The following is a 56,745-nucleotide window of genomic DNA, read 5'->3' on the forward strand; positions in this document are numbered from 1 at the left end:
TTGGGGGTTGATAATCGAAATTTGTATATGACTATGTTGTTTAAACCCAGCATTAGGATAAAGATCTTTTCCTTCCCAAAATGCAGCTCTTACAGAATCAAATGGTTCATCTTCTTTTTCAGCCATTTGAATTGCATATAAAATCACAGCACAATCCAGCTCTCTTTTTTTAAAGTCTATATCAGTAGGTGTCCAAGCAGTATTTTTAGGTATTTCTTTACCTTCGGCTTTTAACTCTTCCACCATAAATGTATATGCGTCACTCACATAATCTAGCCAGTATTGATCAAGAAGATCTAGACAGTGTCCTAGATCTATAGTGGCACCGATAGCAAAAGGCTTCTTTACACTAGTATCTTTTCTTTTACTTTGTTGTTCTGCCCACATTTGAGCACGTGCGAGACTATTCTCCCAAAAATAAATGCCATGACCTAACCAATCATAGTCATTTTCACTAGGCAGTAATTCATCATCCCCAAGAATTATTCGCTTACCTACTGATTCATCTAAGCCGTGAAAACCTAGAACTAAATTAGAACGACGACTATACATTTAATTATTTAGTTCTAACCTGATCACTGTTACTAGATGATTTAGCGAAGAATTGGTCATTAAAGTTACCGTTTGCATCAAGAATTTTTGCATCTTTTAAAAATGTCAATCTAGCTTGATGATCGCTCTTACGGGCTTCAAAAGAACGACGAGCCTTTTCTCTTAAGCTTAGGACTTGATTTTGCATAATATTCTCCTATTGTCCTAGTCATTATAACAAAAATCGATCTATTCCTAGATTAAAAATTATATGGCTATATTTTGTTTACATAAAGTATCTTATATATGTGAGGCCAAAACGTATCCTCAATTATCAATATAATACGAGCTATAAAGCCCAAATACCAACTCAACTTCCCCCATATATTGTGTAACTAAAAATTACGCCCATCGAAAACCTAACTTCATCTATCTTGAACACCCATCGTCTCCCCTAACCAATAGATTACTTAATCCTATTCAGCTCCTTAAAACGACCTGCTAAACTGCCACACACACATTTATAAAATCAGTCTGGTCATGATCGAAATCCACTCCAAACTCCCTGCTCAAGGCGTCACCATTTTCAGCATCATGACCGCAATGGCACATCGTCTTAACGCCCTTAACTTGTCACAAGGTTTTCCTGACTTCGATGCACCGCCTGCGTTGCTACAAGCACTGAGCCAAGCCACATTAGACGGTTTTAACCAATACGCAGCTGGTGATGGTCTATTAGCGCTGCGAGAACAACTGGCGCAATTATTTTTAAATCGTGATCAATTACAACTTGATCCAGTCACAGAAATCACCATCACCCCGGGGGCAACGATCGGGATTTTTAGCGTAATACAAGCCATCATCCATCAAGACGATGAAGTGATTATTTTTGATCCAAGCTATGACAGTTATGCTCCGAGCGTACAATTGGTCGGTGGTAAAGCCATTCATATCCCACTCAATGCGCCTGAATTTTCTGTAGATTGGAATCAAGTTAAATCTGCGATTACAGATAAAACCCGTATGGTGATTGTAAATACGCCACACAATCCAACTGGGGCGATTTGGTCTAAACAAGACTGGCTAAATTTAATTGAACTGATTCAAGATAAAAATATTATTGTGCTTTCAGACGAAGTCTATGAGCATCTAATTTTTGACGGCGAAAAACATTATTCGGCATTGTCATTTCCAGAGCTCAGAGAGCGTAGTTTTGTAGTCGGTTCTTTTGGTAAAACCTTTCATGTAACGGGTTGGAAAACAGGTTATTGCATTGCGACACCAGAGCTCATGAAAGTATTTCGTCAAATTTATCAATTTGCCAACTTCTGTGGGGTAACCCCCGTGCAAATGGCACTTGCCAATTTTATGCAACAGCACCCTGAACATATTGATGGCTTATCAAGCTTCTATCAGCAAAAGCGTGACCTGTTTATTTCAGGTATTGCGGACTCAAAATTCAGTTTAATTCCCTCTCAAGGCACATTCTTTCAAAATGTTGACTACAGCCAAATTCGCCCAGATTTAAATGATGTAGAGATGTGTAAATTCTTAGCGGAAAAACATAAAATTGTGGCGATTCCAGTTTCTGTTTTTTATAAGCAAGCTCCTGAAAACTTACGTTTAGTACGTTTTTGTTTTGCCAAAAAGGAACAAACTTTAATTCAGGCATGTGAAATTTTAAATCAAATTTAATCCCAACCCATACAGATCATTTCTGTAAAACTAAAGCCTGAGTTACTCAAATACTCAGGCTTTTTACCCAGCGTTTGTTATATTATCAATAAGATAAAGACACTCGAAATAGACAGTAGAATAAAAGATGCCAGCTCGTCCCGATATGCTTCACCAACCCAAATTCTGGAAGGTTTTTTTAATCTTCCTTGGCCCACTGATTCTAACCAATATTCTGCAAAATCTGTCTGGAACAATTAATACCATTTTTGTTGGGCAAATGCTCGGTGTAGAAGCGATTGCCGCAATTTCGGTATTTTTTCCGATTCTATTTTTATTGCTGGCTTTTGTGATTGGTCTATCTACAGGTGCAACTGTTTTGGTTGGACAAGCATGGGGCGCCAAAGATATCGAAAAAGTGCGTACCATTGTTGGCGCATTGTTATTTATGACCCTCATTGGTGGATCAATCATTGCCTTTTTAGGGGTGTTTTTTGCCAAAGAAATTCTATTGCTTTTGGGTATAGATCCCAAAATCATGCATCTTGCACTGCCCTATGTTCAATGGATGTTAATGAGTAGCCCTTTTCTATTCATCTATATTACCTACACCTCTATTTTACGTGGTGTGGGCGATAGTACTACACCCTTAATGGCATCAAGTCTGACGATCATTGTGGGCGTCATTGTAACCCCAGCCTTGATTGGCGGTTATTTTGGTCTACCTAAGCTTGGCATTATTGCTCCAGCGATTGCCAGTGGATTAGGCTTTATTTCGACCTTAGCTTTCCTCTATATCTATTTAAATAAAAAAGATCATGCTTTAAGACCAGATTCAGCGTTAATCCAACATATCCGCTATCACCCACAATTTAGTCGCAGTATTTTACGCTTGGGTGTGCCAACAGGTATTCAAATGGTGACTAACTCGGTCGCAGGTCTGGTGGTGATTGGGCTGGTTAACCAACATGGTGCACATGCAACAGCGGCCTACGGTGCAGTTAACCAAGTGCTCAACTATATCCAATTCCCTGCATTGTCGATTGCGATTGCAGGTTCCATCTTCGCCGCTCAAGCGATTGGCGCTGGGAAGTCTGAGCTGTTGGCAAAAGTGACGCGAACGGCGCTGCTGAGTAATATTGTGATTACAGGTTCATTGGTACTCTTGGCCTATATTTGTTCAAAATATTTGATGGCGTTGTTTATTACAGATCCATCGGTAATTGAATTGGGTCAACAATTATTATTTATCGTGCTGTGGTCGATTATATTCTTTGGTGCAAGTGCAATTTTTGCCTCAATCATGCGGGCCAGCGGAACCGTGACTGTTCCTATGATTTTTAATATTTTATCCATCCTGCTCATTGAAGTTCCATGTGCTTATTTATTTAGTCAGTGGTTTGGTTTACAAGGCATTTGGTATGCGCTTGCACTGACCTTTTTCAGTCTATGCCTTATGCAAGGTTTGTATTATCAATTTGTTTGGAAAAAGAAAACCATTGAGATTTTAATTTAAATGAATGGATATTGAGTTCTAATTCAACAGATTATTTCACAATATCTAAAATGAAAAAACCGTCAGCTTGACGGTTTTTTCATTTTATAAATCAATTATTTTGGTTCTAGCTTTTTACTAAACTTGGTCGCAAAACCTGTAATTTTTTGATATCCAGTCGGTAAAATACGCTGAATTAAATCCAAAGTTTTTGCATCATTCCCAATAAGCAAACGACGTTTGTCTTTTAGGACAGCATCCAACATTTGTTGAGCAGCATCTTCTGGTGGCATACGTAATAGTTTATTGAATGCTTTTGCTGATTTGTCAGGGTTCATTCCCAAAGAACGTAAACTGTCATTCATACGCGCATCATTTGCAATATTGGTACGAATACCGCCTGGATGAACACATAGCGCTGATACACCACACTTTTCGATATCTAATTCTTGACGTAATGATTCAGTAAAACCACGTACCGCAAATTTAGATGCATTATATGCAGACTGAGTCGGTTGCGCGGTTAAACCAAACAAGCTCGAAATGTTGATGATATGCCCATCACCTGTTTTCTTGATATAAGGTAAAAATTCTTTTGTTCCGTATACAACGCCCCAGAAATTGATATCCATAATCCATTCTAGTTCGTCATAAGATGCGCCTTCTACGGTAGAACCTAAAGCCACACCAGCATTGTTAAAAATCATGTTTACAGAACCATGATTTTGCACTGTGTCCGCAGCCCAAGCTCGCATTTCTTCAACTTTGGCAACATTCACTTTCTTTGAGGTCACACGAACATTATATGGTTTGACCAGTTCAACGGTTTCAGCTAAACCTTTTTCATTCACATCACTAATGGATAAATGACAACCTGCTTTTGCCAATAAAATAGCAAGTTGTTGTCCCATACCAGAGCCAGCACCAGTAATTGCAGCGACTTTGTTTTTAAAATTTTTCATTGTCTATCCTTTTTTAAACCCGCACAAAGCATTCAGAGTGATGTGCAGCTCACTTGCTCAATATAATTTTGACAATCATTATTGTCAATATTATATTATGATTTAGCCGATGTTTTTTTATACAAAAATTCTAGAATAGGTTTCAATGGCTTTTATTGCTAAAATAAGCGCTTCTTTGTGACAATCAAATATGACACGAGTAATTTTTTACAATGAATGAGCCACTTTCCACTGAAAAGAAAACTATAAATAAAGCTGCCAAAGAGCGTCAATTTAAAGGCATGTCCTTATCTGAGCGGAAACTTGCACGTCGAGAAAAGTTAATCGAAGCAGGGATTGAAGCTTATGGTACGCATGGCTTTTTTTCTGTCACCGTCAAAGATATTTGTAATGAAGCCAAGCTGACTGAACGTTATTTTTATGAGTCCTTCAAAAAAAGTGAAGAACTGTTCCAAGTCATCTTTCTACAACTAATTGAACAATTACAGCAAACCGTGATGCAAGGCGTCATGCAAGCAGCACCTGATCCTAAAAATATGATTCGTGGTGGCTTAACTGCAATCTTTACCATGTTAAAAAATGATCCACGTGTGGCGCGTATTATTTATATCGATGCCATGCTGGTTCAAGAACTGCATAATCATGCCACGATCCATGAAACGATGGGCCGTTTTGACCGATTAATTCACTCCTTTGTCACCCTGATGATGCCGCATATTGAACGCAGTGAACAAGAAATTTCCTTGGTTGCCACAGGTTTAAATGGCTATGTGACTCAAATTGCGGTGCGCTGGGTCATGGGTGGATTTAAACAATCGCTTGAAGAAATTGTCTCAGCATGTGAAATTGTATTTATATCGCTGATTGATTCATTTTCATCTAAATAAGCTTTTTAGCCTGAACAATCCTGTCATAAAATCGTCACAAAACTGTCAAATAGCGTATTTTTATGTTCAGTTTAAATAAATTTCTTTTCTCAAAATGGAACATTTATTTAAAAATGTCATGGATTATTCATCATATCGACGATTATTTGTCACATTTTTTTGCAAAAATTCGTCAACATCTTCTTTTTGCAATGATACTGTCATAATTAATCTTTGTAATAAGCCTGTCATAAATAAAAGACGGTACACCGTTCATACATAGGATATTGCGTTGTGAAAGATGACTATATATTAATCGTCGATGACGAACTTCCGATTCGAGAAATGATTCATACCTCATTGGATATGGCAGGTTTTCAATGCCTGCAAGCTGAAGATGCAAAACAAGCCCATCAAATGATTGTTGACCAACGACCATCTTTGATTTTACTCGATTGGATGATGCCTGGCGGTGTGAGCGGTGTAGACTTATGTCGTCGCTTAAAACGTGATGAAAACTTGGCAGAAATTCCAGTCATCATGTTGACAGCACGTGGCGAAGAAGACCATAAAGTTCAAGGTCTTGATGCTGGTGCAGACGACTATATGACCAAACCATTCTCTACCCGTGAATTGGTTTCGCGTATCAAAGCTGTCCTTCGTCGTGCCAATGCACTCAGTGGCGAAAAAACCATTGATGCCAATGGATTAATACTTGATCCAGTGAGCCAACGTGTTAGTTTTAGTGATAATATTTTAGAAATGGGTCCAACAGAATACCGCCTATTGGCATTCTTTATGACACATCCTGAACGTGCTTATACACGTGCCCAGTTACTTGATCAGGTATGGGGTGGTAACGTGTATATTGAAGACCGTACCATAGACGTACACATCCGCCGCTTACGTAAAGTGCTTGAACCTTATGGTGCTGATCGCTACGTACAAACTGTACGTGGAACGGGTTATCGCTTCTCTACCCGTGCAGATGTTGCTTTAGGTTAAGCATTCTCAAGGTAAATAAATTTCTATGTATGAACCCTACCCCGTCCCAGATCTTGCACGAGAACATAAAAAATTCCGTTACAGTAGCTTGTGGGAATTTGCAAAACAAGATCTACGCCTACTTGGTTTTTTACTCATCATTGGCGGATTTATTGGTTTAGGGATAGGGTATTTTTGGATTTGTATTTCCATCGGTTTTGCTGTTTTTTTTCTATTTCAATTACGCTCTTTATACTTGGTGAATGAGTGGATTTCGAATCGTCCTTACGATTCTCCGCCCAATCTAGAAGGTATCTGGGGTGCGCTACTTTTTAATGTTTATCGTGCACAACGCCAAGAACGGGTTGTTCAAGCTGAAATGGTCGGATTGATTGATCGTGCGCAATCCTCACTGATTGCTTTAGCCGAAGCTGTGGTTTTAACGGATGAATTACATCAAATTGAATGGTGGAATCCTGCTGCGGAAAGACTGTTGGGCATTCAACCGCTAGATCGTGGTCGTAATATCTTGACCATTATCCGTCAGCCGAGCTTTATTGAATATTTTAATAATATCGACCAATCTCCAGATGGCATTAAAATAAAATCTTCGGTTTATGAAGAGCATTATGTACAGATTAAACTGACACGCTTCGGCAGTGAAAGCCGTTTGCTCGTCGCTTACGACGTCACACGTGTACATAATCTAGAACAAATGCGCAAAGACTTTGTCGACAATATTTCACATGAACTTCGTACTCCGCTAACTGTACTCAGTGGCTATATCGAAACCTTTACCGACCAAGAAGATTTAAATCCGCGCTGGAAACGTGCCTTTGAACAGATGCAATCGCAAACACGTCGAATGAATGCCTTGGTCAATGACTTACTCTTGCTTTCACGTTTGGAAGGCAATAAACAGGTCGCAAAAAATCAAATCATCGATATGCCGAATTTGATGAATCAACTTTTTGATGATGCCCAAGCCTACAATGTCGATTATGGCCATACTTTAAATTTAGATATCGACAGTCATTGTGACTTAATTGGTTCTGATGCAGAGCTTGCCAGTGCGTTTAGTAATTTAATCACCAATGCGATTAAATACACCCCTAAAGGTGGCACTGTTACAATCGGCTGGCATGATGACAGTGAACATGGTTATTTCACTGTTGAAGATACTGGGATCGGGATTGACCCAAAACATATTCCACGTTTAACCGAACGCTTTTATCGTGTAGACAGTGCACGAAGCCGCCAAACAGGTGGAACAGGTTTAGGGCTTGCCATTGTGAAGCATGTTTTAATGCAACATAATGCGTATTTAGAAATTGATTCTAAAGAAAATCGGGGGTCTATTTTTAGAGTGGTTTTCCCCAAAGAGCGCCTTGATTTTGCAGGTTAATATTTGATTTTTTGATTAATTCGAATGAAACTATTTCTAGATTGTGAGTTTAATGGCTTTGGCGGTGATTTAATTTCGCTGGCATTGGTTGATGAGAATAATCAACATTTTTATGAAGTTTTAGAATGCGCTGACCCAATTACTTGGGTTAAAGACCATGTCATGCCTCGTTTAAATCAAAAACCGATTTCCTTAGCGCAATTTCAAAGTCGCTTACAGCTTTATTTATCTCAATATACAAGTCTTGAAATTGTGGCAGATTGGCCAGAAGACTTTGCCTTGTTTACCCGTAGTCTGGTACTTTCTGCAGGAAAATGTATCCGAACCCCTCCGCTGACCATGCAGTTATGGATGCAGGACCCAATCGAAACCCATGTTGCCTCTGAAAACCCACACAATGCCTTAGCAGATGCACAGGCTTTAAAGCTGTCTTATTTCAATGCATCGAAATTAATCTAAAATCTATTTCAGATTTAGCCGCACATTTTTATCGGGTTGCTATTACATAGAAAGAACCACCAAATAGCTCACACTGCTTGTGTATTTACCATTGGAAAGATGCTTTGACTCGGCAAAAGTATATTTGGAAATTAATACTAAAAAATCGATGTCCAACTTTTAAAATCGTTTTTCTCAAAAAGCACTTATGCCATAACGAAAATTTATTCTTAGACGTGTGCTGTATATCTTCATCATAAAATTCGAGACCAAGTTGAATAAATGACTTTAGATTATAAAAATAAATATCATTCATATTAATGTTGACCAAGTCACACTAGTTAAATATATTGAGAAATATATCTGATTTTAAGCATTATTTTATCATCGGCTATTTTTATAAAAATCTATTTATAAATATCAACACACCAAAAATGGACATTACAATGAATAAATATAAATTTTCTATTGCAGCTGTTTTAGGATTATTACTAAGTGGCTGTGACACGACCATGGCAAAACTCTCTTACAACAATCTAACAGGGAAAACCGCAAATGAGATGATGAATACCACTCGTGAAGGAAAATACGGACCAGTATGGGGAAAGCCTTATACGACTGGCGTTGACAAGGATGGAGGTCAATTATTTTTTTATTGGATACGTTCCGATATGGGAATAACAACCGAACAATGTGGACAAGGCATGGATCAAGGTGTTGTGATCCAATATATGTGTAGCTATTCCAATGTCTGGTGGAAGGAATGGAAGATTAAATTTGGACAAGACGGACGAGTCTCTGAATGGAAAGTCGTTTCTTTTAAGGCTGAAAAGAACCGCTTATAACAGGCTTACATCAAATCTTATTCGGCTTTGTGAGATTGACTCTGTTACTCAAAGTGATACAGAGTCAATCTCAATCAACCATTTGAAAAATATAAAAATCCATTGATCTCTATTATATTTGATGCCCTAAAGCTTCACCCATCACCACAATAGAATTGGCTTTAAACTGTTCATCCCAAGTGATTTTATTCTGTTCAAACAATACAACTGCGGTTGAACCTAAATAAAAACGTCCAAGCTCAGCACCCTTTTCTAAGGCTAAATCATGCTGGTTTAACTCTAAACGCCCTGTTGGTTTTACTTTGCCAGTCGCCACAGTTTCAATTCCTGCCACGATCATTGCACCCACCAGAACAACCGCCATACGTCCTAATTCGGTATCAAACAAACATACCATACGCTCATTACGCGCAAATAAACCTGGAATATTCTCTGCTGTCGTTTGGTTTACAGAAAATAACTCACCTGGGATATACAAGGTTTCGGTCAACGTTCCTGCAAATGGCATATGGACACGGTGATAATCACGTGGTGACAAATAAACCGTGGCAAATTCACCATTGATAAATGGTGCAGCCAATTGCGGATCGCCAATCAATTTGTCTACAGAAAAACTTTGGCCTTTGGCTTGAAATACATCACCATCTTTAATTTTACCCAACTGAGAAATTGCACCATCTGCTGGAGAGACAATACTGGTCTGATCTGTGTCAATTTCTCGGACACCTTCTTTTAAAGCACGGGTAAAAAATTCATTGAATGATTTATATTTTAAAGCATCACTTTGCTCAGCAATAGAAAGGTCTATCCCGTACTGTGCTTTAAATGCTTGAATCGCTAAATTTTTAACAATTGGATTTTCACTGGCTGCAACTTTACCAACAACACGGCTGAGTTGCTGTTGCGGAATGACTTTTTGTGCTTGGATAAAAATTTGTTTTTTTAACGTTGATGTAAGACTCACGCAGGTGATTCTCCAGTAATAATTGGACTATCGAGGCGATTGCCCCACTCGCTCCACGCACCATCATAGGCTTGAATATTCCAATCCAATAACCGACCCAAGATATAAGCCAGACCAGAACGATGATGTGACTGACAATACACCACCACAGGCTGGTCAAATTGAAAGCCTAATTGTTCTAGACGTTGTTGCGTGCGTTCTAGAGGATGCAATTTTAAATGATTTTGACGATTAATTGCAGTACTCCATTCAAAATGTTGTGCACTTGGAATGTGACCGCCGCGTCGCGCTGCTAAACGCTGTCCCGTATATTCTTCTGAAGTTCGACAATCCCAAACTTGAATCGCTTGCTGTTCAACCTTTTGCAACAGTTTGGCATATTCAATTCGGTGTTGATCAAGATGTTGTAAATTGACAGTAACTAAGGGTTCAACTTTGCTAAAACTTTCTGCTTCAGCCGAAGTCGGATAGCCTGCTGCCAACCATGCATGAATTCCGCCATTGAGTAGGCTGGTATTATAAAAACCAAGGCAATGTAAATTCCAAATCAAACGCCCAGCCCAAGCACCACCTTCATCATCGTAGACCACAACATGATGCTCGGGAGAGATGTTTAAATACTCAATCAGCGCTTTTAAACCGTCCTCATCGGGCAATAACCCTGAAGCTTGTTCTTCCTGTCGAACCAACAGTTGTGGTTTAACATGTAAGGCATGTGGAATATGTAATTGATCATACACAGAGCTACGACTTAGATCGACAATACGAATTTTGTCATGCCCTAAAAATGGCACAAGTTGTTCTGCTTCTATGAGTAATTCGAAGTTAAAGGCTGGTGTAGTCATACGTTTTTCTATTTTAAGACCTTGAGCACAAATGATCTTAGCACAGTGTTTTTTACCAATATGCTGATTTTTCACATTCTTTTAGCAAAAATTCAGATATCAATTTTCACTGCTTCGACAACTTCAGGTATTTCAAAGACCTGTCGTAAGTAAGCCAAGAAAGTATCGTTATCCGTCATGGTTTTTCCGGGACTATCTGAAATTTTCGCCACAGATTGACCATTACACTCCACCAGTTTTAACACAATATTGAGTGGCGTTTGCCCCATATCATTGGTCAAATTGGTACCAATACCAAAACTGACTTGAAAACGATCTTTAAAGTATTGATATAACGCCCACGCACGTTCAATGTCTAATCCATCACTAAAGGTTAGCATCTTGGTTTTGGTATCAATTTTCAGTTTTCGGTAGTGTTGATAAGCTTTATCGCCCCATTCAAATGGGTCACCACTGTCATGACGTAAGCCATCGAATAACTTGGCAAAATACAAATCAAAATCTTGTAGGAATGCATCCATACCGACTACATCGGTCAAGGCAATGCCTAGATCACCACGATACTCTTGTACCCAGGTTTCTAAAGCAGCTTTTTGAAAATCTCTTAAACGGACATCCAACGCTTGGAATGCTTGTAAAAACTCATGCGCCATGGTTCCAATGGGATGAATATTTAATTCTTTTGCCAAGAGGACATTACTGGTACCTCTAAACACATTGGGTACAGCTGCATGGAAAGTCTGAATCACATGTCTTTGCCAATCTAGACTATAACGACGACGAGTACCAAAATCTGAGACTAAAAATGGGGGAGCTTGAGTGCCTTGTTGTTGTTCAAATTTCTTTAATAATTCAACTTTGGCTTGTAGACGACGTTCACCTTCAATATAAATGTCATCATTACGAATTCGGCTAAAATAGAGTTCATTGACAATCGCCAGAACAAAAATTTCAAACATCATCGCTTGAACCATTGGGCCTTCAACCCAAATGTCTAAACGGCCTTGTTCATCAATACCCGCTTTAATAAAACGGCGTTTGAGTTGGAATAATTCTAAATAGTCGACAAAATCACTTTTGATAAAACGCATACTGCGTAAATATTGCAATTCATCTTCTTGGAATTTGAGTAAGCAGAGATGATCGAGCTGCTCGTTCAAATCATCCAGAATATCCGTCAGGGGATAAACCGTAGCATCTAGATTACGACAGCGAAAGTGATACACACTGTGCGTTTGAGGAAATTTATGTAGCACCACTTGTAACATGGTAAATTTATATAAATCTGTATCGAGCAAGGATTGGATGATTGGCGCCATATCTATTTTAATTTCGCTATGCTGTTTTTATTAAAGCATATTTTTCGCTGAGATAACGTAATCATTTATAAGTGATGAACTATATTTTCAGTTAAGCTCAACAGAAATCTCAGCAGAATTATTTTTTCAATTTATCTACTCATATGATAATTTTATAAATTCTATTTTTATTCAAAAGCTTATCAACAGCTTCAACTTTTCAGCAATGGCTTACTCGCATCAACTTACTGGGTTTTCCCTGTTAGAATAGCGCTATCGTATTTTAGTCTTATTGTTTATATGCGCGCATTATTACAAAGAGTGTTAGAAGCCAAAGTTGTTGTTGATGGTGAAACCACGGGAGAAATTCAAAAAGGAATTTTGGTTTTTCTAGGCTTAGCGAAGGAAGATAATTTTGAAAAAGGTCAAAAATTAATTGATAAAATTTTGAAATATCGTTTCTTTGATGATGAGCAAGGCAAAATGGGCTGGAACGTCAGCCAAGCCAATGGCGGGATTTTATTGGTCTCTCAATTCACCTTAATGGCACAAACGCAAAAAGGCTTGCGTCCAGACTTTGGGCCAGCCATGCCGCCCGCTGAAGCTCAGGCACTGTATCAACAATTGGTTGATTATGCTCGATCACAATTTAAAAATGTTGAAACGGGTATTTTCGCAGCGGATATGAAAGTGCATTTGGTCAATGATGGGCCTGTGACCTTTAACTTAGAAGTTGAATAATTAAAAGCTTGAGCTTAATGCCAATGTTTAAATCTTAAAAAGCCCGATCAGATCGGGCTTTTTAAGATTTTCGATTCGCTTAGCGTCCAATCTTCTCTTTTAAGAATTGGCGTGCCAATTTAATTTTGTCTTTTACTGGTTTTGGAACTTTTGGTGGAATCAGTTTAGCCACTTGGTTAAACCAGACCAACAAACTGAAATCGCCTTCCATTTTGATGCTGCCGTTTTGCATACCCGTCATAAAAGCCGTTGGATCGCCTTTTACCAAAGTTTTTACACCTTGCTCACTGTCAGCAAACTGTAAAACAAAATCAGCTTTTTGTTCAGCACCTGAAACTGTATCAATTTGACCATTGTTCACAATAATTTGGCGTGCCACGCCCAAGTCAGTACCAATCTGAATACGGAACTGACGGTCATGGGTCAATTCAATAAATTTTGGACTGGTACGAGCCAATTGTTTCATACGAAGTGCTAAACCCAATACAAGCAAATCCAGTGGATCTGTACTTGCATCAACGATTGGTAACTTCACAACTGGAATTGCAGAAAGTTTCATGACATTTAAGCCTGTTGTTTTTTAAATTAGATTCGAATTTGCTCATCCTAGCATAACTTGTCATTGCGTAGACATGGCTTTCAGAGCAAAGTATAAACTGAAAAAAAGGTATACCATTATGATATACCTTGGAATGTCTAAATTGATTTTTTTCGTGTAATTAAAGTCACTATTGTTATCTTAGCGTTCATATTGACTGAAGTTTTCACTCAAAACTTATTCATCTTCATAGACTGGGGTATGTTCAATATATTGGCGATTTGCCAATGCTTTTTGTGCACGACTGTCTTCACGCAATAAAAGAGCAATCAATGCTGACATCGCCAACATAATCGCGGTTAAATAGCTATATGCGACCGAAATATCAAAGATGTTCTGTACACTATAACGCATTGCTTCCAAGGTGCCCCAGAAGATCATGCCTGCAAACATAAACCCTAACCAATGACGATAAGGGGAAAAGAAAACGGTAGCCAACGCTGCAGCAATTAGACCGAATCCAATCAATGTTGCAAATGTTGTTGATACCATAACAACCTCCGTCAAAATGATGCCTTATAAAAAAACCGTTTAAATAGGTGTTTCACAACAATTTCAAGCTTTATAATTTTTCTTAAATCACCTTATAGAAGCTTATGCTTTGCATTATGTATAGTTTTTAAGAGAAGGAAAGCGCTGTTTTCTGCTTAAACGACACACTTTGTCGCAACATTCATTTGTCATTACATTTTTTAAGAATCCTGTTTTTCTCACAATCTAATTACCATCAATCATGCAGTGTCATTACAAAAAAATACACACCGCTTTTAATCCCTAAAAAACTTTTTTTAAGTTCTAAAACGAATATTTTTATCAAGCTGTTTTATTGAGCGCGAATGGCAGCAAAGTGATTCATTTTCAAATAAAAAATAGCGACTTAAAGTCGCTATTTGTCATGATTCTGCAATATAACCCATGTCATTTAAGCACGGGACAAATCTTTATCATGCACGCCTAAAAGATAAAGCACACCATCTAGACCTACACTTGAAATGGCTTGATTGGCATTTTGACGAACCACAGGTTTCGCACGGAATGCGACTCCGAGCCCTGCAATTGAAAGCATCGGTAAATCGTTTGCACCATCTCCAACCGCAATCGCTTGCTCAGGTGAAATCCCCATTTTCCCAGCCAATTCAGTCAATAGATACGCCTTGCGCGCGCCATCAACGATATGGCCTTTAACCTCACCTGTCACGACACCATTTTCAACATCGAGGATATTGGCATGCACTTCATCAATGCCCAATTTTTCTTGTAGATATTCAGCAAAGTACTGAAAACCACCAGATAAAATCGCAGTTTTATAACCCAATGATTTCAGTGTCGAGATTAACCGCTCGGCACCTTCTGTCACGGTTAGTCGTTCAGCAATTTGAGGCAATACTGTGGCATCAAGGCCTTTAAGTAACGCAACGCGTGCACGGAAACTTTGTTGAAAATCCAACTCCCCTTGCATTGCACGTTCAGTGATTTCAGCGACTTTATCGCCCACCCCTGCTTCTTTAGCAAGTTCGTCAATCACTTCTTGCTCAATCAAAGTTGAGTCCATGTCGAAGCAGACTAAGCGACGATTACGGCGATAGGCATTGTCTTCCTGCACCGCGACATCAATATTTAATTCAGCAGAAAGCCGTAAACATGCGGCACGCATCGCCTGTGCATCCAGCATTTGCCCACTCAAACCGAATTGAACACATGAACGTTTCAGCCCATCTTGGTGTCCATTACGTTCGGGACGACCCGACAAGCGCGTCACTGTTTCAATGTTAAAACCTTGACTTGAAACAATATTGGTTACCGCTTGTAGATGTTCGGCTGTGAGCTCTGGTGCTAAAGCGGTCACGATATAACGTGTGCGCCCACCTTCACTCACCCATTGGTCATATTCTGCGCCTGAAATCGGCTTAAAACGAACAGTTAAACCAATATCATGTGCTAAAATAAGGATGTCTTTCATGGCTAAAGCTGTTGCAGTTTGATCGTTTGACGACACTACAATACCTAAAGTCAATTGATTATGGATGACCGCCTGTCCTACATCTAATATTTGCAAAGAATGTACGGACAACACTTGCATTAATCGAGTAAACTGATTGGGTTGGTCAGGTCCTAAAAATGAAATAAGAATGATTTCTCGCATGAATTGACTCGGGTCTGAGCTACAACAATTGGAAGAATCATAATCGAAATCGAAATTTTTTGCTTTGGAAGTTTACGTTGAATGCGCCAAGACAAGGGCTATTTGCTAGCCTACTTATTGTAAGTTTTGCATTTCATACCTTTTTATTGGTAGTTGCAACAACACATCAGTTAAATGAAAACCGTGCCAGCCAAGGCCAACTCATGACCAGCCAATTGGTCACGGACAGCCTATCTGAACTCGAACCCGCAAATACGGTGTCATTGGCGCTGTTGGCAAATCGCTATGCGACCAATCCAAGCGTGGCTTCGATTCGAATACTGGATGCTAAAAAACAAGTGCTGGCAACCAGTGGTATGGCAAAAACTCGTCAAGGTGAAGTTTTTGTTCGTGATGCATTACAGAACGAGAAAAAAGTCGGCACAATTGAAATTACCTTGATCAAGCCAAGTATTGGTGAAATTTTACGGACCCAATGGTTGGCTATTTTAGTGTCCTTATTAATTCATACCTTTTTATGGTTGGCCTACCGTGCCATCGCTCGCCCAACGCGCAGTGAATTTTTGGCTCGCATCAACAATGAAGCCCGCTTAAAACACGAAATTCAACAACTGACTGAAGCACTTGAAGCGGAGAAAGCCAACCGCACGATTGCGATTGCCCAAGCTCAACAACAAGCGCAAGCCAAAGCAAAACCTGAACCCAAAACTCCTGTAACCGCGACACTGGAAAATGACCAAGAGATTTTGGCACTGAATATTCAGTACTATGATCCAAAGCAACTGATGAATACGGTCAACCAGTCGGTTTCACTGCCTTATTTTAATTTATGTCAGATTTTTCTGAATAAAAGTATTGAACTTTGCGCACAGCATTTCAAATTGAATGCAAAAGATTTCACCATTCATCAAGAGTTTAATCAGAATGGCGCAATCCTGAGTATTGATGCTGAAACACCCAATGCAGCACAATCTATATTAATGGTTGGTTCGGTATTTCAATTATTGTCAGAAGTTCTGTATAAACGTTACCGTGAAGACAAACGCTTTGTGTTACAGACACGTTGTGCAGTCACCACCTCAGTAGAAGCGATGCAACTTGATGCGTCTCAAGCGGCTGAACGTTTGGTGAATCATTTAATTGCCAAAGAAATGGCATTGTATTTAAGCAATGATCAACTCAAGCATATTGGTGATTGTTATCAATTGGTTGCCTTACCAAATCCAACCAATGTGTTGACCCGTCACTCATTTATGATCAATGGTATGAATAATGACTGTGCTGAACTTGCACAAAATATTCGTACTGAGATTTTAAAAGGTAAGAAAAATACACCGAATTCTGAAGCAATCTCAGAGAATTAAATATTTACCATCTATCAACCCTCCTCTTTTTTAAAGTGCGAGGGTTTTTCTTTTATTACGCTCAATTTCCGATAAGTTAATCTTATTTTTTTCGAAATGAGTGTCTGATCTTTATACTAAATCACGATAAATCAATTTTCTTCTCTTTTCATTGCCCTACAAGCTTGTGTATAACTATCTATCTCAAAGGAAGATGATAAGCATAGGCAAAATACGTAAAAACACGTTAGACTATGCTCCGAATGTACTCAATGAAAATGTCATACGACAGAACAAAAAGGTGAAGGTTGATGCCGCTCAATACTGTTGAAGAGCTTGTAGCAGATATCCGTGCAGGTAAAATGGTTATCCTGATGGATGACGAAGATCGTGAAAATGAAGGCGATTTAGTCATTGCTGCAACACACGTACGCCCTGAAGACATCAACTTTATGATCACCCATGCTCGTGGTCTTGTATGCCTAACACTAAGTCGTGACCGCTGTAAGCAACTCGATCTACCATTAATGGTCGACCATAATGGCGCACAACACAGTACAAACTTCACGCTTTCTATTGAAGCTGCAAATGGTATTACCACTGGTATTTCTGCCGCAGAACGTGCCCATACAATTCAAACTGCAGTTGCTGCTCATGCCAAACCTGCTGATATTGTACAACCTGGACATATCTTCCCATTGATGGCACAACCAGGTGGTGTATTACACCGTGCTGGGCATACAGAAGCCGGCTGTGACTTATCTCGTTTAGCGGGTTTAGAGCCGGCATCGGTGATTTGTGAAATTATCAATGAAGATGGCACGATGGCACGTCGTCCAGATCTTGAAGTATTTGCTGAGAAACATGGCTTAAAAATTGGTACAATTGCTGATCTGATTCATTATCGTATGACCAATGAACAAACTGTAGAACGTTTGGATCAACAAAGTATAGATACTGAATACGGTACCTTTGATTTATACCGTTACCGTGAAATTGGTAATCCAGACATTCATTTGGCTTTGGTCAAAGGTGAACCAAAACAAGGGGTGACGACTGTCCGTGTACATGGTTTCAATCCTGTACGTGATTTATTGAAACTCAATAAAAAAGATGGTGAGCCTGCTTGGAACCTTGATAAAGCACTCAAAACAATTGCCGACAGTGATCGAGGGGTTTTGGTCTGGATTGGTCAACGTCATCTATCTGACTTAGGCCCTGCTTTGGCAGAACTTGGTAAGCCAAAACCAACAAAATCAAATGCTGCACTTTCACAGCAATACCAAACGATTGGTGTTGGTGCACAAATTTTACGTGATCTTGGTGTTGAAAAGATGAAACTTCTTAGCTCACCATTACGTTTCAATGCATTATCAGGCTTTAATTTAGAAGTGGTGGAATACATCACTGCTGACCAAAAAACTGGTCAATAATTTTTAATCAGACTGCATTTATTGCTCAATTAGGTTTTTAGTCGGGAAATAAAAGCAGTCGGTACAACCACTTATCTGTTAAATTATCGAGGTTGCCATGGCGATTCGCCGAATTGAAGGTTTATTACATCTCGCGAGCGAAGACCGTTACGCGATTTTAGTTGGTCGTTTTAACAGCTTTGTTGTTGAACATTTATTAGAAGGTGCAATTGATACATTGCATCGTCATGGTGTAAGCGACGATAATATCACTGTCGTTCATGCACCGGGCGCATGGGAACTTCCAGTTGTGGCTAAAAAACTAGCAGCTTCTGGTAAATTCGATGCAGTGATTGCACTTGGCGCAGTGATTCGTGGTAGTACGCCACATTTCGACTTCGTTGCAGGTGAATGTGCCAAAGGTTTAGGTGTAGTTGGTTTAGATACTGGCCTACCTGTAATCAATGGTGTATTGACTACGGATAGTATTGAACAGGCGATTGAACGCTCTGGTACAAAAGCAGGTAATAAAGGTGGTGAAGCTGCCCTTACTGCTATTGAAATGGTTAACCTGTTAAAGGCAATTTAAAGCATGTCGCAAACACTCCAAGCTACTTATGCAGCAAAACGTAAAGCACGTCGCTTTGCTGTACAAGGGATTTATGAATGGCAAATGAGCCACAACCCAGTGCATGAAATTGAAGCACGTACCCGTGTTGAAAACGCAATGCATAAAGTGGATCTCGGCTATTATCATGAGTTGCTCACAGCCGTGATCGCAAACCATGAAGCATTGGATGCTTTACTTGTTCCTGTTCTGGATCGTGAACTGAGTGCATTAGACGGTGTAGAACTTGCTACATTACGTTTAGGTGCATACGAACTCAAAGACCATCTTGAAGTCCCTTATCGAGTTGTACTCGATGAAGCCATTGAGCTGGCAAAACACTTTGGTGGTGCTGACAGTCATAAATACATCAATGGTGTATTAGATCGTTTAGCAACAAGCCTGCGTGAAGCAGAAAAGCAACAAAGCAAATAAGTTGTTTTTACATGGCTGAGTTTTCAATTATTGAGACCTATTTCAATCGTCAGCAGCAAACTGATGTTGATTTAGGCGTCGGTGACGACTCAGCTCTGCTCTCCCCACCTTTGAATCATCAATTGGTGATTTGCACAGATACCCTTGTCGCTGGTCGACATTTTCCCTTAGAAACCTCTCCACATGCGATTGGCTGGAAATCTGTTGCTGTCAATCTTTCAGATATTGCTGCAATGGGTGCAAAACCCCACAGTATTTTACTCGCATTGAGCCTATCCCAAATTGATCATGACTGGCTAAAACAATTTAGTCAGGGTTTATATGATTGTTGCGATCAATTTGGCGTACGTTTAATTGGTGGTGATACCACGCAAAGTCCACATCTCACCATTACCGTCACCGCACTGGGCTGGATTGAAACAGGCAAAGCCATTACCCGTTCTGGCGCACAAGTCGATGATTTAATTGTAGTCAGTGGCTCGATTGGTGATGCCGCTTTTGGGCTAAAACATTTAGGACATCCACTACAACAACGTCTAGATTACCCAACACCGCGCTGCGAACTAGGCGCCATGTTAAAAGACTTGGCGTCCAGTATGATTGATGTTTCAGATGGGCTTGCTCAAGATCTCGGGCATATCTTAGACGCCTCTGGTGTCGGTGCAAAAATAAATTTAAATCAACTCCCGATTCAGCCAGCTTTAAGGCAACTCAGCGACAATGAGCAATGGAAATATGCTTTAGCGGGCGGAGATGATTATGAGTTATGCTTTACAATAACTATGCAAAATTATGCTAAACTTTTGCAATTAAAACCAAATGTAACCACTACAATCATCGGCCAAGTTACACAAAAATCTGGGATTGTATTTGAGAAAGATGGCTTAGACCATCCACTTCAACTTCAAGGGTACCAACACTTTGCATAAACCTCCGATTGTCTTTAAAAGTATGACATGGGCTGAACGCTTTATTGTGTTCTGCGGTGTGGGCTTTGGTTCAGGCTTAGCGCCCAAAGCACCAGGTACATTTGGCTCAGCGTTTGCGCTTTTGTTTATTCCGATTTGGCTTGCAATTGGTTTTTATGGCTCCATATTGGCCATCATAATCATGTCATTGGTCGGTATTTGGATTTGTGGGAAAACCGCAGAGATTATCCATGTACATGATGATGGGCGTATTGTTTGGGATGAATTTGCTGGGCAATCAATCACGTTCCTGCCTTTGATTTATTTAGGGCAAATGAATTGGATTTGGGCACTGGTTGGATTTGCACTGTTCCGTTTATTTGATGTCTGGAAACCATGGCCTATTCGTGTCATTGACCAAAAAGTTGATGGTGGCTTTGGGATCATGCTTGACGATATTATTGCAGGCCTCTGGGCAGCAATATGTATCGTGATTTATTTATATTTTAAAATGGCTTAAGCCAGATCTGTTAGGTGTGATATGTCTACAACTGTGATCATTCTTGCTGCAGGTAAAGGAACACGTATGCGTTCTAGTTTACCCAAGGTACTCCAACCGTTAGCAGGACGTCCACTACTCGGTCATGTGATTGAAACAGCAAAACAATTACAAGCAAAAAATATCATTACAATCTTTGGTCACGGTGGTGATCTGGTTCAAAATGCATTTGCACATGAAAATATTCAATGGGTAGAGCAAACAGAACAACTTGGTACGGGTCATGCCGTTAAAGTGACTTTACCTGTTTTACCCCAAGACGGCATTTCTTTGATCCTTTCTGGTGATGTGCCTTGTGTACAACAAAGTACCCTACAACGTTTGCTTGATGTATCCAGCCAAACAGGCATCGGTTTAATCACATTAACGCTTGAAGATTCTACAGGCTACGGTCGTATCGTACGTAAGGATGGAAAAATCCAAGCCATTGTTGAACATAAAGATGCTTCTGATGAACAACGTCAAATTAAAGAAATCAACACAGGTATTTACTGTGTCAGCAATGCCAAATTACATGAATGGTTACCTAAACTCAGCAATGACAATGCTCAAGGCGAGTACTACCTGACCGATATCGTGGCAATGGCTTTAGCTGATGGTATGGAAATCGCATCTATTCAACCAGAATTGGCTTTTGAAGTAGAAGGCGTAAATGATCGTATTCAACTTGCAGCATTAGAGCGAGAATTCCAAAACTATCAAGCTAAATTACTGATGCAACAAGGCGTGCATTTGATTGACCCTTCACGTTTTGATTTACGAGGTCAACTCACGGCGGGTACTGATGTTCGTATTGATATTAATGTGATTATTGAAGGTCAATGTACTTTCGGAAATGGCGTTGAAATTGGTGCGGGATGTATTATAAAAAACACCCAAATTGCGGCAGGAACCAAAGTTCAACCATATAGTGTTTTTGAAGATGCGCTAATTGGTGCAGATGTACATATTGGTCCTTTTGCACGACTACGTCCAGGTGCAAAATTGGCAGATGAAGTTCATATCGGTAACTTTGTTGAAGTGAAAAACTCTTCTGTTGGTCTAGGTTCAAAAGCCAATCATTTCACCTATTTAGGCGATGCAGAAATTGGTGCGGGTTCAAATATCGGTGCAGGTACAATTACCTGTAATTATGATGGCGCCAATAAACACAAAACCATCATTGGTGATAATGCCTTTATTGGAACCAACAACTCACTGGTTGCACCGATTAAAATTGGTCATGGCGCAACTACAGGTGCGGGTTCAGTGATTACCCATGATGTAGCAGACAACAGTCTTGCATTTGAACGTGCAAAACAAATTTCGAAAGAAAATTATCAACGTCCCCAAAAGGTCAAGAAATAAGAGGATATTATTATGTGCGGTATTGTTGGTGGCGTTGCTGAACGAAGCATTACAAATATTTTAATTGAAGGCCTAAAACGTCTTGAATATCGTGGTTATGACTCTGCGGGTGTTGCACTGGTTGATCAGGGGCAAATCTTACGTGAACGTCGTGTCGGTAAAGTTGCAAATTTAGAAGGTGCGGTTGCAGAGTCGAATATTTTAGGTTCTGTGGGTATTGCACACACACGTTGGGCAACCCATGGTAAACCAACTGAGAATAATGCCCATCCGCATATTTCTGGGCATGTTGCAGTGGTGCATAACGGTATTATTGAAAACTACCAAGAGCTTAAAGATGATCTTGAAGCTTTGGGTTATGTGTTTACATCACAAACCGATACTGAAGTCGTTGCTCACTTAATTACTGAAGCATTGAAATCATCGCCAAATTTATTAAAAGCCGTTGAAGAAATCGTACCTCAACTAAAAGGCGCTTATGCACTGGGGATTGTGCATACCGATTACCCAGATGAATTAATTGCTGTTCGTGAAGGCTCACCTTTAGTCATTGGTGTTGGTATCGGTGAGAACTTTATTAGTTCAGACCAATTGGCACTATTACCTGTGACCAACCGTTTTATCTATCTTGAAGAAGGTGATATTGCGCGTTTAACTCGTGAAACGATTGAAGTTTTTGTTAATGATCAATTGGTTGATCGTCCAGTGAAAGAACTGGATGCAACCGTGAGTAATGCCTCTAAAGGTGAGTATAAACACTACATGCTCAAAGAAATTTTTGAGCAACCTGAAGCAATTCAACAAACGATCTCTCAAGCTTTAAATGGCAATACACTACGAGAAGATTTCTTACAAAATGCAAATATAGATTTTAAAAATGTTCAGCAAATTCAGGTGCTTGCTTGTGGTACCAGCTACCATGCTGGAATGATTGCAAAATATTGGTTTGAACAACTGATTGATTTACCTTGCCAAGTTGAAATTGCCAGCGAGTTCCGTTATCGCTCGCCTGTGATTGTAGATAACACCTTGTATGTCTGTATTTCCCAATCAGGTGAAACTGCAGATACCTTGGCTGCATTACGTGATACACAAAAGCGTGCTAAAGCAAAAGGCTTAAATATCTACACCATGACGATTTGTAATGTCGCGACCTCGTCTATGGTTCGTGAAACAAATCATCATTTATTAACCTTGGCTGGTCCTGAAATTGGGGTCGCATCAACCAAAGCGTTTACCACACAGCTCGCAGCTTTGATGCTATTGACCCTTAAACTTGGTCAGGTTAAGCAAACCATTTCAGCTGAACGTCTTGATGAAATCACTTCTGCGTTGTGGCATATCCCTAAAGTCATTTTGGATACCTTACAAAATGATACAGAAATTTTACGTTTGTCTGTTCTGTTTAAAGAGAAGCAGCATTGCTTGTTCTTGGGTCGCGGTACAGAATTCCCAATTGCACTTGAAGGTGCATTAAAACTTAAAGAAATTTCATATATTCATGCTGAAGGTTATGCTGCAGGTGAATTGAAACATGGCCCGCTGGCATTGGTCGACAATGATATGCCTGTGGTGATTCTTGCACCGAATGATGACATGCTGGATAAACTTAAATCCAATATGGAAGAAGTCCAAGCACGTGGTGGTGAACTGTTTGTTTTTGCAGATGAAAATAGCGGTATCGTGGCTAAAGATCGTCAACATGTTGTCTATGTTCCAACGGTCAATACTTGGTTAGCACCGATAGCTTACAGTATCCCAGTACAGTTATTGTCTTATCATGTTGCGGTATTACGTGGTACTGACGTAGACCAACCAAGAAACTTAGCAAAATCAGTTACGGTTGAATAATCAATCAGTTACTTATTGTAGTGTATGAAATAAATTAAGTTTCATACATATATCAATAGCTTAAGTAATCCACACAAAGCATGCGCTAAAATTGCATGAATGTGTGGATTTTTTATGCCTAATTTTTATAGATACATCAATTTAAAATAACCTCAACCAGAACAATCACCCTAAACTAAACTTGAACCAACAAGATCCTTTAGCGAAAAATAGCCTCCTTTTTACTTCGCATCAAAGTAGATAAGCCCGAAAGTGAATCAGTCCGTTTTAAAAACTTTATTCTGTTTTATTAAACCTAAGTGCCTTATGGCATCAGTTTTTTGAAATTTTGATTCACAATGCAATAAAAAATTAACATGAAGTTATTTGACAAAACAAACATATGAACATATATTCATATGTAAATAATCCAATTCAGAGGTCCTTATGGGACACAATCATAATCATCCCCATAATAGCCATAGTGATCACAACCACGCACATGTACCTGAAGCAACTACAGGAAATGAAAGAAAAATTCTGATTTCTTTCTTCATTATTTTCAGTTTTATGCTTGTTGAAGCTGCTGGGGGAATCATATCTGGTTCACTGGCACTGTTAGCTGATGCAGGCCATATGATGACGGATGCACTTGCATTAGGATTAGCATATGCAGCATTTCGCTTTGGGCGTCGTACTGCGGATAAATCACGTACTTTCGGCTATATGCGCTTTGAAGTGATTGCAGGCCTGATCAATTCTCTAACCCTGTTTGGGATTGTTGGATGGATCGTCTATGAAGCGATTGTACGCTTTCAATCACCTCAACCCGTACTTGCAGGACCGATGTTTATTGTCGCAATTGTTGGTATGTTGGTGAATATCTTTGTTTTATGGTATCTCACACGAGATGATACTGATCATGTAAATATCAAAGGTGCAATTCTGCACGTGATGGGTGACTTATTGGGTTCTGTTGCTGCAATTATCGCTGCAATCGTCATCTGGTACTCAGGCTGGACACCGATTGATCCTATTTTGTCTGTGCTTGTATCATTACTTGTATTGCGCAGTGCATGGTCTTTGTTTAAACAAACCATTCATATTTTATTAGAAGGTGCGCCTGCCAATGCGAATACAACAGATATCACTACTCACTTATTAAAATCCGTTCAAGGCATTCAGAAAATTAGCCATATTCATGTATGGATGATTACTTCAGGAAGAGCAATGGCAACATTACATGTCCAACCTGAAGCAGGTGTTGATATCAAGACACTCACCGAACAAATTGAACATGAATTAAAAACCAAATTTGATATTGAACATCCAACTGTCGCGATTGATTGGCAAGGTGATAGCAGCTGTAGCCTTGAAAAACCGACAAAAATTGATCCTCATGCTGGACATAGTCATTAAGATCAATATGGATCAAGCACAAATTGCCACAAGGTCATTGATTGTTGCCTTGTGGCATCCACATTTTGCTTTTAATAATCGATTTAAAAAATAGAAAATTTAACCACACTGCTCTTCTGCAATATGTTTTGCCATATCAGACAAAACATGACTGACATGCGTATCAGCGATTTCATATAAGACTTGTTTGGCCTGACGCTCACTTTTCACCAAGCGTGCTGAACGTAATAAACGTAAATGATGACTAACCAAAGATTGCGACAAATCGAGTGCTTCACAAATATCGCCAACTGGACTAGGTCCACGCATACAGAATAAAAGAATTCTGAGACGTGAGGCATCTCCTAAAAGTCGAAAAGTTTCAGCCAGAATAATAATCTCGTCTTGCGATATTTCTGTTGAGCCGTCTTTAAAAGTCATATATTAATCACAATCGTTGTTCATAATTTTTCATCATAAAAGATTCTACTCTGGTGCTTCTCATAAGGACAAGACTTAATCGCGATAAAGTCTTTTTCTGGAGGTTCGGTTTTATCAAGCTTAAATAAAAAACCAATTCTTTATAAAGATTGGTTGAGTTGTAACTTCAGCTTCTTTCCACAAGCAATAATGGTTTTTCGATCGGCATCAATTGCGCCATAAGCAATCGCCATCACACGCATTTGCAGGGTAATATCATAATGCGGATAAGAGGCTGAGCGATGAAATAAACGGGCATCGATTTCCAACATTTGCGCAAAGTGATGTAATTCCTCCAGTGTATCTGCCATCAAATGACACCATTCTTGGCCTTTAAAAGGAACTTTTGCGCGATCGACATACACACTCATAACAAGATTCATTTTCCCTATTTCGGATTGATTATCCCATGAAATTCATCCATGATTGAATACAAATTCAAGGTATAGCAAAGCGTCATTTGATGCCAAAATATAATGAAAATTTATCCAGCCACACCAACCCATCTCAAGCAACTCAATCAGCTTGCCTGCACCACATATCGCCAACATTTTGCTGATCTTTGGTCAGAACAAGGCCTACAAAATTTTCTCGATCAAAATTTTAGTTTAGAAAATTTGTCCGAATCTCTGCAAGATCCTGATCAAATTTGGTTATTGCTTGAAAATGAACAAGCGCAAATTATTGGATATGCCAAGTTAAAGCTCAACCAATATGAACCCCATCTAGATATTATTGGTGCAGAATTACAGAAAATTTACTTGCTTAAAGAAGCGGTTGGGAAAAATTTTGCATCTGCGCTTATGCAAAATACGATTGATATTGCACGTGAACATCAACAAGCTTCTGTATTTTTGGAAGTATTAACAACCAATACCCGTGCAAAAAAATTCTATCAAAATTTTGCTTTTACAGAGAAATTAAGCATCGACTTTAAAACAGATTTATATGATATTGGTATGGATTTAATGCAACTCGAATTAACCTCAAGATAATGAAAAAATATCTGATTAGTGCATGTCTTGTAGGTGAAAATGTTCGCTACGATGCCAAGAACTGCTTACAACACAAGCTTAAACAACTGCTAGACACTCAACAAGCCGTGGTGATTTGTCCTGAAGTTTCAGGCGGCTTAAGTACACCTCGGCAGCCTGCTGAAATCGTAGGTGGTGATGGTTATCAGGTTTTAAGGGGGCAAGCCAAAGTAAAAGACGCCAATGGTGATGATGTTTCAGCTGAATTTATTCTGGGTGCAGAAAAAACACTAAAACTTGCCCAATACCATCAAGTGACACATATTATTTTAAAAGCCAACAGTCCTTCTTGTGGTTCACAGATGATTTATGATGGATCATTTTCAGGACATAAAATATCAGGCAAAGGGGTTACTGCAGCCCTACTCGAACAACATGGCTTTAGCGTACTCACTGAAGATGAGTTTTTAAAACAGTTAGCGTATGAATAAGCACTATAAATAAAAAGAGAGCCAAAGCTCTCTAAATGAAACGTAAATTTTAAAATAGTATTAGGGTCTGTTGACAATTCGTCTATGTTTGCGACTACGTGTGTTTTTTAGGCGATACTAGGCGCGAAATACGAAATTTAGTTATTCTAAATGAGTGGTTCGTAACGACGTAGCGGCAAAAAACACGCTAGTCCCGAAGGGTTGTGGCTAAAATTATCTCTGCCTTCGTTATGAAACTCGAAAATAGTCTCGCTATTCTCTTCGTTTCATGCCTTGCCTGCTCAATTTTAACCTACAACGCAAGCCATTTATGAAATGTCTACAGACCCTATTGTTTATTTTCAGCCATTTTATCGACTTTCGCTGCCCAATAGGTGGCTAAAACAGGTCCAGAAATATTATGCCATAAACTAAAAATAGCACTTGGCACTGCGGTTATTGGAGATGCAGCAAAATGTATTGCCGCTAAGGTCACACCTAAACCAGAATTTTGCATCCCTACTTCAATCGCAACAGCTTTAGAGTCAGGATAAGATAAATTGAATAGACGACTTGCCCAATAGCCTAATAAAAAGCCTAAACCATTATGTAAAATCACCACACCCAAAATCAGCAAGCCCGATTGCAAAATTGAAGCCTTACTGGCTGCAATAATTGCCGCCACGATCACCACAATGGCGACTACAGATATTAGAGGCATCACTTGAATATATTGCTCGGTCTTTTGTTTAAATAGGCTTCTTAAAATCACGCCCAAAATAATTGGGAAAATCACCACTTTAAGAATATCGATAAACATTGAACCCGCATCAATCGGAATCCACTGGCTGGCTAACACATAGAATATTGCAGGTGTCAAAATAGGCGCTAAAAACGTTGAAACAGATGTGCATGTGACGGATAAAGCAGTATTTCCTTTGGCCATATAGGTGATGACATTGGATGCTGTCCCTCCGGGGCAACAGCCGACAAGGATTACCCCTACCGCAATTTCGGGTGGTAAATTAAAAACTTTACAAAGAAAGAATGCCACACTGGGCATCACCACAAAATGTGCAACGACACCGATCACAACTGCTTTTGGATTTGACAAGACATTCTTAAATTCGTCCACGGTCATGGTCATGCCCATCCCCAGCATGATAATCCCTAAAACCCATGGAATATATGCTTTCATCCAGACAAATGCTGCTGGAAAACATAAGGCAATAAAAGCAAAGACCACAACCCATAGGGCAAAAGTTTTTTGTACAAACTGACTAAAACGTAAAATTGCTGACATTGTCCCTACCCAAGCAGATTGAGGATTTCGGCTTATCTTAAAGCAAGATGTTTTAAAGCAGTAATATTTCTCAAATGCTGCAAGTCTTGATACCTATACTGCGTTGAAAATATCTTTTGAGATCAAGCGTTTTACACCCACAGCAAGCATTTCCTGCCATGCGTGTTGTAAAGAACCCTGTAAATCAATTGCTTTGGTCGCGTCCGAAATCACAAAGGCTTTAAAGCCTAACTTGGCGGCATCCATGGCCGTCCATGCGACACAGAAGTCTGTTGCAATCCCCACGATATACACCGTATCTATACCGCGTTCTTTAAGATAGCCCGCCAAGCCTGTAGTGGTTTTATGATCGGCTTCCATAAAGGCTGAATAGCTGTCAATTTGAGCACGAAAGCCTTTACGAATGATTAGTTGAGCAGTTGGTATGTTTAGATCAGGGTGAAATTCAGCATCTTTACTCCCTTGTACACAGTGTGATGGCCACAATACTTGCGGGCCGTAATCTAACTGAATCAGCTCATAAGCTTTACGGTTGGGATGATTCTCAACAAATGAAATATGATTTTCAGGATGCCAATCTTGGGTCAGTACGATATTGTCAAAATGTCGTGCCAATTGATTGATGGTTGGAATGATTTGCTCAGCATGGGCAACTTCTAAATTTCCGCCTGAAGTGAAACCATTTTGTACATCAACAACGATCAAGGCACTACGCTCAGATTGCAACATTTCCCTACCCTTATATTGGCCAAATGACTATTATTTTAATCGTAAAAATTTAAACACTCGATGACTCAACATACAATATAACAGCGTACATTTGCGAGCGTCTTATCAAAATCAACCAAGAAATCATCTAGAACGGTTCGCTAGATTCTAAACGGCGAGACTCCGCCGCCCAATAGAAAATTGTTTTCTAGCGCGAATAGATTTTACCCAGCATTGGGATTAAAACTGCACGCTGTTCAAGTTTGATAAAAAACTGAAAATAAAAAAAATTGCTTGGAAATGTGAGTGATTTGTTGCTTTTGTTAAAGAATTTCCAAGCTTTGACTAAAGCATATTGTTCTGACACGCTGAATCAGTCATAATTTGCATAAGCATTAGGCAATCTTTAAGATGATTGTTTCACGCTCAAATCAAAATACTGCAACCATCCCAATCCTTGTTTACTCAAACGCATGTGGATGGAAAAATAGGATATTTTTTTAAAATGACTCAGCAAGCACAGACCATTCAAGGCTCAATTGTCGCAATCGTCACCCCTATGTTTGAAGATGGCAGCGTAGATTGGAAGGGTCTCGAGAAGCTCGTTGAGTGGCACATAGAACAAGGCACTAATAGTATTGTTGCTGTCGGTACAACTGGCGAAGCATCTACTCTTAGCATGGCAGAACACACAGAAGTAATTAAAGAAATTATCCGTGTTGCCAATAAACGTATTCCAATTATTGCCGGTACTGGTGCAAACTCGACACACGAAGCGATTGAACTCACCAAAGAAGCCAAACAACTCGGCGCAGATGCCGCACTTTTAGTTACCCCTTATTATAACAAACCAACGCAAGAAGGTTTATTCCAACACTATAAGGCAGTTGCTGAAGCTGTTGATTTACCTATCATTCTTTACAACGTACCTGGTCGTACTGGTGTAGATCTGCACAACGACACCGCGATTCGTTTAGCAGATATTCCTCAAATCGTAGGAATTAAAGATGCGACTGGCGATGTTCCCCGTGGTAAAGAGCTGATTGATGGCTTAAAAGGCAAAAACATGGTGGTGTATTCAGGTGATGATGCGACTGCGAGTGAATTGATTCAGTTAGGCGCCCACGGCAATATTTCAGTGACAGCAAATATTGCACCAAAAATCATGAGCGAACTTTGTGCCGCTGCAATTGCAGGTGATGCTGCAACAGCGAAAAGCAAAGATGACCAAGTTGCAAAATTAAACAATATTCTATTTTGCGAATCGAACCCAATTCCAGTGAAATGGGCACTTCATGAAATGGAATTAATTGGTACTGGCATTCGCTTACCATTAACTCCCCTAGCAGAACAATACCGTGCACCACTGCGTGAAGAACTCAAAGCAGTGGGTCTCATTTAATAAGAGCTTAGTATTATGCAATTACGTTTAGGTTTAACTCTTGCCATTTCAGCTTTAAGCTTGGCGGGTTGTAGTTCCCTTGGAATCAGCAATGGTTCTTTAGATTATAAAAACACGACCACTGTAGAGCCACTTAGCTACCCTGAAGGTTCAACAGTTAGACCTGCAACGCCAATGTATCCAGCTCCTATTGTTGACCCTCTTGCACTTCAGCATGCACCAAAATTTGAAAATAAACGAGGCAACCGTTACGAAGTTCCTCGTCCAGATGTTGCTCAAATCAGTGCACCTGCTGATGAAGTTTCTGGATCAACTGAAAGTGTTGGTCGTCCTCAAATTTTAACTGATGGAAATGGCAATCCACTGATCAAAATCGATGGAAATTCTGCTACAATTTGGCAGTACGCACTTGCGACCCTCAGTAGCTTAAATTATAAGGTTATCGGCCAAAGCAAAAATGCCAATGAGGCAACTGTAAAAATCGATAATTCAACTTATGTATTGAAGCTTAATTCTGTAGGTTCAAGTAACACACTTGCTGTGTTTAACGCCGATAATAGCTTTGCAGACAAAGAAAAAGCTGCAGAACTATTAACCCAGATTTACCAAAACTGGCCAGCCTAGTCGTTCTAGGCAATTTTTTTTTGCAAAAGGTTCCCCCATGTTAAAACAAACCTTGCTCTATACTGGTAAAGCGAAATCTGTTTATGAAACAGATAGCGCGGATCATCTAATTCTAGTTTTCCGTGACGATGCTTCTGCATTTAATGGCGAAAAAATAGAGCAACTAGACCGTAAAGGTAAGGTGAACAACCGTTTTAATGCCTTTATCATGGAAAAACTGGCTGCAGCTGGTATTGAAACACACTTCGAAAAACTTCTTTCTCCAACTGAAGTTTTAGTGAAAAAATTGCAAATGATCCCTGTTGAATGTGTAATGCGTAATTATGCTGCAGGTTCATTATGCCGCCGTTTGGGTGTCGAAGAAGGTTTAGAGCTTGTTCCACCAACATTTGAATTGTTCTTCAAAGATGACGCTTTAGGCGATCCGATGGTGAACGAGTCTCAAGCAATTGCATTGGGTTGGGCAAATGCTGAACAGTTGGCGCAAATGAAAGAATTGACTCAAAAAGTCAATGTTGTGCTGAAAGATTTATTCGCTCAAGGCAACATGCTTCTTGTTGATTTTAAACTTGAATTTGGCGTGTTCCATGACCGTATCGTTTTGGGTGACGAATTCTCTCCAGACGGTTGCCGTCTATGGGATAAAGACACCAAGAAAAAACTCGACAAAGACCGTTTCCGTCAAGGTTTGGGTGGTGTTGTTGAAGCTTATGAAGAAGTGGCTACACGCATTGGTGTAGATCTTTCAGATATCTAATTTTAGATACTGATTCTTCAGAAACCGAGCTTTTTAGCTCGGTTTGTTATTTTAAGATGCTGATTTTTCTAATAGGTAATCATATAAATTTTCACCAGCTTTTTTCTGAAAGCGGTTTTCAAATAAAGGCACTAAAAACTCAGGATTAATTTGTGGGAAACTGATGTCCTCAAAATCTTCATCGGATGAGTCTGCATATTGAATAATGACAATAATTTCTTCACCCTGTTGGTTTTTTAATTTTCCTTGTGTTCTTAAATCTTGTAATGCTTGAATAATGGTCTTTTGATAGTGCGCTTGCAATTCGCTATATTGCTCATCTGTATAATCCTCTCCCAAGTCCTGATACAAAGCCGTGATTGCATCGTGAACACGATTATTGGCAGTACTTGAACAACTCCATTCTGAAATCCACCATGCTTCATAGACGTCTTCAAAGGTTTTTAATTGTTCTAATGTGCATCCTACATAAAAGAAACCACAGAAATCCTCAACCATTCCCAAACCAATAGCACATAAATGCTGATCTTGTGTAAGCTGCTGAATCTCAGCGAAAGCATCTTGAATGTCTTGGTAAATCACTGAATATAAATGGTCTTTATTCATCATCATGTTCTTATCATTCACAATTTCAATGCAGAGTTTACTATCAAAGCATAAATTCTGTATATAAACCATTCGCCTATGTTGGCATTTAGCATTCGTAAAAAATTGAGTAATCGACGACTTAAAAATACTGTAAATTATTTTTGAAACAGCGTTGCGATGAAACTTTAAACATTAAAACTTGACCTTACAATTATGGTAAGGTTTATCTTAAGTTTAAGTCTTCTTAGAGCAGGGTGAGATATGGAATTTTATATTGAAAATATGACCTGTGGTGGTTGTGCACGTGGTGTAACCAAAGCAATTCATTCTGTAGATGAAAATGCTAAGGTGATTGCCGATCCACCAAGTCACAGTGTTAAAGTTGAAACAACAGCAACACAGCAACAAGTGGTTGATGCTTTATCAGAAGCGGGCTTTCCTCCACGCTAAGCTGATTGGATAAAGTGAAAAGGGCTATCAATTTAAGGTAGCCCTTTTGCATTAAAGCAAATATAAACTGGGCTCTGTCATCACAGTTATATGTCTGAATAGCATTGATCAAACCTAGCCTTTAGCTGATGTAAATTGTTGATCATCACTCTATATTCATCGACTTGATTCAATATCACAGCCTCATCACTGAGCCATTTAAAATTATACGCTTTATCAATAATTTCAAAAGATTGTGTATCGAACTTCCTATAAAACATCGCATGATAAAATCTAGATTTCTAAACTGAGAACACTTTAAATAACCATACACTTTGCAGATTTTATTCTATTTATATTTTTAAAAGTTGTTTTCTAAATAATCTCAAGCTCACTATGATCACAACAAACCGTTACAAAAAGAGCTACAAAATAGAGTTATGCGTACATTATCAAAACGATATTCATTAAGCCTGACCGCCAGCTTAGTTTTTACATTTCTGTATCCACATGCCTACGCTGCGGAACAGATTCCAGCCAATCAAGAAGTTAAAACACTTGATACCATTGTTGTCACAGGTACACGTTCGCTAAAACGTTCTAAAACAGATTCCTTACAACCGATTGATGTGATTAGTGCAGCGGAATTGACAGAACGTACAGGTTCAAGTGAGTTAGGTACGGCGCTGGCTAAAATTATCCCCTCGATTAACTTTCCTCGTCCAACCGTTGTCGATGGAACAGAACTCGTTCGCCCAGTGCAACTAAAAGGGCTTTCTCCTGATCAAGTTTTGGTTTTAGTGAATGGCAAACGTCGCCATACTGGGGCATTTATTAACCTTGGGGGCACCATTGGACGTGGTTCAGCACCGACCGATTTAAATGCCATTCCGATTTCTGCCATCAGCCGTATTGAAGTACTTAGAGAAGGTGCGTCTGCTCGCTATGGTTCAGATGCAATTGCTGGTGTCGTCAACATTATCTTAAAGTCTGATCCTAAAACAGGTGATGCAGGTATTCGCTACGGTATTTATAACAAAGGTGATGGTGAACAAAAACAATCCTATGTCTCGGGCGGCACTCAACTGGGCAATTATGGTTATGCCATTTTTTCTGGTGAATGGCAGGACAATGAGGCAACCAATCGCGCAGGTTTAGACTTTCGTGATCCAAATGCTACTACATACGGACAAAGAACCTTCCGTTTTGGTGATCCAAAATCTGATGAGGTAAAAGCTTCTGTTAATGCTGGTTTTGACCTCAGTGATACTGTTGAATTATATGGTTTTTCAACCTATAGCCATCGTAATGCAGAAACTGCTGGATTCTATCGTTTGAGTAATGCCTCGAACAATGTGCCTGCATTATTTCCAAATGGTTATTTACCACTGATTCGCGGTCAATTAGATGACTTTAGTGCTGTTGCAGGCTTACGTGGGGAAGTTGCAGACTGGCGCTATGATGTTTCAGCCAATTATGGCTTAAACCAATATGATGTAAATACAAAAACCATCAATGTCGATCTATACAAAGATACAGGTTCAACACCAAATTCATTCCATAATGGACAGTTAAAGAATACTCAAGCTGTTTATAATATTGATTTGTCGAAAGAATTTGAGATCTCTGCTTTTGCAAGTCCATTAAATGTCGCGTTTGGTGCTCAATATTTAAATCAACAATATCAAATTAAAGCAGGCAATCCTGCCTCTTATTATAAAAGTGGCTCTTCAGGTTTATCAGGCTTTCGCCAAGCAGATGCCGGGAAATGGACACGTGACAGTTATGCAGGATATCTCGATTTAGAAACAGATATTACCCAAAAACTTTCAGCATCTACAGCCTATCGTTATGAGAAATATGATGACTTTGGGGACACCAATAATGCATCTCTTTCGTTACGTTATAAGCTTTTACCTCAAGTTGCGGTACGTGGCTCAGTTTCTACAGGCTTTCGCGCACCGAGTCTAGCACAACAATATTTCACCCAAACTTCTTCGCAATTGGTCAATGGACAGTTTGTTGAGGCTGGAACATTTCCAAGTTCTTCTCAAGTTGCACAATTGCTCGGTGCAGAAGATTTAAAAGCTGAAAAATCAAAGAACTATAGTCTTGGCTTGGTATTTACCCCAACTAAAAACCTATATGTGACTTTGGATGCCTACCAAATTGATATTGATGACCGTATTAGCTTATCTTCAAATATCAATGCCAGCAGCCCCGCTGTTCGCGCTTATTTAGTGTCTAAAGGGATTACCGATACCAATTTCAGCACGGTGCGTTTCTTTAATAATGCCAGTAATACCCGCACTCGTGGTGTAGATTTAGTTGCCAATTACCAATGGCAAAACCTGCCTTATGGCGAGTTAACCACATCTTTGGCATATAATTTTAATCGCAATAAAGTCACCGATGTCGATAAAAACCCTGAGATTTTAAATGCCTTGGGTGTCAACCTCACCCGTTTAGACCGTCGTGAACAATATGGTCTATTGGCAGGAAGCACACCTGAACATAAGTTCAGTTTAGCCAATGATTATAAAATTGGAAATTTTGGTATCAATACCAATATCACGCGTTATGGTAGCTTCGAAACTTACAGTAACTCAGGTGCTGTCAGTGATCAGAAATTTTCTGCAAAATGGCTGTTGGATTTAGCACTGACATACCAATTAAACAATTGGAAATTTACTGTTGGGGGAGACAACATTACCAATGTTTATCCTGATAAAGATGTTTATGACATCAACAAACCTACTGGCGGAAGTTTGCAATACAGCCAGTTCTCACCGTTTGGCTTTAATGGTGCGTTCTATTACGGCAAAATTAATTATAAGTGGTAGAGGTTAAAGTTAACCAGGGGCTTCAAACCGAGTTGAATGACTCGGTTTTTTTATGTGTATCGTTATTGGGTATATCCTCAACCTGTTTAGAAACACATACACTAGAATATAATTTTTCTTCATTCATAATTTTAATTAAATCAATTCTATGGGCAAATAAGTTGTTTAATTTTAAAAACATTCATTGCACACTTTGCTTTGAAAGTTTAAATCAATTTGCGTAGACGCTACCTAACTTTTCAGAGATGAACAGAGACTAGTTACAAAATCTCCTGTTGGATCAGCGAGTATCGTTAAGCTTGGATTGCTGATGAACTTTTTTTAAGAAACTTATATACTCAAAACAAACGATATTCAGATTTAATCCAACATGATAAAAACAATTTATGCTGTCATTTTATTCTTGATCATTTTAAATCCTGCACAGGCGGAAGAGTTAAACTGTCAGCAAGATTATCCTAAAATTATTGCGCCTGACTTAGATCAATTAGGACAAGATTTAAAAAAAAATGATTATTCATTTATGCAACAAAAAACCCATCCATCTCTGATCAATTATGTTGGTGGTGCAGAAGCTTATCAGCAGTTGCTTCAATACGCTCAAAATCTGCTTGCCAAATCACAGGTAGAAATTGTCAATGTACAATCAAAGCCACCACTTTATAGCTATATCGTAGATCATGAAGAAATTTGCTTTGTACCCAAAACCATCACCATGAAAGTTGCGGGTCAAATTCAAGCAGCATCGCCCTCATTTATGGTCGCCATTCGTTCACTACAATCACATCAATGGACCTATCTGGACGGTGCAGGACTAAAGAATAATCCTCAAATGTTGTTTACACTTTTTCCAAATTTCCCCAAAGATGTAAAACTCCCATTTCAAACAGATGCCATAAAATAAGCTACTGGATGATGACTTTTATAGGGGCTGAAAAGATTTGATAGAAGTTTTGTGCATCGATCTGATATTTATAACCAGCCAAAACATATGCAGTGCCCTTTTCAGAGAAACTCAACTGACCATTTTTAATCTCATGTTTTGCAGAACCTGATAAAACCACAAAATTGCTGAGTTGCTGATTGAGTTTCGCTCCATCTTGCTGAACCAATTGCGCATTGAGTAATACTGGCTGTTCAGCTTTTACTTTGACATTCTTGGGTGCTTGAATATCAACGATATATTTCGCATAAAGTTGCGCAGAATTGGTGGTTATCCCGTAGGTCCCTGCAATATATAATTTTTTAAATGTTTCATCATTCAATGCCCAAGGCCAAAAACTGATTCCACGGTGCTTGGTCGTTTCTAAAAGATTGATCAAATCAGCACGATAAGCAGGGTTATACGTTGAATTATATTTCTGAACATCGGCATTGATTTGTTTGGTGGCAATTAAAGTATTGCGACTATTGGGCATGTTTCCAACCAATAACCCTCGCGGTATCTCAGACAATTGTGACTGTGCACGCGCAACTTGATCTGCATTAAATGAGGTCGTGACGACTTGATTTTCAACTTGGTACTTTTTAATTTCATCCTGCATTTTTGCAACCAATGCTGGATTGGCACTTTTCATTTCGATCATCAGTACAAAGTTTGGATTGTGCTTAAATGTAGTGAAATATTCTGCAAGGGTCGGTATTGGATAAGCTTTGTTTTTAGATTTTAATTGCTGAACCTGCGCAAGGCTCATTTCTTCAATTTTACCTGTTGAACGCGTAGTACGATCCACTGTTGCATCATGCATCACCACAAGATGCTGGTCTTTGGTTAAATAAATATCGTTTTCAACAATATCTGCTCCCAAAGCAACTGCATGTTTTGCACTTTCTAAGGTATTTTCATCTTCTAAACTGGGTACACCACGATGCCCAATGATAAAGGGTTTACGTAATAGTGTATTTTTTGGAAATTGTTTTAAGACACTGGCAAATAGCGTACTTTGAGTTGTAATAATCCCATTCACACCTGAAGTCAAAATACTGGCGACATCCTGCGGATCATGTGCTGGGGTATCAACCCACACTGTCATTAAATGACGTTGAATAAAGCTGACACTCGGTTTGTTGGCAAGGCTATGCGGAAGAACCACGATGCGTGCATAGGCCTGATTAGTACGACGCAGAATTTCAGAAAGACTTGCATGGCTGTCCTTTAAATTTTCGCGACTTAAATCTAATGCTGTTCGAAGCGTAGGTACAATTTGATGCGCAGACTTGAGTAAATCATCACTTTTGGACAATACAGTAATATCGCTCATATCGTGAGATTTAGAGAGTAATTTTAAGGCTTCAATGCTTTTGGGATCTTTGATTTCTAAAACAGGAATGGTATTGCGCTGCGGATTCACCAAATATTGTTGTAATGTTTCAACCACCTGCCCTGTCTGATCAAGCAAGTTTAAATTGGCATCTAATTGATAATATAACTGATTGGTTGAGTTTAATGGACTTCTGGTAGTTTTAACTTTTTGAATCAGCGTCGGTGCCAAACCGACATTAGTTTGAATTTCTTGCACTTGGGTGACTTTATTGGCTAAGTCTGGCAATGCACTGGTTTGTTCAGAGACTTGAATATTTTTAACTTTTAAGACTAGGCCTGTTGCTGAAAGCCCAATGCCGCCTTTGGCAGATCCTTGGTCAAGTTCTACATCTTGCATCAACTGATGATTTAAATAATGCTGTACCCGTTGTCCAGAGACCACAATGCTGGCTTTATACCATTGATTTGCTTTGATTTTCTCTGAAAACGCTTTCGTTTCAGAGACCTCCCACTGCCCGTTACTTTTATGCCGACCAAACTCCGTACCATTTTTTGCAGTGGTGTCTGTTCTGAGGGTAAATTGATAATAACTGCTGGGAATCACCCCCTGAGTTTCGGTGACATCATAAATCACACTGCCCCAACGCGAGTTATTGACAGCTTGGTCTAAAGTAAATTCGAGATCAATGCGATAGTTTTGTTGTTTTTCAAGATTTTGTGGTAATAAAATTGAGGTCGGACTGACTGAATTTGCTCGACCATCAATATGAAGCATCCCATTTTCAACATAGACGTTGCCGGCATTGTTGCCAGGAATACGCCAACCTTGAGGGATTGTTTTTTGCTGAACAAAACTTTGTTGATAAAGTGTTTTTAGCGGCTGCGAAGCAAGTTTAGGCTGATTTTGGGTCGAAATTTTACTTGCAAGCTCAGCATGGCTCAACATCGGCAAAGAAATTAAAACAGCAAAAGATAAAACGGATAATTTCATAAAATTTCTAAACCATTTAGAAGCACTTTGCTCAAGCGTATTTCTAAAATGGTGTCAGCCTAATTTAAATTTTGCCGATATTTTAAACCTTTATATAAAATAGAACATCTATTTAAAAGATGCCTAAGCAAATAAACTTCACAACTATTGTTGCTGCTGTTCTTGTTGCCAACGACGTTGCTGTAAACGCTCACCTTCAACTTCACGCTTATTACGAGCAGACTCATATAATTTAGTGCCTTTCAATTCAGGTGGTAAATATTCCTGTAGCACAAAATTTTCAGGGTAGTTATGAGGATAAAGATAATCCACACCATAGCCTTGTTGCTTCATAAGCTTGGTCGGTGCATTACGTAAATGGAGTGGCACAGGTAGGTTGGACGTTTTTTCTGCAAGTTCTAAGGCTTTATTGATCGCTAAATAAGTGCTGTTACTCTTTGCGCTGGTTGCCAGATAAACTGCGCATTGGCCTAAAATAATTCGACACTCAGGCATGCCTATCGCTTGAACCGAGCGGAAACATTCGCCCGCTAAAAGCAAGGCATTTGGATTTGAGTTTCCAATATCTTCTGAAGCAGCGATCAACATACGACGAGCGATAAAAACCGGATCTTCACCGCCTTTAAGCATACGTGCCATCCAATACAACGCTGCATCAGGATCACTACCTCGAATAGATTTAATAAACGCAGACACAAGATCATAATGCTGCTCACCTGATTTGTCATAGCGTGCAATGTTCTGTTGCGCAACTTTGACCACGATCGCATTGGTCACAATATTTTCAATATCGGACTCAAAGGTACTGGCAATTAAATCGATTAAATTAAGTGCCTTACGTGCATCACCCGCAGCAAACTGAACCAAGGCATCAAATTCTTCAATCTGGATATGGCGGTCTTTTAAAAATTTATCTTGTTGAATCGCGCGTAAAATGAGTTCTTGAATCGCCTCATTACTTAATCCATTTAAGGTATACACCTGACAACGAGACAGCAAAGCACTGTTGACTTCAAATGAAGGGTTTTCAGTGGTCGCACCGATCAGGGTAATTTTGCCTTTTTCAACCGCATTCAATAAGGCATCTTGTTGCGACTTATTAAAACGATGAATTTCATCAATAAACACCACCGGTGTTAATAAATCACCACTGTCAGCAATCACCTCACGGAGCTCTTTTACCCCTGTATTTAAGGCAGATAAGCTAATAAATGTACGATCGACTGCTTGAGCCAATAACAATGCGATGGTGGTTTTCCCAACACCAGGCGGCCCCCAAAAAATAATCGAGGGTAAATGCCCTTGATCAATCATTTGACGGAGTGGTGCTGCAACACCGAGTAAATGATCTTGCCCAATAATTTCAGACAAATCACGTGGACGTAAACGTTCTGGAAGCGGAATTTGAGTGTCTGACATACTGCTTTTTTAATTGATGAATGCTGTCCTTAGTCTACTATGGAAAATCATCAATATTGCACTTTCAGCTTTAAAATAATCGATTCTGCAAAACATCCATTAACGAGGCCTGAAATACTTGACCATGACTAAGATGTGGATAAAGCATTAATTTGCCATCTACGCCTTTACTGGCCAAATCTAAAACCAATTGACGGTTATTTTGAATCATATCCCGATCTGCATTTGGGCTGATTGGTCTCGTTGTAGACTGAATGATGTCACCTTCCATCACCCATAATTTTTTATTTTTTAATTGCTCAGGCGGGGCTTTTTCAACGGCTTTGAGTAATCGAGAATCTGCCCATGTGAGAGATGGACTGGCTGAAAAATAGTGTGAAAACTTATTATCTGTGCTTTGACTATTTAAAAGGGTATCCAAAACAAATAAACCACCATAAGAATGTCCCCACAATGCGGTACGTTGCTTATCCAGTTTTACTTGCGTATTGACCCACGGCATAATTTTTTCAAAAAGCACCTGTCTAAATTGTGCACTTCCGCCTGCCATACGTTCAGGATTGCGTGGGTCAGCCGCCACTTTTCCAGATTCATCAGCAGGTGTGTAGTCTACAGACCGTGAAGCGGACTCAAACGGTAACTGGGTTTGATAGCCTATAGCCACCAACACAGGGCTGTCTTGTTCGGATAGTTTTTTTAACAGTGACTCATCTAAACGCGCCATAGCAGAGTTGCCATCTAACATATAAACAGCAGGTAAGATCTTATTTTTATTGATATGTTTAGGAATACCGACCCAAACTTTATAATGCCGTTGTTGATCTGCGGATTGAAAATTTTTTACTTGAAATTGATAATAACTGGAGCCTTGCTCCGCAATATTTGGCCCTAAAGCTTGCAAATCTGGTTTTGCATAAACATTGCAGTGAATACCGAAACTCAGGCTGATTGCACATAAACAGAATGTACTTTTTTTGAATAACCAAGATAAAGCAAACATTTTAAAACACATCAAACTGAAGAGTTTGCCTATCATATTACTATTTGATAATGATTATCAATTCATAGTTGATTCAAAGCATTTACCGCACCCATCTTACAATGTATTCATCAATGTCTTCTTCATTGACTTCTGTTTCGGAGATACAACGCCCAGCAGCAGATTTTCTGGCTTTAATCACATTGCTTCTTGAGCCTGTGATCAGATAGTGCCATGCCGGTAAATTTTTACCTTCATTCACCCGACGATATGCACAACTTGAAGGTAACCAATGAATATTGGCTAATTTTTCAGGGCTTAATTGAATACAGTCGGGTACATAATCTAAACGATTAGGATAGTCAGAACATTGTGCTGTTTCACAATCGAGGAGTTTACAAGACACTTTGGTATAGGCTATTTCATGTGTGTCATCATCTTCTAATTTCACCAAACAGCATAACCCACAACCATCGCACAACGCTTCCCACTCGGTCGGATTTAACTCAGACAGTGTATAATTCTTCCAAAACTGGGGGCGGATCTCAAAGGTCATGGCATAACATTAAAGTCATTTAAGGCGAAATAATTATATCAGTATATAAGCAGAAATTAGAAAATTTAAAACAGAACAAACCTTTACATATTGCTTTATTAATCACACTTTTTAAACACAACTTCACAAGTCCCTCAGATTTTTCTGCCTATACTGAAAATACATAACAAAAATATGGAGATGAATCTTATGTTTCGTTGGGCAATTATTTTCGCTGTGATCGCCTTAATCGCAAGTTTATTTGGTTTTGGTGGTGTTGCGGGAATGTCTAAAGACTTCGCAGTCATTCTTCTCGTTGTCGCGGTAATCCTCGCGATTGTTGGTTTTATTTCGAGAGGAAAAGTTTAGCTTTTCCTGATCAATTTTCATGAAAGAGAAGAACCTTGGTTCTTCTCTTTTTCATTTGAAAACGACCTTTTTCATTCATAAATTTTCACATTTCTATTGTAAATATTCGAAATTTAGTCATTTGAATCTTATATATTTATGCTTTAATCAATCTCATTCTCGCCGATACACAAGGATTAACAGATGACTCTTGCAATCAAAACTCGTGAAATTCAATACCAAGCAAAAGATGGAACAACTTTAATCGGTTATTTTGCTGCGCCTGAATCCGCACAACCAGTTGCAGGTGTGATTGTTGGTCCAGAATGGTGGGGCCGAAATGAGTATTCTGAACAACGTGCTCGAGAGTTGGCACAACATGGTTTTGCTGCGCTGGCAATTGATATGTATGGCGATAAAAAAACCACGGCTGTTGCGACTCAAGCCCATGAGTGGATGATGCAAACCTTCCAAGATGAGCAGACCATTGTTGAGCGTTCTGCTGCTGCTCTGGCAGCTTTAGCAGCACAACCAGAAGTCGATGCAACGCGTTTGGCTGCGATTGGATTCTGTTATGGTGGTAAAGTGATATTAGATTTGGCACGCTCAGGTGCTGACTTAAAAGCTGCGATTACTTTCCATGCAAATTTATCTGCGCAAAAAGCAGCGGAAGCAGAAAAATTTAAAGCGCAAGTGTTAGTGCTACATGGTGAAAAAGACAGCATGGTGTCTTTGGCAGATGTCGAATCGTTTAAACAAGAAATGCAGCATGCTCAGGTAAAATCTGAAGTGATCATCCTCAAAGATGCTAAACATGGCTTTAGTAACCCACAAGCAGATGAAAAAGCAAAAGCCAATGGCGTAGATCTAGGTTATAACGCCGAAGCAGAAAAAGCCGGATTAGCAGCAATGTATGATTTATTAGATCGTACCTTGGCTTAACCTACTCTGGCTTAATTAAAATACGTTCTACGTCGATTAAGACAACAAAACGAGGGATTAGAAATGACTGAAAAAGTATGTCCTTATTGTGACTTTGAAGAATTTGATATCATTGATAAAAATGAATTTGGTGCAATTTTGCCAGAACATAACCCTTTGTCTAAAGGTCATTCAGTGATTATTCCTTTGCGCCATATTGCTTCTTTTTTTGAGGTTTCAGAGAAAGAACGTAAAAGCCTTTCCTCTTTATTGGAACTGGCACGTAACGAGCTTAAGATTCGCCATCAACCTGAAGGTTTCCATATCGCCTTTAATGATGGTCATGTGTTTGGTGAAGATCAAAGTGAACATTTCCATATTCACATTATCCCACGTTATAAAAACGAACCGCTTAAACTGGATAAGCGTTGGGGTATCATCAACGAAAACTAAGTTGTGGCTATAAACGCTTTTGAAAAGACGCTTTGGCGTCTTTTTTTATGCAGATTGCTGCTCAAGTTTAAGATAATTTTCCGCAATAAATTTATCTTGGTTATACTGAGCATCCAATTTTTACGCTAGATTGTTATGTCGCAATTTTCATTTTCAGATGCGCTATTGACTTGGTTTGATCAACACGGGCGCCATGATTTACCGTGGCAAGTGGCTGATGATCCATACAAAGTTTGGGTGTCTGAGATTATGTTGCAACAAACACAAGTCAAAACTGTACTGCAATATTTTGATAAATTTATCCAACGCTTTCCGACTGTCGATGATTTGGGTAAAGCCTCATGGGATGATGTTGCCCCCTATTGGGCAGGATTAGGCTACTACGCCCGTGCACGCAATTTGCATAAAGCAGCAGGCGTGGTCAGCCAGCAAGGGCATTTTCCACAAAGCTTAGAACAATGGGTGGAGCTTTCAGGTATTGGTCGCTCTACTGGTGGCGCACTGATGTCGCTTGGCTTACGCCAATATGGCGTCATTATGGATGGCAATGTAAAACGTGTTTTGGCCCGTTTCTTTGCCATTGAAGATGACCTGAGTAAACCCATCCATGAACGAGCCATGTGGCAACTGGCGGAAAGCTTATGCCCAACTGAACGCAACCACGACTATACCCAAGCAATTATGGATTTGGGCGCAACCATTTGCACGCCCAAAAAGCCACTCTGCTTATACTGCCCTATGCAACAACATTGCCAAGCCCATCAACAAGGCCTAGAAACCGAACTGCCTTATAAGAAAGCTAAAAAGCCTGTTCCTGTTAGAACTGGTACAGTGTTATTAATTGAGTCAGATCAACAATGGTTATGGGAACAGCGTCCCAACAGTGGCTTATGGGGAGGCTTATGGAGTTTACCGATTTTTGAAAATGAGCTCGCGTTTCAACAGCTTTGTCAAAGTCTAAAACTTACTTCAACTGTTGAACCTGTCCAAATCTCGCATAGTTTTACCCATTTCACATGGCTTTTAAATGCGCATATTGTTCGAGTTGAATCAGACCAAAAAGAATACCTCCAGGCTGAACTTGGGGGCGAATGGTTAACACCACAAAAAGCTACACAAATGGGCATCCCTACAGCCATGAAAAAATTGATCTCAGCAGTAAAAATATGACATAGTCAGACACGGGTATTCGAAGCATATTTCAATTTTAATTTGCCCTTTTGAAACTTGAAAAAAAGGATTTCTCGTGTCACGTAGCATCCAATATTGCTTGATGGCCTTGCTTGCCATTATTTTAACTGCATGTACTACTGCACCTAAAAAGCCAAGCTCATCTAAGCCTCAGCTTCCACAAGCTCAAATTAACCGCCTAAAAGCAATGTCAATGCCAACCCGATTGGCAATTCCTGTAGATGGAGTAAAACCACAAAACCTCACAGATACTTGGGGTGCATCTCGCAGTGCTGGGCGAGCACATGAAGGAATTGACATCATGGCTTCACGTGGAACCAAAGTTTATAGTAGTACTGAAGGTGTGATTGCCAGCTTAAAGAGCAATAATCTGGGGGGTAAAGTGATTTGGCTCATCGGACCAGGTGGGGTTTATCACTATTATGCTCATCTAAACGATCACAAACGTGGTCTACAAGAAGGCGATTACGTTAAAAAAGGTCAGTTAATCGGCTATGTGGGCAATACGGGAAATGCACGACATACTGCACCGCATTTGCACTATGGACTATACTTAAGGGGTAAAGGCCAAGGTGCAGTCAACCCCTACCCTTATTTACGTTAATTTTAGATTGAATCAATTTAGGAATATTCCATGTCAGAAGCATTGCTTGAGCGTTTAGTTGAATTTGCAGAATCAGGCAATCAACAAAAAATTGCCCTCAATGGACAAAATCATCAAGGCTGGATTATGGAAATCACCGATGAAGCATTAATGATCAGTACTGGCTTTGCAGACAAAGCGGGTAAAGATATTTGGGTAAGTTTTAAAGATTTACAACATGCGCAACTTTCCTATTGGGACAACAAACAAGATCAATGGGTCGAATTTAAACTTTAGACAATTAAAACTTAAATCAATCAGAACAATGGTAGATCTTTTATGACAAATAAACGCTGTGGTTGGTGTTCAGATGATCCTCTTTATATTGAATATCATGATCAAGAGTGGGGTAAGTCCAATCGAGATGAACAGCATTTATTTGAAATGCTTTGCCTAGAGGGGCAACAAGCAGGTTTATCTTGGATTACTGTTTTAAAAAAACGTGAAAGCTATCGCGCCCAATTTTTTAACCACCCGATTCAAACCATCGCCAATTTTACTGAACAAGAGCTTGCGCTAAAATGTCAGGATGCTGGGCTGATTCGCCATATTGGGAAATTAACGGCAATTCGTGACAATGCTATTGCATGGCAAAACATGAAAGCTCAAGAGATTGATATGGTGAACTGGTTATGGGATTTCGTCGACCAGCAAGTACAACTCAATGATGTCCCTGATTATAAATTAGCGCCTGCACAAACCGAAACCAGTCAAAAGCTTTCTAAAGCGTTAAAAAAGAATGGTTTTAAATTTGTTGGTCCAACCACTTGCTATGCCTTTATGCAAGCAGTGGGGATGGTCAATGACCATGAAAATGATTGTATATCCCGCTAAAAGTTTAACTGAACAAACAGGAAGGATTCACATGTCAAATAATACGTTTCATGCTTATGCTGCCTTAGAGGCAGGTGCAGCACTTGTGCCCTATCAATTTGATGCAGGTGAATTGCAGCCTCATCAGGTCGAAGTCAAAGTTGAATATTGCGGTTTATGCCATTCCGATGTTTCAGTGATTAACAATGAATGGGGAAATTCAGTTTTTCCAGTGGTTGGCGGTCATGAAATTATCGGTACCATCACTCAACTGGGTTCAGAAGCGAAAGGATTAAAAGTCGGTCAACGTGTTGGTATCGGCTGGACTGCGGAAAGTTGTCAGCACTGTGATCCATGTGTTAGTGGTCAACAAGTGCTTTGCACAGGGGGTTCAGTTGCAACTATCGTTGGTCATGCAGGCGGGTTTGCAGATAAGGTACGTGCAGGTTGGCAGTGGATTATTCCTTTTCCTGAAGATTTAAACCCTGAAAGTGCTGGTCCTTTATTGTGTGGTGGTATCACTGTTTTTGACCCAATCTTAAAACATCAAATTCAAGCAGTTCACCATGTTGGTGTCATTGGGATTGGTGGCTTAGGTCATATGGCCATTAAAATACTCAAAGCGTGGGGTTGTGAGATCACTGCCTTTACATCAAGTTTGGACAAAACAGATGAACTTAAAGCGATGGGTGCAGACCATGTGGTCAATAGTCGCGATGCCAATGCGTTAAAAGCACAACGTGGCAAATTTGATTTATTGCTCTGTACAGTAAATGTGAGTTTGGACTGGAAAGCATATCTCAATACACTGGCGCCAAATGGCACAATTCATATGCTAGGTTTAGTCCTCGAACCGATGCCGATTCCAGCGGGTGCACTGATTGGCGGTGCAAAATCAGTGACTGGTTCACCAACAGGCTCCCCTTTTGCATTGCGTCAATTATTACAATTTGCCGCACGCAAAAACATTGCACCACAAATTGAAGTTTATCCAATGTCAAAAATTAATGAGGCTTTGGAGCGACTTCATTCTGGAAAAGCCCGTTATCGTATCGTATTAAAAGCGGATTTCTAATTTAAGTCTGACCATCCATCACGGTTTATCAAGAACCGTGAATGGAATAAGCCTGTCGTGGTATGCGTTTGCTCACAAATCAGTTTAAGCCACACTCTTGGCTAACAATTCACCCCTGACCCAATCTGCCAATAACATAATTGCATCCTGAATTTCCTGAGACAATTCATGCCCTGCATTTAAACGAATACAATTGTTATAACGGTGATCCTCACCAAAAATAATCCCTGGCACAATATTGATACTGTATTGCTGTGCATAATAATACAACGCCAAGCTATCAATCTGCTCTGGGAACTGTAACCACAAGGCATAACTTCCCTGCGGTTGATTTAAACGGATCTCTACCCCATAAAAAGCATGTTGAATAAACTGTAGATATTGCGCAACTTGAGCCATCAACTTAGGGCGTAACTCACTCAAATGCTGACGATAGGCTCGGCTATAAATCAAATCAGCAAGACCCAACTGCAATGGTGTATTGACCGAAACATTTTGTAAAATCAACTTGGCATGTAAGTGCTGTAAACGTTGTGGTAAACAGAACCAACCGACCCGATAAGAGGTCGACAACGACTTGGAAACCGATCCGCAATAAACCACATAGCCCTGTTGATCCCAATATTTAATCGGTAAAGGGCGTTTGGCATTAAAGCTACATTCAGCATAAATATCATCTTCAATTACGTAACACTGATACTTCGCTGCCAGCTGTGCGATTTTTTCTTTCTCGGCATTAGTCAAACAGAAGCCTAAAGGGTTTTGAAAATTGGCCGTTAATAAACAGACTTTTGCAGCTGAATTTTGCATCTCTTGTTCTAAACGATCCAGATCAAAACCTTCGGTATTGGCAGGGATTTCAATAATTTTTCGTTTGAGCAACGCCAACAATTGCAACTGACCATTATAGTTTGGTGTGGGCACAATCACACTGTCACCGATTTGGCTCAGGCTTTGAATCATCACAGACAATGCCGGCATACAACCATTGCTGATATAAATATCTTCTTTGGCAATATAAAAACCATCTTCAGCCCAATGTGCTGACAAAGCCTCTCTTAACTGAAGGTGCCCTTGGCGGTCATTATATAAAAAGTCTTCTGGTTTACTGTGCTTTAAAGCACGTTGTATTGAACGGCGTAAGGCTTCTACAGGAACTAGATTAGGCGATAACTGAATCGAACCTAAATGGATCAGTTTATTATTGATTGCTGCTTCATGAATTTGAATTTGTAAGTCTAGATTTGAAACCTCACGTGCTCTCGACTTAAAATCAGGATGGTCAGGTACAGCAATCTGCGAGGCTTTTTGCTGTGATTGAACAAAATAGCCAGACTTTTCTTTGACATAAATCAAGCCTTGCGCTTCAAGCAACTCATAACAACTCTTTGCTGTATTAAGACTAATATTTTGCAATGCTGCAAATTTTCGCAAAGAACTGAGTCGTTGCCCAACGACCAACTCACCACAATAAATTTTCTGTGCAATTTGTTGTGCTAATGTTTGATATTGAAAAGCCATATCTGTACTCAAATTTTAATATTTGTTGTATCTGTATCTATAAAGTTAACAGATTTATGCTTCATTCACAGCCAATTTTTACAAACAAATTGATTTGAAAGGAGAAAAAAATGAGAACGATCGCTTTAATCAGTATTGTCTTTGGATTAACTGCTTGTCAGCCTCAGCAGGTCAATCAAGCTGCTCAGAAACAACATTTTGTATGTAAATCTTTGATTGAAGGCTTTTTAAAAACTCAAAATTTAGCTGAGTATCAGCTTGATCATCTAGAACCCACCCTACATCAGACTGCTGCTGTGCGAAACTACCGCTACCATACCAGTAGTGATCAACGGATGAAAATTAATATCCCAGTGCAAAAAGACTTGCAGTTCAAATGCCTTCAGACAGCAACTGATCATTTTGAAATCCAATTGGTCAATCCACAACAACCCAGTAGCCAAACTTTACTGAGTCTGGATTTACCACCACAAAAGACTATCGAAACTTTGACAGCTTTTGCGTTAAAAACTCAATAAATAAACGGACACGCTTTGGTAAATGTTCCTGTTGATAATACACCGCATGGATGTGTTGCTCATAAAGCTCTATTTGATCTTCAAATAGAGCGATCAAGCGTCCTTGCTTTATATCTTTTAAAATCTCAAACTCAGACAATCTCGCAATTCCATGCCCGCGTAAACACAGTTGGCGGACAGTTTCACCACTGGATGCTTTGATTTTTGGTTTAACAGTAAGCCTTTCTCCATTGACTCGAATCGGCCAAGTATTTAAACGGCTGACTTTGCTAAAGCCAATTTGCGTATGATTTAAAATATCTTGCGGTGTTGCTGGATAACCATGTGTGGCTAAATACTCAGGACTGGCAACGATATATAATCGGCTTTTACATAACAAACGTGCATGTAAGCTCGAATCATTAAGATCCCCAAAACGTATTGCAACATCTGTCTTATGTTCTAATAAATCGATGATCTGATCGTTACTGTTTAACTCTATTTCAATCTCAGGATACAACTGAGAAAACTCTTGCATCAACGGTGCAATCACATGCAATACAAAAGGTGTCGCAGAATCCACGCGAATCAGCCCAGATGTATCACTGTCTGATTTTAATAAAGCATCTTCTGCTTCATTGAGATCATGCACAATTTTTCGGGCTTTTGCTAAAAATAATTGCCCTTCTTGGGTCAACTTAAGTTTACGTGTTGTCCGCTCTAATAAGGTGACATTCAGTTTAGATTCAAGTCGTTGCAAGGCTCGACTTACACCTGAAGTGGTTTGTTCAAGATGCGTTGCTGCTGCAACAATCGAACCACTATCAACAATATTAATAAAAGCCTGTAATTCTTCGAGTGTAGATTTCATTGCTGTCAACGCTCTGCTTATTGTTGATTTCTAGTCAACAATATTTTGCATATTCCTATGTTTTTCCGCAACAATTAAAGTTGCAAAATACACCCAATCTCAGAAAATAAAGTGAAATCCAGCATGACAAACATCGTTCCTCAATTTGGTGTCGGTACTTTCCGTTTAACAGGACAAACTGTGATTGACTCGGTCAAAACAGCCTTAGACGTTGGTTATCGTGCTGTAGACACTGCCCAAATCTATGGCAACGAAGCAGAAGTCGGTCAGGCCATTGCAGAAAGCCATATCCATCGTGATGATTTGTTTATCACAACAAAGATATGGACAGATCATTATCAAGCCGACAAACTTATTCCAAGTCTCAAACAGAGCTTACAGAAACTGGGTACTGATGCAGTCAACTTAACCTTGATTCACTGGCCAGCGCCAAGTCTCGGAATTTCTGTTGCAGAAATGATGCATAACCTGTTAGAAGCGAAAAAGCTTGGCCTAACTGAACATATTGGAATTTCAAACTTTAATATCGACTTATCGCAACAAGCCATTGCTGCTGTAGGACTTGAAAATATTGCCACCAACCAAATTGAACTTAGCCCTTATTTGCAAAATGATAAGTTGGTGAGTTTTTTACAGTCACAAAATATTGATGTGACCTCTTATATGACCTTGGCATATGGCAAAGTTTTAAATGACCCAACATTAACTGAAATTGCCAAACAGCATCAGGCTTCTAGCGCTCAAATTGCATTGGCATGGGCATTGCAGAAAGGCTTTGCTGTCATTCCGTCATCGACTAAACGTGAAAACTTAATCGCCAACTTAAAAGCACAAGAGATTCAGCTATCTGCTGAAGAAATGCAATTAATCGCGCAATTGGAACGTAATGGCCGTGAGGTTGATCCTGAAAACTTAGCACCTCAGTGGGATGTTTAATTCACTGCTGGAGTAAAAGTGGTTTAAAGCAGCGCAAATCTTGGCTTAGGCTTTGATTAGCAAAGTTGGGGTACTAAGTTTTACTTACTAGCCTTCGAAACAGGCTTTACCGCCTTTTGATCATGACTTAGATTGCTTCGCAAGATTGTTTTCTTGCGAAGCTTTATTTTGTCAGTTCATCAAAATAGCGGCTGAAAACTAAATGACCATCCCAGTGATTGACTAAACGCTGTTACACCCCATCATTTTCAATATGCTGTATATTTGAGATTCCTCATGAAATTAAATTTTCCCTTACTCGCATTGGCGATTGGTGCTTTTGCAATAGGAACAACAGAATTTTCTCCTATGGGCTTTCTTCCCCAAATTGCAGAAAATTTGAATATTTCAATCCCAACCGCAGGTATGCTGATCACCGCATATGCACTCGGTGTCATGATTGGTGCACCGTTTATGACCTTATGGTTTGGACGGTTTCCACGACGTAAAGCGCTTATTTTAGCCATGATTATTTTTACCATTGGCAATATTCTTGCTGCAATTGCCCCCAATTACTGGGGCTTAATGGCCGCTCGAATCCTGACCAGTCTCAATCATGGGGTGTTTTTCGGGATTGGTTCCATTGTTGCAACAAGCGTCGTACCTAAAGACAAGCAAGCCAGTGCTGTTGCCACCATGTTTATGGGCCTCACCATTGCCAACATCGGTGGTGTTCCTTTAGCCACATGGGTTGGGCAGAATATTGGCTGGCGTATGTCATTTGCAGCAATCGCCTTACTCGGCGTGATTACTATGCTGTCACTATGGAAAGCCTTGCCTGAAGATAAAGCAAGCCAACGTCCTGATGTCAAAGCAGAATTAAAAGTGCTGACTCGGCTGCCTGTGGTTCTTGCATTGCTCACCACGGTGATGAGTGCAGGTGCAATGTTTACCCTCTATACCTATATTGCGCCTAGCCTACAAAACATCACCCATGCCAGCCCGATGTTTATTACCTTGATGCTGGTACTGATTGGAATTGGTTTTTCAATTGGTAATCACTTAGGTGGGAAATTTGCAGACTTGTCACTGACCAAAACATTGACCAGTTTCTTGCTGTTACTGATGGTGAGCATGTTGCTGTTCCCTATACTGGCTCAAACTCAGATTGGTGCAGCATTGGCACTGATTGTCTGGGGAGCAGCAGCCTTTGCAGTGGTCCCACCTTTACAAATGCGTGTCATGTCTGTTGCTCATGAAGCACCTGGATTGGCATCTTCGGTAAATATTGGGGCATTTAATTTAGGCAATGCTTTAGGTGCAACAGCTGGTGGAGCAGTATTGAGTATGGGCATGAGTTATGCTGCGGTGTCTATTGCAGGTGCGGTACTCACAGCTTTAGGGTTAGTGCTGGTTTTTATTCAAATGAAAATGAATAAAGCACCTGCTCATCAATATAGCCATTCAGCGTAGCGCTTAACAATCGCCACAAAGACTGCAAGTAACCTTTCTTTCTACATCAACACATTGAGAAAGGTTACTTTCAATAGTTAAATGAGCGGAAAGATCTGCCAAGCATTATTTTTTCGAATATAGAGTTGTTTCGTCAATAAGTGATCTGCTTCAGGATTATTGATCAAACAATGCCTATTTTAAAATATCAGGCAAAGCTGTAAAGGGTTTATTCTTTGCCAATTCTGTTTTCATTTTCTGCAACATCTGATAAGGCTGCTGTTCGACCAAAATATTGGTTAAGCTGGCAGGAATGGAACCTTCTGGATTGGCATGTCCAGAGGTAATGACTTTGACTTTATTGGCACCGAGTTTTTGAAAGGTCCAATCACCTGAATAATCTTTTAAACGCACATAGTCAGGATTTAATGCTTTACCTTGCTGAATCGCAGAATTTTTAATAAAAATGCTGCCATTTGCATCTTTAGACATGGTTCCTTTAACCACCATGTCGCGATCTTTTAAGGGAAAGGGAAAATCTAAAACCATATAAATGCTGAATTCACCTTTTTTATCATCGCGAGATAACACTTCAGCTTTGGCAACATTGGGTACCCATTTCGGTGAGTTTTTGACGTCCAATACCAAAGCAACAGCACGATCAATCGGTACGTCTAATGTTGTTTCAGCTTTATAAGACAACACAGAATTACTGGCATCCTTGTATGTCCATACCTGAATGTTATTTTTATTCAAACTCAATTTGGCATTGCTTGGTAAAGCAGCTTGTGTAGTCAGGCCAAAAGCACTGATTACACAAGCAAATAACATCACTGTTTTTTTCATTTTTGAATGTTCAAAATTTGACTAATTGTTTTAATTCTATCGCATCAGATTTTAAGCTTAAATATCATTTAAGCCTAAAACGTCTTTCATATCGTATTTTTTTGCATCTTTGCCGACAACCCAAGCAGCTGCACGTACAGCACCGGCAGCAAAATTCATACGATTCGTGGCTTTGTGTGTCACTTCTACACGCTCACCTTCGCCAATAAACATCACTGTATGTTCGCCCACAATATCACCACCACGAATCGTTTCAAAGCCAATGGTTTCACGTTCACGTGGACCTGTATGCCCCTCACGACCATAGACAGCAACTTTCTTTAAATCACGACCCAGTGTGTCAGCAACAGCTTCACCCATCATCAGTGCAGTACCTGATGGTGCATCTACTTTATGACGGTGATGTGCTTCAATAATTTCAATATCCACAGTATCGCCAAATACTTTAGCTGCCAACTCAAGTAATTTAATCGAAACATTCACACCCACTGAATAATTTGCAGCATAAACAATCGGTGTCTGAGTGGCAGATTGATTTAATAGCTCTTTTTGTTGATCCGAAAAACCAGTTGTACCAATCACCATCGCAACACCAGCAGCACTGCATAGTTTTAAATTATGTTCAGTGGCAACAGGCGCAGTAAAATCAATCACCACATCCACATCTTTGAGGATCTCTTCCAAGTTGCCAACCACTTTGATTCCCACAGCACCAATTCCTGCAAGCTCTCCTGCATCTGCACCAATTAATGTGCTTTCTGGACGCTCTACTGCAGCAGCAAGCTGAAAGCCTGCTTGTTGTACAGCTTGAATCAATGTACGGCCCATACGGCCACCTGCACCTACAATACCAATGCGTGGAGCTGCTGACATACGATCTTCCTAAATCTGAATTTGAAAATTTGGCTCTACTATAACAAAACTCGGTTCCAAGACGACGTTTCAATATAAAAAAATACTGTGATCTTTTTACTTGCTTTGGGATCTGTTGCGCTCATTGGTACAGAATAGCCTGAACGAATAAATAGATTAATTTTATAAAATATATCGGTAAAACTTTGAAAAATTTACAACTTTTCAAATCCATTTCATCAAAATGCAAGAATCCCACAGCAGACTACATGCCACGAATGAAAATAATATGGCTTATAAGGAGATCAATATGCATTCGAATAAAGTGGCTTTCGCTCTGGTACTCGGCATGATGATGACAAATGTTTGGGCTGAATCAGTGCCTGCAACAACATCAGCAACATCTGAAGAAAAAACGCTTGCTCAACCCAATAGCAGTACATCATCTGAACCTCAAACAGAAGTTCGTGTTGAAGATATTGATGCACCGATCATCGAATAATAAGTACCTATTTTTCAGCGGTTGAGGGCATGTCCAATACCTTCAACCTCTCATTTTAAAAATAACTCAATTCAATTGTAATTATCATCATAAAAATCAGGCTTTATCGCTAAACATTAACAGTTATATTATTTTTTAAATCATCTAAAAATTTATTGAAATGTATATTAAATTACAGCTAAAAATAACTAAAAAGTAAAAATTAAATTTTTCAGATCTATTAAACTAAAAGCGCTTGGATGCAATCATAAAAAGCAAATATCAAAGGAAATACCATGCAACTCAAAAAAATCATTTTAGGATTGGTGATGACAACAACTGTTTCACTCGTTTGGGCCGAAGACACAACGCCTACATCCTCTCCCGCCCCATCATCGGAATCATCGACACCAGCAACACATCCCGCGGTGATACTCCCCCAAGATGATAATTCAATAGATGCGGCCCCGGATGACAACGAATTTGATTTATCACCATCAGATCAAGCATCAAAATAAAAAAACGGAGCAACAAGATCTGTTGCTCCGTTTTTACATCTTCAATGTTTAGCTTGCTAAATGAAAAGGTCTAAACTCAATTAGTCAAATAAACGATCGAAGAAAGATTTTTTCTTCGGTGACGATTTATTGTCATCACTTTCCATCGTGGCTTGAAGTTCTTTCAATAGCTCACGTTGGCGGCTGGTCAAATGTACAGGTGTTTCCACTACAATACGGCAAAGTAAGTCACCTTGCATACTGCTACGTACAGGTTTTACCCCTTTACCACGTAGTCGGAACATTTTACCAGTTTGTGTACCTTCAGGCACTTTCAAACTGACACGGCCATCCAATGTTGGAATTTCAAGTTCTTTACCTAAAGCAGCATCTGCGATACTAACAGGTACATCCATATATAAGTCTGCACCATCACGTTGGAAGATATCGTGCTCACGCACTACGACTTCAACGTATAAATCACCAGATTGACCATCACGGATCGCTTCACCTTTACCTGTTAAGCGAACGCGATCACCATTATCAACACCTGCTGGAATAGTAACTTCAAGGGTCTGCTGACGATCTGATACACCTGAACCATGACATTTGCTGCATGGATTTTTAATAATTTTACCTTGTCCACGACAGGTACTACATGTCTGCTGAACAGAGAAGAAGCCCTGTTGCATACGCACTTGACCTGCACCATGGCAAGTCTTACAGGTTTCTACATCATTTGGATTTTTTGAACCTTTACCATCACACACATCACAAGGTGCTGGTGCAGTAAAGGTAATGGTTTTCTTAACGCCTCGCACCGCTTCTTCAAGCGTTAATTCCATAACATAACGCAGGTCGGAACCACGACGCGCACGTTGCTGACCACGGCTACCACCGCCAAAAGCGCCACCGAAGATGTCACCAAACTGACTGAAAATGTCTTCGGCGCTGAAACCACCACCAAAGCCACCGC

General features: G+C 39.6%; 61 protein-coding genes (2 of these 61 only partly in view). 38 read left to right on the plus strand and 23 right to left on the minus strand.

From position 1 onward, the window contains the following. Positions 1–552: the 5' portion of a hypothetical protein gene (locus PYV58_RS21590; RefSeq protein WP_004818329.1), read on the minus strand. Its footprint begins 39 nt before the window's first position; 552 of the gene's 591 nt are visible here — the first part of the coding sequence; the start codon lies at positions 550–552; its stop codon lies off the left edge, out of view. A 4-nt stretch (positions 553–556) separates the two neighbouring features. Beyond that, positions 557–739, minus strand: coding sequence for a hypothetical protein (locus PYV58_RS21595; RefSeq protein WP_004818327.1), 183 nt, complete (start codon positions 737–739; stop codon positions 557–559). Between the two features lie 332 nt (positions 740–1,071). Between PYV58_RS21595 and PYV58_RS21600 the strand changes: the two genes are divergently transcribed. Beyond that, positions 1,072–2,226: a methionine aminotransferase gene (locus PYV58_RS21600; RefSeq protein WP_034611166.1), complete on the plus strand. Its 1,155-nt coding sequence runs from the start codon at positions 1,072–1,074 to the stop codon at positions 2,224–2,226. Between the two features lie 127 nt (positions 2,227–2,353). Beyond that, positions 2,354–3,721 (plus strand): MATE family efflux transporter, encoded by a 1,368-nt coding sequence (locus PYV58_RS21605; protein ID WP_004718718.1) that lies wholly within the window; start codon positions 2,354–2,356, stop codon positions 3,719–3,721. Between the two features lie 95 nt (positions 3,722–3,816). Here PYV58_RS21605 and PYV58_RS21610 read toward each other — a convergent pair whose 3' ends face one another. After that, positions 3,817–4,662, minus strand: a complete 846-nt coding sequence (locus tag PYV58_RS21610; RefSeq protein ID WP_004818325.1) for an SDR family NAD(P)-dependent oxidoreductase — start codon at positions 4,660–4,662, stop codon at positions 3,817–3,819. 212 nt (positions 4,663–4,874) lie between these two features. Here PYV58_RS21610 and PYV58_RS21615 point away from each other — a divergent pair, with 212 nt between their 5' ends. From PYV58_RS21615 to PYV58_RS21635, 5 genes are all read left to right on the plus strand, one after another. Beyond that, positions 4,875–5,549, plus strand: coding sequence for a TetR/AcrR family transcriptional regulator (locus tag PYV58_RS21615; RefSeq protein ID WP_004718721.1), 675 nt, complete (start codon positions 4,875–4,877; stop codon positions 5,547–5,549). A gap of 273 nt (positions 5,550–5,822) precedes the next feature. Further along, positions 5,823–6,533, plus strand: a complete 711-nt coding sequence (phoB, locus tag PYV58_RS21620; RefSeq protein ID WP_004718724.1) for a phosphate regulon transcriptional regulator PhoB — start codon at positions 5,823–5,825, stop codon at positions 6,531–6,533. 25 nt (positions 6,534–6,558) lie between these two features. Then, positions 6,559–7,917: a phosphate regulon sensor histidine kinase PhoR gene (gene phoR, locus PYV58_RS21625; RefSeq protein WP_004718725.1), complete on the plus strand. Its 1,359-nt coding sequence runs from the start codon at positions 6,559–6,561 to the stop codon at positions 7,915–7,917. A gap of 24 nt (positions 7,918–7,941) precedes the next feature. Then, positions 7,942–8,376 (plus strand): hypothetical protein, encoded by a 435-nt coding sequence (locus tag PYV58_RS21630; RefSeq protein WP_034611161.1) that lies wholly within the window; start codon positions 7,942–7,944, stop codon positions 8,374–8,376. Positions 8,377–8,801: 425 nt separating this feature from the next. Then, positions 8,802–9,200, plus strand: a complete 399-nt coding sequence (locus tag PYV58_RS21635; RefSeq protein WP_034611157.1) for a hypothetical protein — start codon at positions 8,802–8,804, stop codon at positions 9,198–9,200. A 112-nt stretch (positions 9,201–9,312) separates the two neighbouring features. Here the strand turns inward: PYV58_RS21635 and asd are convergent, their stop codons facing one another. From asd to pncB, 3 genes are all read right to left on the minus strand, one after another. Next, entirely contained in the window at positions 9,313–10,164 is an 852-nt protein-coding gene (asd, locus tag PYV58_RS21640; RefSeq protein WP_034611154.1) for an archaetidylserine decarboxylase, read from the minus strand. Beyond that, positions 10,161–11,009 carry a rhodanese-like domain-containing protein gene (locus PYV58_RS21645; RefSeq protein ID WP_034611324.1) on the minus strand — a complete coding sequence of 283 codons (849 nt, stop codon included), beginning with the start codon at positions 11,007–11,009 and terminating at the stop codon, positions 10,161–10,163. Before PYV58_RS21645 ends, asd begins: the two co-directional genes overlap by 4 nt. A gap of 92 nt (positions 11,010–11,101) precedes the next feature. Further along, a complete protein-coding gene (gene pncB, locus PYV58_RS21650) occupies positions 11,102–12,328 on the minus strand; it encodes a nicotinate phosphoribosyltransferase (RefSeq protein ID WP_034611151.1) in 1,227 nt (408 codons plus the stop codon). A 279-nt stretch (positions 12,329–12,607) separates the two neighbouring features. Between pncB and dtd the strand changes: the two genes are divergently transcribed. After that, on the plus strand, positions 12,608–13,048 hold the full coding sequence (gene dtd, locus PYV58_RS21655; protein ID WP_004818319.1) for a D-aminoacyl-tRNA deacylase: 441 nt from the start codon (positions 12,608–12,610) through the stop codon (positions 13,046–13,048). Between the two features lie 79 nt (positions 13,049–13,127). Here the strand turns inward: dtd and PYV58_RS21660 are convergent, their stop codons facing one another. From PYV58_RS21660 to serB, 3 genes are all read right to left on the minus strand, one after another. Further along, complete coding sequence (locus PYV58_RS21660; RefSeq protein ID WP_004718739.1) at positions 13,128–13,607, minus strand: SCP2 sterol-binding domain-containing protein; 480 nt, start codon at positions 13,605–13,607, stop codon at positions 13,128–13,130. Between the two features lie 216 nt (positions 13,608–13,823). Continuing rightward, complete coding sequence (gene aciT, locus PYV58_RS21665; protein ID WP_004818318.1) at positions 13,824–14,138, minus strand: ciprofloxacin tolerance protein AciT; 315 nt, start codon at positions 14,136–14,138, stop codon at positions 13,824–13,826. Positions 14,139–14,568: 430 nt separating this feature from the next. Continuing rightward, positions 14,569–15,789, minus strand: coding sequence for a phosphoserine phosphatase SerB (gene serB / locus PYV58_RS21670; RefSeq protein WP_004718743.1), 1,221 nt, complete (start codon positions 15,787–15,789; stop codon positions 14,569–14,571). Positions 15,790–15,866: 77 nt separating this feature from the next. Here serB and PYV58_RS21675 point away from each other — a divergent pair, with 77 nt between their 5' ends. The 9 genes from PYV58_RS21675 (at position 15,867) to PYV58_RS21715 (ending at position 25,649) form a co-directional block, all read left to right on the plus strand. Next, positions 15,867–17,153: a hypothetical protein gene (locus tag PYV58_RS21675; protein WP_004818317.1), complete on the plus strand. Its 1,287-nt coding sequence runs from the start codon at positions 15,867–15,869 to the stop codon at positions 17,151–17,153. 290 nt (positions 17,154–17,443) lie between these two features. Beyond that, the gene (gene ribBA / locus PYV58_RS21680) at positions 17,444–18,565 is read left to right on the plus strand and encodes a bifunctional 3,4-dihydroxy-2-butanone-4-phosphate synthase/GTP cyclohydrolase II (protein ID WP_004818315.1); all 1,122 of its coding nucleotides are present in this window, start codon (positions 17,444–17,446) and stop codon (positions 18,563–18,565) included. Positions 18,566–18,662: 97 nt separating this feature from the next. Continuing rightward, a complete protein-coding gene (gene ribE / locus PYV58_RS21685; protein WP_004718750.1) occupies positions 18,663–19,133 on the plus strand; it encodes a 6,7-dimethyl-8-ribityllumazine synthase in 471 nt (156 codons plus the stop codon). A 3-nt stretch (positions 19,134–19,136) separates the two neighbouring features. Continuing rightward, on the plus strand, positions 19,137–19,586 hold the full coding sequence (nusB, locus tag PYV58_RS21690; RefSeq protein WP_004718751.1) for a transcription antitermination factor NusB: 450 nt from the start codon (positions 19,137–19,139) through the stop codon (positions 19,584–19,586). An 11-nt stretch (positions 19,587–19,597) separates the two neighbouring features. After that, positions 19,598–20,515, plus strand: coding sequence for a thiamine-phosphate kinase (gene thiL / locus PYV58_RS21695; protein WP_004818314.1), 918 nt, complete (start codon positions 19,598–19,600; stop codon positions 20,513–20,515). A gap of 22 nt (positions 20,516–20,537) precedes the next feature. Continuing rightward, positions 20,538–21,014 (plus strand): phosphatidylglycerophosphatase A, encoded by a 477-nt coding sequence (locus PYV58_RS21700; protein ID WP_016539097.1) that lies wholly within the window; start codon positions 20,538–20,540, stop codon positions 21,012–21,014. Between the two features lie 21 nt (positions 21,015–21,035). Continuing rightward, on the plus strand, positions 21,036–22,400 hold the full coding sequence (gene glmU, locus PYV58_RS21705; protein ID WP_034611141.1) for a bifunctional UDP-N-acetylglucosamine diphosphorylase/glucosamine-1-phosphate N-acetyltransferase GlmU: 1,365 nt from the start codon (positions 21,036–21,038) through the stop codon (positions 22,398–22,400). Positions 22,401–22,412: 12 nt separating this feature from the next. Then, complete coding sequence (gene glmS / locus PYV58_RS21710) at positions 22,413–24,251, plus strand: glutamine--fructose-6-phosphate transaminase (isomerizing) (RefSeq protein WP_034611139.1); 1,839 nt, start codon at positions 22,413–22,415, stop codon at positions 24,249–24,251. 426 nt (positions 24,252–24,677) lie between these two features. After that, positions 24,678–25,649, plus strand: coding sequence for a cation diffusion facilitator family transporter (locus tag PYV58_RS21715; protein ID WP_004718779.1), 972 nt, complete (start codon positions 24,678–24,680; stop codon positions 25,647–25,649). A gap of 99 nt (positions 25,650–25,748) precedes the next feature. Here the strand turns inward: PYV58_RS21715 and PYV58_RS21720 are convergent, their stop codons facing one another. After that, positions 25,749–26,069, minus strand: coding sequence for a metalloregulator ArsR/SmtB family transcription factor (locus PYV58_RS21720; protein WP_004718782.1), 321 nt, complete (start codon positions 26,067–26,069; stop codon positions 25,749–25,751). Positions 26,070–26,209: 140 nt separating this feature from the next. Next, entirely contained in the window at positions 26,210–26,479 is a 270-nt protein-coding gene (locus PYV58_RS21725; RefSeq protein WP_004718783.1) for a DUF4031 domain-containing protein, read from the minus strand. Positions 26,480–26,584: 105 nt separating this feature from the next. Here PYV58_RS21725 and PYV58_RS21730 point away from each other — a divergent pair, with 105 nt between their 5' ends. Both PYV58_RS21730 and PYV58_RS21735 read left to right on the plus strand, forming a co-directional pair. Further along, positions 26,585–27,103 (plus strand): GNAT family N-acetyltransferase, encoded by a 519-nt coding sequence (locus tag PYV58_RS21730; protein WP_034611131.1) that lies wholly within the window; start codon positions 26,585–26,587, stop codon positions 27,101–27,103. After that, positions 27,103–27,573, plus strand: coding sequence for a DUF523 domain-containing protein (locus PYV58_RS21735; protein WP_034611128.1), 471 nt, complete (start codon positions 27,103–27,105; stop codon positions 27,571–27,573). The genes PYV58_RS21730 and PYV58_RS21735 overlap by 1 nt, the downstream gene beginning before the upstream one ends. A gap of 328 nt (positions 27,574–27,901) precedes the next feature. Here the strand turns inward: PYV58_RS21735 and PYV58_RS21740 are convergent, their stop codons facing one another. Together PYV58_RS21740 and pncA are read right to left on the minus strand one after the other, a co-directional pair. Next, on the minus strand, positions 27,902–28,855 hold the full coding sequence (locus PYV58_RS21740) for a bile acid:sodium symporter family protein (RefSeq protein WP_034614732.1): 954 nt from the start codon (positions 28,853–28,855) through the stop codon (positions 27,902–27,904). Positions 28,856–28,948: 93 nt separating this feature from the next. After that, positions 28,949–29,584, minus strand: coding sequence for a bifunctional nicotinamidase/pyrazinamidase (gene pncA / locus PYV58_RS21745; protein WP_034614728.1), 636 nt, complete (start codon positions 29,582–29,584; stop codon positions 28,949–28,951). Positions 29,585–30,068: 484 nt separating this feature from the next. Here pncA and dapA point away from each other — a divergent pair, with 484 nt between their 5' ends. Genes dapA through purC form a run of 3 tightly spaced genes read left to right on the plus strand, consistent with a single transcriptional unit; the run spans position 30,069 to position 32,346 of the window. Further along, positions 30,069–30,965 (plus strand): 4-hydroxy-tetrahydrodipicolinate synthase, encoded by an 897-nt coding sequence (gene dapA / locus PYV58_RS21750; RefSeq protein ID WP_004718795.1) that lies wholly within the window; start codon positions 30,069–30,071, stop codon positions 30,963–30,965. 15 nt (positions 30,966–30,980) lie between these two features. Then, a complete protein-coding gene (locus PYV58_RS21755; protein WP_034614727.1) occupies positions 30,981–31,589 on the plus strand; it encodes a lipoprotein-34 precursor (NlpB) in 609 nt (202 codons plus the stop codon). A 37-nt stretch (positions 31,590–31,626) separates the two neighbouring features. Then, complete coding sequence (purC, locus tag PYV58_RS21760) at positions 31,627–32,346, plus strand: phosphoribosylaminoimidazolesuccinocarboxamide synthase (RefSeq protein ID WP_004818291.1); 720 nt, start codon at positions 31,627–31,629, stop codon at positions 32,344–32,346. Positions 32,347–32,397: 51 nt separating this feature from the next. On the opposite strand, the gene PYV58_RS21765 is transcribed toward purC, so the two are convergent. After that, entirely contained in the window at positions 32,398–32,958 is a 561-nt protein-coding gene (locus PYV58_RS21765; protein ID WP_016539551.1) for a DUF4303 domain-containing protein, read from the minus strand. A gap of 237 nt (positions 32,959–33,195) precedes the next feature. On the opposite strand from PYV58_RS21765, the gene PYV58_RS21770 reads away from it, so the two are divergent. The 3 genes from PYV58_RS21770 (at position 33,196) to PYV58_RS21780 (ending at position 37,110) form a co-directional block, all read left to right on the plus strand. After that, a complete protein-coding gene (locus PYV58_RS21770) occupies positions 33,196–33,384 on the plus strand; it encodes a heavy-metal-associated domain-containing protein (RefSeq protein WP_034614721.1) in 189 nt (62 codons plus the stop codon). Positions 33,385–33,803: 419 nt separating this feature from the next. Then, positions 33,804–36,206: a TonB-dependent receptor gene (locus PYV58_RS21775; protein WP_034614718.1), complete on the plus strand. Its 2,403-nt coding sequence runs from the start codon at positions 33,804–33,806 to the stop codon at positions 36,204–36,206. 370 nt (positions 36,207–36,576) lie between these two features. After that, positions 36,577–37,110: a hypothetical protein gene (locus tag PYV58_RS21780; RefSeq protein WP_034614716.1), complete on the plus strand. Its 534-nt coding sequence runs from the start codon at positions 36,577–36,579 to the stop codon at positions 37,108–37,110. Between the two features lies 1 nt (position 37,111). Here PYV58_RS21780 and PYV58_RS21785 read toward each other — a convergent pair whose 3' ends face one another. The 4 genes from PYV58_RS21785 to PYV58_RS21800 all read right to left on the minus strand — a co-directional run bounded on the left by PYV58_RS21785 (position 37,112) and on the right by PYV58_RS21800 (position 42,414). Further along, the gene (locus PYV58_RS21785) at positions 37,112–39,460 is read right to left on the minus strand and encodes a glycerophosphodiester phosphodiesterase family protein (protein ID WP_275059680.1); all 2,349 of its coding nucleotides are present in this window, start codon (positions 39,458–39,460) and stop codon (positions 37,112–37,114) included. Positions 39,461–39,604: 144 nt separating this feature from the next. Beyond that, positions 39,605–40,879 carry a replication-associated recombination protein A gene (locus PYV58_RS21790; protein ID WP_034614710.1) on the minus strand — a complete coding sequence of 425 codons (1,275 nt, stop codon included), beginning with the start codon at positions 40,877–40,879 and terminating at the stop codon, positions 39,605–39,607. Positions 40,880–40,949: 70 nt separating this feature from the next. Further along, on the minus strand, positions 40,950–41,915 hold the full coding sequence (locus PYV58_RS21795) for an alpha/beta hydrolase-fold protein (RefSeq protein WP_081407387.1): 966 nt from the start codon (positions 41,913–41,915) through the stop codon (positions 40,950–40,952). Positions 41,916–41,961: 46 nt separating this feature from the next. Further along, positions 41,962–42,414, minus strand: coding sequence for a YcgN family cysteine cluster protein (locus PYV58_RS21800; protein ID WP_034614705.1), 453 nt, complete (start codon positions 42,412–42,414; stop codon positions 41,962–41,964). 189 nt (positions 42,415–42,603) lie between these two features. On the opposite strand from PYV58_RS21800, the gene PYV58_RS21805 reads away from it, so the two are divergent. The 8 genes from PYV58_RS21805 (at position 42,604) to PYV58_RS21840 (ending at position 47,837) form a co-directional block, all read left to right on the plus strand. After that, positions 42,604–42,762, plus strand: coding sequence for a DUF1328 domain-containing protein (locus PYV58_RS21805; RefSeq protein ID WP_004718815.1), 159 nt, complete (start codon positions 42,604–42,606; stop codon positions 42,760–42,762). A gap of 183 nt (positions 42,763–42,945) precedes the next feature. Then, on the plus strand, positions 42,946–43,683 hold the full coding sequence (locus PYV58_RS21810) for a dienelactone hydrolase family protein (RefSeq protein WP_004818262.1): 738 nt from the start codon (positions 42,946–42,948) through the stop codon (positions 43,681–43,683). Positions 43,684–43,746: 63 nt separating this feature from the next. After that, positions 43,747–44,115, plus strand: a complete 369-nt coding sequence (locus tag PYV58_RS21815) for an HIT family protein (RefSeq protein WP_004718818.1) — start codon at positions 43,747–43,749, stop codon at positions 44,113–44,115. A gap of 135 nt (positions 44,116–44,250) precedes the next feature. Then, the gene (gene mutY / locus PYV58_RS21820; RefSeq protein ID WP_034614701.1) at positions 44,251–45,285 is read left to right on the plus strand and encodes an A/G-specific adenine glycosylase; all 1,035 of its coding nucleotides are present in this window, start codon (positions 44,251–44,253) and stop codon (positions 45,283–45,285) included. A gap of 76 nt (positions 45,286–45,361) precedes the next feature. After that, entirely contained in the window at positions 45,362–45,910 is a 549-nt protein-coding gene (locus tag PYV58_RS21825; RefSeq protein ID WP_004718822.1) for a M23 family metallopeptidase, read from the plus strand. Positions 45,911–45,940: 30 nt separating this feature from the next. Then, positions 45,941–46,186 carry a hypothetical protein gene (locus tag PYV58_RS21830; RefSeq protein WP_004818256.1) on the plus strand — a complete coding sequence of 82 codons (246 nt, stop codon included), beginning with the start codon at positions 45,941–45,943 and terminating at the stop codon, positions 46,184–46,186. Between the two features lie 42 nt (positions 46,187–46,228). Further along, positions 46,229–46,783, plus strand: a complete 555-nt coding sequence (locus PYV58_RS21835) for a DNA-3-methyladenine glycosylase I (protein WP_004818255.1) — start codon at positions 46,229–46,231, stop codon at positions 46,781–46,783. Positions 46,784–46,814: 31 nt separating this feature from the next. Then, on the plus strand, positions 46,815–47,837 hold the full coding sequence (locus tag PYV58_RS21840; RefSeq protein ID WP_034614740.1) for an NAD(P)-dependent alcohol dehydrogenase: 1,023 nt from the start codon (positions 46,815–46,817) through the stop codon (positions 47,835–47,837). An 84-nt stretch (positions 47,838–47,921) separates the two neighbouring features. On the opposite strand, the gene PYV58_RS21845 is transcribed toward PYV58_RS21840, so the two are convergent. Beyond that, entirely contained in the window at positions 47,922–49,358 is a 1,437-nt protein-coding gene (locus PYV58_RS21845; RefSeq protein WP_034614698.1) for a PLP-dependent aminotransferase family protein, read from the minus strand. 110 nt (positions 49,359–49,468) lie between these two features. Here PYV58_RS21845 and PYV58_RS21850 point away from each other — a divergent pair, with 110 nt between their 5' ends. Further along, a complete protein-coding gene (locus PYV58_RS21850) occupies positions 49,469–49,876 on the plus strand; it encodes a hypothetical protein (protein WP_034614694.1) in 408 nt (135 codons plus the stop codon). Here PYV58_RS21850 and PYV58_RS21855 read toward each other — a convergent pair. Next, the gene (locus PYV58_RS21855) at positions 49,836–50,726 is read right to left on the minus strand and encodes a LysR family transcriptional regulator (protein ID WP_004718832.1); all 891 of its coding nucleotides are present in this window, start codon (positions 50,724–50,726) and stop codon (positions 49,836–49,838) included. The two genes, PYV58_RS21850 and PYV58_RS21855, sit on opposite strands and share 41 nt — an antisense overlap. A gap of 123 nt (positions 50,727–50,849) precedes the next feature. Here PYV58_RS21855 and dkgB point away from each other — a divergent pair, with 123 nt between their 5' ends. Together dkgB and PYV58_RS21865 are read left to right on the plus strand one after the other, a co-directional pair. Beyond that, on the plus strand, positions 50,850–51,662 hold the full coding sequence (gene dkgB / locus PYV58_RS21860; protein WP_034614690.1) for a 2,5-didehydrogluconate reductase DkgB: 813 nt from the start codon (positions 50,850–50,852) through the stop codon (positions 51,660–51,662). 276 nt (positions 51,663–51,938) lie between these two features. Continuing rightward, positions 51,939–53,114 (plus strand): MFS transporter, encoded by a 1,176-nt coding sequence (locus PYV58_RS21865; protein ID WP_034614687.1) that lies wholly within the window; start codon positions 51,939–51,941, stop codon positions 53,112–53,114. Between the two features lie 174 nt (positions 53,115–53,288). Here the strand turns inward: PYV58_RS21865 and PYV58_RS21870 are convergent, their stop codons facing one another. Further along, positions 53,289–53,939, minus strand: coding sequence for an START domain-containing protein (locus PYV58_RS21870; protein WP_004718837.1), 651 nt, complete (start codon positions 53,937–53,939; stop codon positions 53,289–53,291). Between the two features lie 57 nt (positions 53,940–53,996). After that, positions 53,997–54,812 carry a 4-hydroxy-tetrahydrodipicolinate reductase gene (dapB, locus tag PYV58_RS21875; RefSeq protein WP_004718838.1) on the minus strand — a complete coding sequence of 272 codons (816 nt, stop codon included), beginning with the start codon at positions 54,810–54,812 and terminating at the stop codon, positions 53,997–53,999. Positions 54,813–55,101: 289 nt separating this feature from the next. Between dapB and PYV58_RS21880 the strand changes: the two genes are divergently transcribed. After that, on the plus strand, positions 55,102–55,293 hold the full coding sequence (locus tag PYV58_RS21880) for a hypothetical protein (RefSeq protein WP_034614683.1): 192 nt from the start codon (positions 55,102–55,104) through the stop codon (positions 55,291–55,293). 275 nt (positions 55,294–55,568) lie between these two features. Next, the gene (locus tag PYV58_RS21885) at positions 55,569–55,790 is read left to right on the plus strand and encodes a hypothetical protein (RefSeq protein WP_034614680.1); all 222 of its coding nucleotides are present in this window, start codon (positions 55,569–55,571) and stop codon (positions 55,788–55,790) included. An 80-nt stretch (positions 55,791–55,870) separates the two neighbouring features. On the opposite strand, the gene dnaJ is transcribed toward PYV58_RS21885, so the two are convergent. After that, positions 55,871–56,745 carry the 3' portion of a molecular chaperone DnaJ gene (gene dnaJ, locus PYV58_RS21890; RefSeq protein WP_034614677.1) on the minus strand. It continues 238 nt past the right edge of the window, so only the last 875 of its 1,113 coding nucleotides appear in the window; its start codon lies off the right edge, out of view; the stop codon is at positions 55,871–55,873.

The sequence above is a fragment of the Acinetobacter sp. TAC-1 genome (genome assembly GCF_029025845.1).
GTDB lineage: Bacteria > Pseudomonadota > Gammaproteobacteria > Pseudomonadales > Moraxellaceae > Acinetobacter > Acinetobacter guillouiae.

What these genes read in the sequence shown, in the direction of transcription:
- PYV58_RS21785 (WP_275059680.1), bottom strand. Translation starts at nt 39,460, where the DNA reads ATGAAATTATCCGTTTTATCTTTTGCTGTTTTAATTTCTTTGCCGATG.
- serB (WP_004718743.1), bottom strand. Translation starts at nt 15,789, where the DNA reads ATGCGAGAAATCATTCTTATTTCATTTTTAGGACCTGACCAACCCAAT.
- purC (WP_004818291.1), top strand. Translation starts at nt 31,627, where the DNA reads ATGTTAAAACAAACCTTGCTCTATACTGGTAAAGCGAAATCTGTTTAT.
- pncB (WP_034611151.1), bottom strand. Translation starts at nt 12,328, where the DNA reads ATGGCGCCAATCATCCAATCCTTGCTCGATACAGATTTATATAAATTT.
- PYV58_RS21810 (WP_004818262.1), top strand. Translation starts at nt 42,946, where the DNA reads ATGACTCTTGCAATCAAAACTCGTGAAATTCAATACCAAGCAAAAGAT.
- PYV58_RS21635 (WP_034611157.1), top strand. Translation starts at nt 8,802, where the DNA reads ATGAATAAATATAAATTTTCTATTGCAGCTGTTTTAGGATTATTACTA.
- PYV58_RS21660 (WP_004718739.1), bottom strand. Translation starts at nt 13,607, where the DNA reads ATGAAACTTTCTGCAATTCCAGTTGTGAAGTTACCAATCGTTGATGCA.
- thiL (WP_004818314.1), top strand. Translation starts at nt 19,598, where the DNA reads ATGGCTGAGTTTTCAATTATTGAGACCTATTTCAATCGTCAGCAGCAA.
- PYV58_RS21755 (WP_034614727.1), top strand. Translation starts at nt 30,981, where the DNA reads ATGCAATTACGTTTAGGTTTAACTCTTGCCATTTCAGCTTTAAGCTTG.
- PYV58_RS21775 (WP_034614718.1), top strand. Translation starts at nt 33,804, where the DNA reads ATGCGTACATTATCAAAACGATATTCATTAAGCCTGACCGCCAGCTTA.
- glmS (WP_034611139.1), top strand. Translation starts at nt 22,413, where the DNA reads ATGTGCGGTATTGTTGGTGGCGTTGCTGAACGAAGCATTACAAATATT.
- PYV58_RS21610 (WP_004818325.1), bottom strand. Translation starts at nt 4,662, where the DNA reads ATGAAAAATTTTAAAAACAAAGTCGCTGCAATTACTGGTGCTGGCTCT.
- PYV58_RS21630 (WP_034611161.1), top strand. Translation starts at nt 7,942, where the DNA reads ATGAAACTATTTCTAGATTGTGAGTTTAATGGCTTTGGCGGTGATTTA.
- PYV58_RS21720 (WP_004718782.1), bottom strand. Translation starts at nt 26,069, where the DNA reads ATGACTTTTAAAGACGGCTCAACAGAAATATCGCAAGACGAGATTATT.
- PYV58_RS21805 (WP_004718815.1), top strand. Translation starts at nt 42,604, where the DNA reads ATGTTTCGTTGGGCAATTATTTTCGCTGTGATCGCCTTAATCGCAAGT.
- glmU (WP_034611141.1), top strand. Translation starts at nt 21,036, where the DNA reads ATGTCTACAACTGTGATCATTCTTGCTGCAGGTAAAGGAACACGTATG.
- PYV58_RS21845 (WP_034614698.1), bottom strand. Translation starts at nt 49,358, where the DNA reads ATGGCTTTTCAATATCAAACATTAGCACAACAAATTGCACAGAAAATT.
- PYV58_RS21855 (WP_004718832.1), bottom strand. Translation starts at nt 50,726, where the DNA reads ATGAAATCTACACTCGAAGAATTACAGGCTTTTATTAATATTGTTGAT.
- PYV58_RS21815 (WP_004718818.1), top strand. Translation starts at nt 43,747, where the DNA reads ATGACTGAAAAAGTATGTCCTTATTGTGACTTTGAAGAATTTGATATC.
- PYV58_RS21700 (WP_016539097.1), top strand. Translation starts at nt 20,538, where the DNA reads ATGACATGGGCTGAACGCTTTATTGTGTTCTGCGGTGTGGGCTTTGGT.
- PYV58_RS21735 (WP_034611128.1), top strand. Translation starts at nt 27,103, where the DNA reads ATGAAAAAATATCTGATTAGTGCATGTCTTGTAGGTGAAAATGTTCGC.
- ribE (WP_004718750.1), top strand. Translation starts at nt 18,663, where the DNA reads ATGGCGATTCGCCGAATTGAAGGTTTATTACATCTCGCGAGCGAAGAC.
- PYV58_RS21800 (WP_034614705.1), bottom strand. Translation starts at nt 42,414, where the DNA reads ATGACCTTTGAGATCCGCCCCCAGTTTTGGAAGAATTATACACTGTCT.
- dtd (WP_004818319.1), top strand. Translation starts at nt 12,608, where the DNA reads ATGCGCGCATTATTACAAAGAGTGTTAGAAGCCAAAGTTGTTGTTGAT.
- PYV58_RS21870 (WP_004718837.1), bottom strand. Translation starts at nt 53,939, where the DNA reads ATGAAAAAAACAGTGATGTTATTTGCTTGTGTAATCAGTGCTTTTGGC.
- PYV58_RS21725 (WP_004718783.1), bottom strand. Translation starts at nt 26,479, where the DNA reads ATGAGTGTGTATGTCGATCGCGCAAAAGTTCCTTTTAAAGGCCAAGAA.
- nusB (WP_004718751.1), top strand. Translation starts at nt 19,137, where the DNA reads ATGTCGCAAACACTCCAAGCTACTTATGCAGCAAAACGTAAAGCACGT.
- PYV58_RS21835 (WP_004818255.1), top strand. Translation starts at nt 46,229, where the DNA reads ATGACAAATAAACGCTGTGGTTGGTGTTCAGATGATCCTCTTTATATT.
- PYV58_RS21730 (WP_034611131.1), top strand. Translation starts at nt 26,585, where the DNA reads ATGAAAATTTATCCAGCCACACCAACCCATCTCAAGCAACTCAATCAG.
- PYV58_RS21790 (WP_034614710.1), bottom strand. Translation starts at nt 40,879, where the DNA reads ATGTCAGACACTCAAATTCCGCTTCCAGAACGTTTACGTCCACGTGAT.
- PYV58_RS21740 (WP_034614732.1), bottom strand. Translation starts at nt 28,855, where the DNA reads ATGTCAGCAATTTTACGTTTTAGTCAGTTTGTACAAAAAACTTTTGCC.
- phoR (WP_004718725.1), top strand. Translation starts at nt 6,559, where the DNA reads ATGTATGAACCCTACCCCGTCCCAGATCTTGCACGAGAACATAAAAAA.
- dkgB (WP_034614690.1), top strand. Translation starts at nt 50,850, where the DNA reads ATGACAAACATCGTTCCTCAATTTGGTGTCGGTACTTTCCGTTTAACA.
- dapA (WP_004718795.1), top strand. Translation starts at nt 30,069, where the DNA reads ATGACTCAGCAAGCACAGACCATTCAAGGCTCAATTGTCGCAATCGTC.
- PYV58_RS21840 (WP_034614740.1), top strand. Translation starts at nt 46,815, where the DNA reads ATGTCAAATAATACGTTTCATGCTTATGCTGCCTTAGAGGCAGGTGCA.
- PYV58_RS21770 (WP_034614721.1), top strand. Translation starts at nt 33,196, where the DNA reads ATGGAATTTTATATTGAAAATATGACCTGTGGTGGTTGTGCACGTGGT.
- PYV58_RS21645 (WP_034611324.1), bottom strand. Translation starts at nt 11,009, where the DNA reads ATGACTACACCAGCCTTTAACTTCGAATTACTCATAGAAGCAGAACAA.
- PYV58_RS21885 (WP_034614680.1), top strand. Translation starts at nt 55,569, where the DNA reads ATGCAACTCAAAAAAATCATTTTAGGATTGGTGATGACAACAACTGTT.
- pncA (WP_034614728.1), bottom strand. Translation starts at nt 29,584, where the DNA reads ATGTTGCAATCTGAGCGTAGTGCCTTGATCGTTGTTGATGTACAAAAT.
- PYV58_RS21880 (WP_034614683.1), top strand. Translation starts at nt 55,102, where the DNA reads ATGCATTCGAATAAAGTGGCTTTCGCTCTGGTACTCGGCATGATGATG.
- aciT (WP_004818318.1), bottom strand. Translation starts at nt 14,138, where the DNA reads ATGGTATCAACAACATTTGCAACATTGATTGGATTCGGTCTAATTGCT.
- PYV58_RS21795 (WP_081407387.1), bottom strand. Translation starts at nt 41,915, where the DNA reads ATGATAGGCAAACTCTTCAGTTTGATGTGTTTTAAAATGTTTGCTTTA.
- dapB (WP_004718838.1), bottom strand. Translation starts at nt 54,812, where the DNA reads ATGTCAGCAGCTCCACGCATTGGTATTGTAGGTGCAGGTGGCCGTATG.
- PYV58_RS21600 (WP_034611166.1), top strand. Translation starts at nt 1,072, where the DNA reads ATGATCGAAATCCACTCCAAACTCCCTGCTCAAGGCGTCACCATTTTC.
- PYV58_RS21765 (WP_016539551.1), bottom strand. Translation starts at nt 32,958, where the DNA reads ATGATGATGAATAAAGACCATTTATATTCAGTGATTTACCAAGACATT.
- PYV58_RS21715 (WP_004718779.1), top strand. Translation starts at nt 24,678, where the DNA reads ATGGGACACAATCATAATCATCCCCATAATAGCCATAGTGATCACAAC.
- mutY (WP_034614701.1), top strand. Translation starts at nt 44,251, where the DNA reads ATGTCGCAATTTTCATTTTCAGATGCGCTATTGACTTGGTTTGATCAA.
- PYV58_RS21595 (WP_004818327.1), bottom strand. Translation starts at nt 739, where the DNA reads ATGCAAAATCAAGTCCTAAGCTTAAGAGAAAAGGCTCGTCGTTCTTTT.
- ribBA (WP_004818315.1), top strand. Translation starts at nt 17,444, where the DNA reads ATGCCGCTCAATACTGTTGAAGAGCTTGTAGCAGATATCCGTGCAGGT.
- PYV58_RS21780 (WP_034614716.1), top strand. Translation starts at nt 36,577, where the DNA reads ATGATAAAAACAATTTATGCTGTCATTTTATTCTTGATCATTTTAAAT.
- PYV58_RS21615 (WP_004718721.1), top strand. Translation starts at nt 4,875, where the DNA reads ATGAATGAGCCACTTTCCACTGAAAAGAAAACTATAAATAAAGCTGCC.
- PYV58_RS21850 (WP_034614694.1), top strand. Translation starts at nt 49,469, where the DNA reads ATGAGAACGATCGCTTTAATCAGTATTGTCTTTGGATTAACTGCTTGT.
- PYV58_RS21605 (WP_004718718.1), top strand. Translation starts at nt 2,354, where the DNA reads ATGCCAGCTCGTCCCGATATGCTTCACCAACCCAAATTCTGGAAGGTT.
- PYV58_RS21830 (WP_004818256.1), top strand. Translation starts at nt 45,941, where the DNA reads ATGTCAGAAGCATTGCTTGAGCGTTTAGTTGAATTTGCAGAATCAGGC.
- PYV58_RS21865 (WP_034614687.1), top strand. Translation starts at nt 51,939, where the DNA reads ATGAAATTAAATTTTCCCTTACTCGCATTGGCGATTGGTGCTTTTGCA.